At 68.9% G+C, this 57,671-nt stretch carries 49 protein-coding genes and 1 pseudogene (2 of these 50 only partly in view); 8 read left to right on the forward strand and 42 right to left on the reverse strand.

Annotated elements, in window-relative coordinates; genetic code table 11:
* Positions 1 to 1,251, forward strand: the 3' portion of a protein-coding gene (locus JOD27_RS17215; RefSeq protein ID WP_204763233.1) for an aldehyde dehydrogenase family protein. The gene continues 195 nt to the left of window position 1, outside the view; only the last 1,251 of its 1,446 coding nucleotides appear in the window; the start codon falls outside the window, past its left edge; the stop codon is at positions 1,249 to 1,251.
* Here JOD27_RS17215 and JOD27_RS17220 read toward each other — a convergent pair.
* The 9 genes from JOD27_RS17220 to guaB all read right to left on the reverse strand — a co-directional run bounded on the left by JOD27_RS17220 (position 1,246) and on the right by guaB (position 10,317).
* Positions 1,246 to 2,625 (reverse strand): FAD-binding oxidoreductase, encoded by a 1,380-nt coding sequence (locus JOD27_RS17220; RefSeq protein ID WP_204763234.1) that lies wholly within the window; start codon positions 2,623 to 2,625, stop codon positions 1,246 to 1,248. The two genes, JOD27_RS17215 and JOD27_RS17220, sit on opposite strands and share 6 nt — an antisense overlap.
* Positions 2,626 to 2,660: 35 nt before the next feature.
* A complete protein-coding gene (locus JOD27_RS17225; RefSeq protein ID WP_204763235.1) occupies positions 2,661 to 3,932 on the reverse strand; it encodes an FAD-dependent monooxygenase in 1,272 nt (423 codons plus the stop codon).
* Positions 3,929 to 4,888, reverse strand: coding sequence for an MBL fold metallo-hydrolase (locus tag JOD27_RS17230; RefSeq protein WP_204763236.1), 960 nt, complete (start codon positions 4,886 to 4,888; stop codon positions 3,929 to 3,931). The genes JOD27_RS17225 and JOD27_RS17230 overlap by 4 nt, the downstream gene beginning before the upstream one ends.
* A gap of 28 nt (positions 4,889 to 4,916) precedes the next feature.
* Complete coding sequence (locus tag JOD27_RS17235) at positions 4,917 to 6,593, reverse strand: GMC family oxidoreductase (protein ID WP_204763237.1); 1,677 nt, start codon at positions 6,591 to 6,593, stop codon at positions 4,917 to 4,919.
* A 33-nt stretch (positions 6,594 to 6,626) separates the two neighbouring features.
* A complete protein-coding gene (locus JOD27_RS17240; protein ID WP_204763238.1) occupies positions 6,627 to 6,884 on the reverse strand; it encodes a hypothetical protein in 258 nt (85 codons plus the stop codon).
* Positions 6,874 to 7,086 carry a hypothetical protein gene (locus tag JOD27_RS17245; protein WP_204763239.1) on the reverse strand — a complete coding sequence of 71 codons (213 nt, stop codon included), beginning with the start codon at positions 7,084 to 7,086 and terminating at the stop codon, positions 6,874 to 6,876. Before JOD27_RS17245 ends, JOD27_RS17240 begins: the two co-directional genes overlap by 11 nt.
* Positions 7,087 to 7,125: 39 nt before the next feature.
* Complete coding sequence (locus JOD27_RS17250) at positions 7,126 to 7,473, reverse strand: hypothetical protein (RefSeq protein ID WP_307830174.1); 348 nt, start codon at positions 7,471 to 7,473, stop codon at positions 7,126 to 7,128.
* A gap of 63 nt (positions 7,474 to 7,536) precedes the next feature.
* Positions 7,537 to 8,670 (reverse strand): GuaB3 family IMP dehydrogenase-related protein, encoded by a 1,134-nt coding sequence (locus JOD27_RS17255; protein ID WP_189257533.1) that lies wholly within the window; start codon positions 8,668 to 8,670, stop codon positions 7,537 to 7,539.
* A gap of 135 nt (positions 8,671 to 8,805) precedes the next feature.
* Positions 8,806 to 10,317, reverse strand: coding sequence for an IMP dehydrogenase (gene guaB, locus JOD27_RS17260; RefSeq protein WP_204763240.1), 1,512 nt, complete (start codon positions 10,315 to 10,317; stop codon positions 8,806 to 8,808).
* Between the two features lie 126 nt (positions 10,318 to 10,443).
* On the opposite strand from guaB, the gene JOD27_RS17265 reads away from it, so the two are divergent.
* The gene (locus tag JOD27_RS17265) at positions 10,444 to 10,827 is read left to right on the forward strand and encodes a DUF5319 domain-containing protein (protein ID WP_204763241.1); all 384 of its coding nucleotides are present in this window, start codon (positions 10,444 to 10,446) and stop codon (positions 10,825 to 10,827) included.
* Positions 10,828 to 11,171: 344 nt separating this feature from the next.
* Here JOD27_RS17265 and JOD27_RS17270 read toward each other — a convergent pair whose 3' ends face one another.
* The 6 genes and pseudogenes from JOD27_RS17270 to JOD27_RS45015 form a co-directional block, all read right to left on the reverse strand.
* A complete protein-coding gene (locus tag JOD27_RS17270; protein WP_307830175.1) occupies positions 11,172 to 11,966 on the reverse strand; it encodes an anti-sigma-D factor RsdA in 795 nt (264 codons plus the stop codon).
* Positions 11,967 to 12,059: 93 nt separating this feature from the next.
* Positions 12,060 to 12,632: a sigma-70 family RNA polymerase sigma factor gene (locus JOD27_RS17275; protein ID WP_030471987.1), complete on the reverse strand. Its 573-nt coding sequence runs from the start codon at positions 12,630 to 12,632 to the stop codon at positions 12,060 to 12,062.
* Between the two features lie 306 nt (positions 12,633 to 12,938).
* Entirely contained in the window at positions 12,939 to 13,535 is a 597-nt protein-coding gene (locus JOD27_RS17280; protein WP_030471988.1) for a response regulator transcription factor, read from the reverse strand.
* Positions 13,536 to 13,615: 80 nt separating this feature from the next.
* Positions 13,616 to 14,509, reverse strand: a complete 894-nt coding sequence (locus JOD27_RS17285) for a hypothetical protein (RefSeq protein WP_204763243.1) — start codon at positions 14,507 to 14,509, stop codon at positions 13,616 to 13,618.
* Between the two features lie 16 nt (positions 14,510 to 14,525).
* Complete coding sequence (locus JOD27_RS45010) at positions 14,526 to 15,125, reverse strand: hypothetical protein (protein WP_239567624.1); 600 nt, start codon at positions 15,123 to 15,125, stop codon at positions 14,526 to 14,528.
* A 156-nt stretch (positions 15,126 to 15,281) separates the two neighbouring features.
* Positions 15,282 to 15,479, reverse strand: a pseudogene (locus JOD27_RS45015) (MerR family transcriptional regulator); the annotation flags it as partial.
* Positions 15,480 to 15,647: 168 nt separating this feature from the next.
* Here JOD27_RS45015 and JOD27_RS17295 point away from each other — a divergent pair.
* Positions 15,648 to 15,944 (forward strand): WhiB family transcriptional regulator, encoded by a 297-nt coding sequence (locus JOD27_RS17295; RefSeq protein WP_204763245.1) that lies wholly within the window; start codon positions 15,648 to 15,650, stop codon positions 15,942 to 15,944.
* A 67-nt stretch (positions 15,945 to 16,011) separates the two neighbouring features.
* On the opposite strand, the gene groL is transcribed toward JOD27_RS17295, so the two are convergent.
* Together groL and groES are read right to left on the reverse strand one after the other, a co-directional pair.
* Positions 16,012 to 17,634, reverse strand: coding sequence for a chaperonin GroEL (gene groL, locus JOD27_RS17300; protein ID WP_204763246.1), 1,623 nt, complete (start codon positions 17,632 to 17,634; stop codon positions 16,012 to 16,014).
* Between the two features lie 85 nt (positions 17,635 to 17,719).
* Entirely contained in the window at positions 17,720 to 18,013 is a 294-nt protein-coding gene (gene groES / locus JOD27_RS17305) for a co-chaperone GroES (RefSeq protein ID WP_030478362.1), read from the reverse strand.
* 173 nt (positions 18,014 to 18,186) lie between these two features.
* Here groES and JOD27_RS17310 point away from each other — a divergent pair, with 173 nt between their 5' ends.
* Together JOD27_RS17310 and JOD27_RS17315 are read left to right on the forward strand one after the other, a co-directional pair.
* Positions 18,187 to 19,692 carry an alkaline phosphatase D family protein gene (locus tag JOD27_RS17310; protein ID WP_204763247.1) on the forward strand — a complete coding sequence of 502 codons (1,506 nt, stop codon included), beginning with the start codon at positions 18,187 to 18,189 and terminating at the stop codon, positions 19,690 to 19,692.
* 45 nt (positions 19,693 to 19,737) lie between these two features.
* On the forward strand, positions 19,738 to 21,261 hold the full coding sequence (locus JOD27_RS17315) for an alkaline phosphatase D family protein (protein WP_204763248.1): 1,524 nt from the start codon (positions 19,738 to 19,740) through the stop codon (positions 21,259 to 21,261).
* Position 21,262: 1 nt separating this feature from the next.
* Here the strand turns inward: JOD27_RS17315 and JOD27_RS17320 are convergent, their stop codons facing one another.
* The 6 genes from JOD27_RS17320 to tsaB are packed head-to-tail and all read right to left on the reverse strand — an operon-like array spanning position 21,263 to position 26,155.
* Positions 21,263 to 22,516 carry a hypothetical protein gene (locus JOD27_RS17320; protein ID WP_204763249.1) on the reverse strand — a complete coding sequence of 418 codons (1,254 nt, stop codon included), beginning with the start codon at positions 22,514 to 22,516 and terminating at the stop codon, positions 21,263 to 21,265.
* Positions 22,509 to 22,943 carry a GtrA family protein gene (locus JOD27_RS17325; protein WP_307830176.1) on the reverse strand — a complete coding sequence of 145 codons (435 nt, stop codon included), beginning with the start codon at positions 22,941 to 22,943 and terminating at the stop codon, positions 22,509 to 22,511. Before JOD27_RS17325 ends, JOD27_RS17320 begins: the two co-directional genes overlap by 8 nt.
* The gene (locus JOD27_RS17330; RefSeq protein ID WP_307830177.1) at positions 22,940 to 23,923 is read right to left on the reverse strand and encodes a glycosyltransferase family 2 protein; all 984 of its coding nucleotides are present in this window, start codon (positions 23,921 to 23,923) and stop codon (positions 22,940 to 22,942) included. Before JOD27_RS17330 ends, JOD27_RS17325 begins: the two co-directional genes overlap by 4 nt.
* Before the next feature lie 36 nt (positions 23,924 to 23,959).
* Positions 23,960 to 25,027 carry a tRNA (adenosine(37)-N6)-threonylcarbamoyltransferase complex transferase subunit TsaD gene (tsaD, locus tag JOD27_RS17335; protein WP_204763250.1) on the reverse strand — a complete coding sequence of 356 codons (1,068 nt, stop codon included), beginning with the start codon at positions 25,025 to 25,027 and terminating at the stop codon, positions 23,960 to 23,962.
* Positions 25,017 to 25,478, reverse strand: coding sequence for a ribosomal protein S18-alanine N-acetyltransferase (gene rimI / locus JOD27_RS17340; protein WP_204763251.1), 462 nt, complete (start codon positions 25,476 to 25,478; stop codon positions 25,017 to 25,019). The genes tsaD and rimI overlap by 11 nt, the downstream gene beginning before the upstream one ends.
* A complete protein-coding gene (tsaB, locus tag JOD27_RS17345) occupies positions 25,475 to 26,155 on the reverse strand; it encodes a tRNA (adenosine(37)-N6)-threonylcarbamoyltransferase complex dimerization subunit type 1 TsaB (protein ID WP_204763252.1) in 681 nt (226 codons plus the stop codon). Before tsaB ends, rimI begins: the two co-directional genes overlap by 4 nt.
* Positions 26,156 to 26,229: 74 nt before the next feature.
* On the opposite strand from tsaB, the gene JOD27_RS17350 reads away from it, so the two are divergent.
* Positions 26,230 to 27,579, forward strand: coding sequence for an acyl-CoA synthetase (locus JOD27_RS17350; protein ID WP_204763253.1), 1,350 nt, complete (start codon positions 26,230 to 26,232; stop codon positions 27,577 to 27,579).
* Between the two features lie 86 nt (positions 27,580 to 27,665).
* Here the strand turns inward: JOD27_RS17350 and tsaE are convergent, their stop codons facing one another.
* The 5 genes from tsaE to glmS all read right to left on the reverse strand — a co-directional run bounded on the left by tsaE (position 27,666) and on the right by glmS (position 33,727).
* The gene (gene tsaE, locus JOD27_RS17355) at positions 27,666 to 28,127 is read right to left on the reverse strand and encodes a tRNA (adenosine(37)-N6)-threonylcarbamoyltransferase complex ATPase subunit type 1 TsaE (protein ID WP_229813136.1); all 462 of its coding nucleotides are present in this window, start codon (positions 28,125 to 28,127) and stop codon (positions 27,666 to 27,668) included.
* Positions 28,124 to 29,221, reverse strand: a complete 1,098-nt coding sequence (locus JOD27_RS17360; RefSeq protein ID WP_307830178.1) for an alpha/beta fold hydrolase — start codon at positions 29,219 to 29,221, stop codon at positions 28,124 to 28,126. The genes tsaE and JOD27_RS17360 overlap by 4 nt, the downstream gene beginning before the upstream one ends.
* Entirely contained in the window at positions 29,218 to 30,303 is a 1,086-nt protein-coding gene (gene alr / locus JOD27_RS45020; protein WP_239567180.1) for an alanine racemase, read from the reverse strand. Before alr ends, JOD27_RS17360 begins: the two co-directional genes overlap by 4 nt.
* 155 nt (positions 30,304 to 30,458) lie before the next feature.
* Positions 30,459 to 31,841, reverse strand: a complete 1,383-nt coding sequence (locus JOD27_RS17365) for an NAD(P)H-hydrate dehydratase (RefSeq protein WP_204763256.1) — start codon at positions 31,839 to 31,841, stop codon at positions 30,459 to 30,461.
* 26 nt (positions 31,842 to 31,867) lie between these two features.
* Positions 31,868 to 33,727, reverse strand: coding sequence for a glutamine--fructose-6-phosphate transaminase (isomerizing) (gene glmS, locus JOD27_RS17370; RefSeq protein WP_204763257.1), 1,860 nt, complete (start codon positions 33,725 to 33,727; stop codon positions 31,868 to 31,870).
* 134 nt (positions 33,728 to 33,861) lie between these two features.
* Here glmS and JOD27_RS17375 point away from each other — a divergent pair, with 134 nt between their 5' ends.
* Entirely contained in the window at positions 33,862 to 34,695 is an 834-nt protein-coding gene (locus tag JOD27_RS17375) for a dienelactone hydrolase family protein (protein ID WP_204763258.1), read from the forward strand.
* 7 nt (positions 34,696 to 34,702) lie between these two features.
* On the opposite strand, the gene JOD27_RS17380 is transcribed toward JOD27_RS17375, so the two are convergent.
* From JOD27_RS17380 to JOD27_RS17430, 11 genes are all read right to left on the reverse strand, one after another.
* Positions 34,703 to 35,140: a hypothetical protein gene (locus JOD27_RS17380; protein WP_204763259.1), complete on the reverse strand. Its 438-nt coding sequence runs from the start codon at positions 35,138 to 35,140 to the stop codon at positions 34,703 to 34,705.
* Positions 35,131 to 37,881 (reverse strand): hypothetical protein, encoded by a 2,751-nt coding sequence (locus JOD27_RS17385; protein ID WP_204763396.1) that lies wholly within the window; start codon positions 37,879 to 37,881, stop codon positions 35,131 to 35,133. The genes JOD27_RS17380 and JOD27_RS17385 overlap by 10 nt, the downstream gene beginning before the upstream one ends.
* A 6-nt stretch (positions 37,882 to 37,887) precedes the next feature.
* The gene (locus tag JOD27_RS17390) at positions 37,888 to 38,181 is read right to left on the reverse strand and encodes a WXG100 family type VII secretion target (RefSeq protein ID WP_204763260.1); all 294 of its coding nucleotides are present in this window, start codon (positions 38,179 to 38,181) and stop codon (positions 37,888 to 37,890) included.
* A 144-nt stretch (positions 38,182 to 38,325) separates the two neighbouring features.
* The gene (locus JOD27_RS17395; protein WP_307830179.1) at positions 38,326 to 38,601 is read right to left on the reverse strand and encodes a hypothetical protein; all 276 of its coding nucleotides are present in this window, start codon (positions 38,599 to 38,601) and stop codon (positions 38,326 to 38,328) included.
* A 16-nt stretch (positions 38,602 to 38,617) separates the two neighbouring features.
* Positions 38,618 to 39,952 carry a phosphoglucosamine mutase gene (glmM, locus tag JOD27_RS17400; RefSeq protein WP_204763261.1) on the reverse strand — a complete coding sequence of 445 codons (1,335 nt, stop codon included), beginning with the start codon at positions 39,950 to 39,952 and terminating at the stop codon, positions 38,618 to 38,620.
* A 189-nt stretch (positions 39,953 to 40,141) separates the two neighbouring features.
* The gene (gene rpsI / locus JOD27_RS17405) at positions 40,142 to 40,657 is read right to left on the reverse strand and encodes a 30S ribosomal protein S9 (protein ID WP_189257508.1); all 516 of its coding nucleotides are present in this window, start codon (positions 40,655 to 40,657) and stop codon (positions 40,142 to 40,144) included.
* 26 nt (positions 40,658 to 40,683) lie between these two features.
* Positions 40,684 to 41,127, reverse strand: coding sequence for a 50S ribosomal protein L13 (gene rplM / locus JOD27_RS17410; RefSeq protein WP_030472013.1), 444 nt, complete (start codon positions 41,125 to 41,127; stop codon positions 40,684 to 40,686).
* A 257-nt stretch (positions 41,128 to 41,384) separates the two neighbouring features.
* Complete coding sequence (locus tag JOD27_RS17415) at positions 41,385 to 41,666, reverse strand: WXG100 family type VII secretion target (RefSeq protein ID WP_204763262.1); 282 nt, start codon at positions 41,664 to 41,666, stop codon at positions 41,385 to 41,387.
* A 52-nt stretch (positions 41,667 to 41,718) separates the two neighbouring features.
* Positions 41,719 to 42,027, reverse strand: coding sequence for a WXG100 family type VII secretion target (locus JOD27_RS17420; protein ID WP_204763263.1), 309 nt, complete (start codon positions 42,025 to 42,027; stop codon positions 41,719 to 41,721).
* 147 nt (positions 42,028 to 42,174) lie between these two features.
* Entirely contained in the window at positions 42,175 to 42,564 is a 390-nt protein-coding gene (locus tag JOD27_RS17425) for a hypothetical protein (protein WP_204763264.1), read from the reverse strand.
* 20 nt (positions 42,565 to 42,584) lie between these two features.
* The gene (locus JOD27_RS17430) at positions 42,585 to 44,384 is read right to left on the reverse strand and encodes a type VII secretion-associated protein (RefSeq protein ID WP_204763265.1); all 1,800 of its coding nucleotides are present in this window, start codon (positions 44,382 to 44,384) and stop codon (positions 42,585 to 42,587) included.
* A gap of 451 nt (positions 44,385 to 44,835) precedes the next feature.
* On the opposite strand from JOD27_RS17430, the gene JOD27_RS17435 reads away from it, so the two are divergent.
* Entirely contained in the window at positions 44,836 to 47,568 is a 2,733-nt protein-coding gene (locus JOD27_RS17435) for an AfsR/SARP family transcriptional regulator (RefSeq protein ID WP_204763266.1), read from the forward strand.
* A gap of 129 nt (positions 47,569 to 47,697) precedes the next feature.
* Here the strand turns inward: JOD27_RS17435 and JOD27_RS17440 are convergent, their stop codons facing one another.
* The 3 genes from JOD27_RS17440 to eccCa form a co-directional block, all read right to left on the reverse strand.
* Positions 47,698 to 50,532 (reverse strand): AfsR/SARP family transcriptional regulator, encoded by a 2,835-nt coding sequence (locus JOD27_RS17440; RefSeq protein ID WP_204763267.1) that lies wholly within the window; start codon positions 50,530 to 50,532, stop codon positions 47,698 to 47,700.
* Positions 50,533 to 50,551: 19 nt separating this feature from the next.
* Positions 50,552 to 53,266 (reverse strand): AfsR/SARP family transcriptional regulator, encoded by a 2,715-nt coding sequence (locus tag JOD27_RS17445; protein ID WP_204763268.1) that lies wholly within the window; start codon positions 53,264 to 53,266, stop codon positions 50,552 to 50,554.
* A gap of 772 nt (positions 53,267 to 54,038) precedes the next feature.
* Positions 54,039 to 57,671, reverse strand: partial view of a type VII secretion protein EccCa gene (gene eccCa / locus JOD27_RS17450; RefSeq protein ID WP_204763269.1) — the 3' portion only. It continues 378 nt past the right edge of the window; 3,633 of the gene's 4,011 nt are visible here — the last part of the coding sequence; its start codon lies beyond the right edge, outside the window — the gene reads right to left on this strand; its stop codon occupies positions 54,039 to 54,041.

Raw genomic sequence — 57,671 nt, forward strand, 5'->3', positions numbered from 1 at the left:
CACGTGCGGGCCGAGGCGTTGCTGCAGGTCTCGCGGACGCTCGCCGAGCGCGCGGAGGAGATCGCCGAGACGATCACCGCAGAGAACGGCAAGCCGCTCAAGTGGGCCGAGATCGAGGTGTCGCGGGCGGTCAACACGTTCCGGTTCGCGGCGGAGGAGGCACGCCGGTTCACCGGTGGGCTGCAGCGGCTCGACACCGACCCGAACGGTGTGGGGCGGATGGCGATCGTGCGGCACGTCCCGCGCGGGCCGGTGCTGGCCGTGGCGCCGTTCAACTTCCCGCTGAACCTGGTGGCGCACAAGGTCGCGCCGGCGCTCGCGGTGGGAGCACCGGTGATCGTCAAGCCCGCGTCGGCCACGCCTCTGTCGGCTCTGCTGCTGGGCGAGATCCTGGCCGAGACCGACCTGCCGGAGGGAGCGTTCTCGATCCTTCCCGTGCGGGGCAAGGACATGGACGTCCTGGTGAAAGATGAGCGGTTGCCCGTCATCTCGTTCACCGGCTCCACGAAGGTCGGCTGGTCGCTGATGGAAGCCGCGCCGCGCAAGCACGTCGTGATGGAGCTGGGTTCCAACGCGGCCGCCATCGTCTGTCCTGACTGGACGGACCTCGACCACGCGGCGCAGCGCATCGCGACGTTCGGCAACTACCAGGCGGGGCAGTCGTGCATCGCCGTGCAGCGGGTGATCGTGGACCGCTCGGTCGCCGACGAGTTCGTGCCGAAGCTGGTCGACGCCGTGGGCGCGTTGAAGACCGGCGACCCGCACGACCCCGAGGTCGAGGTCGGCCCGTTGATCGACGAGGACAACGCCCGCCGCGTCGAGGAGTGGGTCCACATGGCCGCCGACGCGGGCGCGCGCGTGCTGCTCGGCGGCAAGCGGACCGGGTCGACCGTCGAGCCGACCGTGGTGGCGGACGTGCCGTTCAGCGCCAAGCTGTGGACCGAGGAGATCTTCGGCCCGGTGCTCGTGGTGTCGGTCGTCGACGGCGTCGAGGAGGCGTTCGCGCAGGCCAACGACACCAAGTACGGGCTGCAGGCCGGTGTGTTCACGCGTGACGTGCAGGTGGCGTTCGAGGCGGCGGCCGAGCTCGAGGTCGGTGGCGTGATCATCGGCGACGTTCCGTCCTACCGCGCCGACCAGATGCCCTACGGCGGCGTGAAGGGCTCGGGCACCGGACGTGAGGGCGTCCGGTCGGCGATGGAGGACTTCACCGAGGAACGGGTGACGGTGCTGACGGGTATCCCGCTATAGCCCCTGCGGGAAGGCCAGCACGCGGTCCGGGTCGTACCGTCGCGCGACCCGCTTGAGCCGCGCGAGGTTGCGGCCGTAGTAGGCGGTCGGCCAGTCGGGCATCTCCGGGTCGATGTAGTTCACGTACCCCGTGGTGCCCGCGCGGAGCCCGTCCCGCACACCCGCGACCACGCGGCGCGTCTCCGCCTCGGTCCTGTCGTTCGCACCGAAGAAGATCTGCGCGCTGGCCGTGGCATCGCGGTGCGGGAACGCCGTGGCGTCCGCGGGGACTCGCCCGAGCGCGCCGCCGAACGAGTCGAACAGGATCGCGCCGTCGTGCTGGTCGCGCAGGAGGTCCACGACCCGCGAGCCCGGGACGTGACGGCGGAGCATGCGCGACGACGCCACGAACGGGAAGCCAGGTCCCGGCCCTCCCGCGTAGTACCGCATCGCCTCCAGGTAGCTCATCTCCCGGACCTCGCGCCGGCCGGGCGGCATCCGGTCCAGCAGCGGCAGCAGGTTCTTCTTCGGGCCGACGTACACGCCGCCGACGTTCGGGACCGACGCCGGGCCCGCTTCGATCGTGCAGCCGGACCACAGTTCGTCCGGTGCCTGCGCCATCCACTCCTGCCACGCGTCGAACACGTCCGCCGACGCACCCGCCGGGTAGCGGAGCTCGAACACGGTCAGGTCGGGCGCGGGATCGGTGCGGAAGGTGAACTGCGTGACGATGCCGAAGTTGCCGCCACCACCACCGCGCAACGCCCAGAACAGGTCGGGTTCCTCGTGCGCGGAGACCGTGCGCAGGCAGCCGTCCGGCGTCACGATCCTGGCGCTCACCAGGTGGTCGCAGGTGAGGCCGTACTTGCGGCCGATCACGCTGATGCCCCCGCCGAGCGCGAGCCCGCCGATGCCGACCGTCTGACACGTTCCGGCAGGCAGGGCCTGGCCCGCTCCACCGACGGCCTCGTAGACGGGCAGCAGCCGGGCCCCGGCGCCGACCCGTGCGCGACTACCCGCGACCTCGACCGCCGACATGCCGGCGAGGTCGACGACCAGGCCGTTCTCCGGCAGCGAATAGCCCGCGTAGCTGTGCTTGCCGCTGCGCGCGGCCACCGGGATGCGTTCGTGCGACGCGAAGTCCAGGCACGCCTGCACGTCCTCCGGCCGGACGCACCTGGCGATCGCGGCCGGTCTGCGCTGCGCGTAGATCGTGTTCCACGGCACCCGGAGCTCGTCGTAACCGGGATCCCGCGGCAGCACCAGCCGCTCACCGAGCCGTTTGCGCAGCTTCGCCCAGTTCGGGTCGGCGACAGCGGCTGTCGCGGTGCCCATCCCCAAGCCTGCGACAGCGAGTGCGGTGCCCTGCAAGAAAGTTCGCCTGTTTACCCCCATGGCGTGAACACGCTCGCCTCTTGCAGGCGGTTGCCCTACCAGCCGAGCGCGCGACGTTTCACCTGATCGTCGCAACGATGTGCGGCGACGTGCCCGTCCGGTCTGATCAGCCAGCCGTTCCGCGTGGTGAAGCCCGGTCCCGCGGTGCGGGAGTTCGGGACGAGCTCGCCGCCGTCCGTCGTGAGCGGGGAGTTCTCGTACGTGAAGGGGGTGAAGAGCTTGCCGGAGTCGATGCCTTCACCGGTTTCCAGCGCTTTCTGCCGGTGGGCTCGCTCCTCTTCGTTGCCCGGCACCAGGAACCGCATGGTGTCGCCGGTGATGCGGAGGTTCTCGTCGGCGGCCGCACCGCGTTCCGCGTCGTAGGAGTCGAGCAGGCGCGGGCCCGCCTCGCCGGTGCGGTCGGCGGCGATCTTCCACGCCGCGTTGTCGGCGTCGCAGATCCCCGAGTTGAGGCCGCGCGCGCCGAACGGGCTCATGACGTGCGCGGCGTCGCCGGCGAGCAGGATCCTGCCCTTGCGCAACGTCCTGGCGCGGCGCTGGTGGAAGCGGTAGGTCGACTGCCAGACCACCTCGTACGGCTTGTCCCCGACGATCGCGCGGATGTGGTCGTCGGTGAGCTGGACGTCCTCCGCGACCTGCCAGTCGATCCGCCAGACGCCCTTCGGTTGCGGGTGCAGGAGAACCTGACTGGGCCGAATTCCTTCTTGGCTCGGATTCCACGGCGGGTCGAAGTAGAAGCGTCGTTCCGGTGTCTCGAAGTCCAGGTCGACGCGGACGTCGGCGATGATGAACCTGTCGTCGAACGAGAAGCCGTCGAACGGGATGTCCAGGAGCTGCCGCACCGTCGAGTGCACGCCATCCGCCGCGATGCAGTGGGTCGCCCTGATTCCGTCCTCTGTGGACACTCCCTCGTCGTCCTGGGTCAGGGCCTGGAGCGCGTGGCCGTAGCGGAGCTCGATGAGCGGCTCAGCGCGGACGCGTTCTTCCAACAGCTGCTCGACGACGGTCTGCGGGGTGTTCACGAACGGCGGGAAGCCCTCGGCCTCCGGGAAGGTCAGGGTCAGCACCTCGCGGTCGCGGTGGTAGGTGCGGCCGGTGTACCAGGTGACGCCCGCGTCGGCGACCGCCTGGCCGACGCCGATCCGTTCGAGGATCTCCAGGACGTCCCGCTGCACGCAGATCGAGCGGCTGCCCTGCTGGTTGCGCTGCTCCGCCTGCTCCAGGACCACGCTCGGGACGCCGGCTCTCGCGAGGAACAGCGCGGCGGTGAGCCCGACCGGTCCGGCGCCGACGACGAGCACCGTCATTGCAGGGCGTCCCAGACGGCGCGGTCGCGTTCGGCGGTCCAGATCTCCGGCCAGTCCTTGCCGTCGCACTCGTCCCAGTAGCGCTTCACGTCGAACGGCAGGCAGTGCTCGAAGATCGGCCAACGCCCGTAGCGTGGTTCGAGCGTCTTGTGGGCCAGCTCGAAGGCCTGCTTGAGCGTGCCGCCCTCGGCGTGGACCCCACCGACGGTGCGGCGCAGCTCGTTGAGGAAGTGCCTGCTCTGGTTGATCGCGGCCTCGACCTCGATGCGGTCGCGGGCGACCTTGCCCCGTCCGCCGACGAGAACCTCGGCACCGAGGTCCTCGATCTCGTCCAAAGTGGACGTCGCCCATTCGTCGTGGAACGCGTCACCGGTGTAGAGCGCGGCCTGCGACTCCACCAGGTCGCCGGCGAAGAGGATGCGCTGCTGCGGCAGCCACGCCACGATGTCGCCCGCCGTGTGGCCACGCCCGAGGTGCTGCAGCACGAGATCGCCGCGTTCGCCGCCGAGCGGGATCGACATGCGGTCGGAGAACGTGAGCGTCGGCCAGGTCAGGCCGGGGATCTCCTCGGGCTTCTCGAAGAGCCGCGGCATGCGGCCGTACTCGCTCTCCCAGTCCTGCTGCCCGCGTTCGGCGATCAGCACCCTCGTCATCTCGTGCGCGACGATCTCCTGGGCGTCGAACGCGCTGGCGCCGAGCGTGCGGACGGCGTGGTAGTGGCTGAGCACGAGGTACCTGACGGGCTTCTTCGTGTGTTTCCTGAGCTGCGCGAGCCACCGTCGCGCGGCCGCGGGTGTGGCGCGCGCTTCGAAGCAGATCAGGAAGTCCTCGGCCTCGATGGCCCCCACGTTGGGGTCGCCTTCGGCGGTCAGGGTGTAGACGCCCTCGGCGAGCTCGACGAACGCCTCGTCCTTCGGGGCGAGGTCAGCACTGGAGGCGAACGGCTTTTTGGCCATGCGAACACCGTAGCCAAATGAAACCAGCTCAGGAGGCCTTCACGATCGGCAACCGCAATGCGGCTGGAGCTTGATCGGGAACGGCCGGGTTCTTCGGTTTCGTCGGGTTGATCCTCCGGTACGGCTGCCGCTGGTCCGGCCGCTGGTCCTGCTCGCCCTTGTTCGGCCACAGCGAGAACGCCCGCTCGGCCTGCGCCGTGATCGTGAGACTCGGGTTCACGCCGAGGTTCGCACTGATCGCCGCACCGTCCACAACAGACAGTCCCGGATAGTTGAAGACGCGGTGGTACGGGTCGATCACGCCTTCCTCCTCGGTGGCGGCGATCGCGCAGCCCCCGATGAAGTGCGCGGTCAGGGGAATGTTGAACAACTCGCCCCACGTGCCGCCCGCGATGCCGTCGATGTGCTTGGCGGCCAACAGGTTCGCCTCGTGACCGGCCGGGATGAACGCGGGGTTGGGCTCACCGTGCCCCTGCTTGCTGGTGAGCTTGCCGCGCTTGAGGAACGTGGTGATGGAGTTGTCGAGGCTCTGCATCACCAGAAGGATCACGGTCCGCTCGCTCCACCGGTGCACGCTCAGCAGCCTGAGGAGCCGCACCGGGTGCTTGACCGCTTCCCGGAGGAACTGCAGCCACCGGGGCGTGCTCGCCGCGCCGTCCGTGGCGATGGTCTGCAGCAGCCCCATGGCGTTGCTGCCCTTGCCGTACCGGACGGGCTCGATGTGCGTGATCTCGTCGGGGTGGATGGAGCTCGTGATCGCGACGCCCTTGGTGAAGTCGTTCCGCGGGTCGACCGAGAACCGCCCGGCCCCGATGATCGACTCCGAGTTGGTGCGGGTCAGCTCGCCGAGCTTCGCGGAGATCTTCGGCAACGTGGTCACCCTGGCCTTGTGCAGAAGCTGCTGGGTGCCCCACGTGCCCGCGGCGAGCACGACCTGGTCGGCGGTGAAGGTCCTCCGCGCCCGGCCACCGGTCGCCCTGGTCTCGACGGTCCACCGCCCGCCGTTCTCACGCAGCCGCGTGACGGTGGTCAGCGGGAAGACCTGTGCTCCCAGCTTCTCCGCGAGGTAGAGGTAGTTCTTGACCAGCGTGTTCTTGGCGCCGACCCGGCAGCCGGACATGCAGCTGCCGCACTCGGTGCACCCGGTGCGTTCCGGCCCGGCGCCACCGAAGTACGGATCCTCGGCCTTCTTGCCGGGCTCGCCGAAGAACACGCCGACGGGCGTCGGGTGGTAGCTGTCCTCGACCCCCATGTCCTTCGCGACCTTCTGCATGACGACGTCGCTCGGGGTCGTCGTGGGGTTGGTGACCACACCGAGCATCCGGCTCGCCTGGTCGTAGAACGGCTCCAGCTCGTCCTGCCAGTCGGTGATGTGCGCCCACTGCCGGTCCTCGTAGAACGGCTTGAGCGGCCGGTAGAGCGTGTTGGCGTAGACGAGGCTGCCCCCGCCGACCCCCGCGCCGGCCAGCACCATGACGTTGCGCAGGAGGTGGATGCGCTGGATGCCGAAGCACCGCAGCTGCGGCGCCCAGAGGTACTTCCGCAGGTTCCAGCTGGTCTTGGCGAACTCGTCGTCGGCGAACCTGCGCCCCGCCTCGAGGACGGCGACGCGGTAGCCCTTCTCGGTCAGGCGGAGCGCGGCCACGCTGCCACCGAACCCGGAGCCGACGATGACGACGTCGAAGTTACCGGCGAGTTCACCCATGAACGGGAGAGTAGGCGTTACTTCCGGTAACGCCTAGTCCCCTATCGGTTCAGACGGAGAACCGACGATCCCGACCGGCACGCCGGTCGTGTGCACGAGTCGCCGCGCGAGCCAGTCCGGGACCCGCTCACGCACCACAGGTTCCTCGCCTGTCACGTCGCCCGCGAGCCTGCCGATCACATCGGCCAGCCTGGCTGCCCTGCGGCCGTGCCGTGCGACGGTCACCGGGCCGCCCTGCTCGGCGTCCGCGAAGCGCCCGGCGGAGGCGGACACCCCTGGCTCAGAGAACAAGACCTTCGATGACCCACACCATGAAGGCGACCGCCAGCGCCGTGATCACCAGCCCGCCGCAGACGAACAGGGCCAGGACCTTCCAGCCGATGCCGTTCTCGTTCTCGGGTTCTTCGACGTCGTGGACCTCGGCGTCCGCGTCGATCGTGTCCAGGTCACTGCTGTCGTTGCTGTTGCCGCCGAACAGGATGTCCAACTCCATGCCTTTCAGGACGCGTGAGTGGTGGGGTCGGTTGCAAGATCAGCTTTGTGCCCAGGCGGCCACCGGGAGGCTCAGGTAGACGCCGACCTCGGCCAGTTCGGTGGCTTCCTCCACCGCCTTGCACAGGCCGTCGACGCGCTCCTGGCGGTTGGCCGCGCGGCTTTCGAACCACTTGGAGCGGACCTCGATCACCAGGTCCATGCCGCTCGAGTCGAACGGGCCGCGCGAGCGGAAGCGGAGTTCGACGTCGCCGGGCAGCAGGTTGCCGTCGTAGGGCTCCTCCGGGCACTCCACGGCCACCGACACCGCGTGCGGGAGCATCGCGGCGAGTTCCTTGAGGATCTTGTGGGAGACGTGGGGTGCGTAGGTGATCTCGACGAGCGGCACGGTCCCAGCAAAGCAGAAGGGCGCGCCCCTGCCGGAGCGCACCCTTCTGGAGGATGATCAAGTTCACCCGCGGATCGTCAGGCCGACCTTCTGGAACTCCTTGAGGTCGGAGTAGCCGGTCTTGGCCATGGCCCGCTTGAGCGCGCCGAACAGGTTCGTCACGCCGCGCGGGTCGGACGACGGGCCGAACAGCAGCTTGCGAAGGTCGAGCTCCTGGTCCACCGCCTCGGCGACGAGGCTGCGCGGCACCGACGGGTGCGCGGACGAGGCGGTCCAGTACAGGCCCTGACCGGGCGCCTCGGTCGCGGCGGCCAGCGGCTCGCCCAGCATCACGGCGTCGGCACCGCAGGCGATGGACTTCGCCACGTCACCGCTCGTCATGACACCGCCGTCGGCGATGACGTGCACGTAGCGGCCGCCGGTCTCGTCGAGGTAGTCGCGGCGGGCGGCCGCGGCGTCGGCGATCGCGGTGGCCATCGGCACGCCGATGCCCAGGACCGAGTCGGTGGTGGTGACGCCCGGCGTGTAGCCGTAGCCGACGATCACGCCCGCCGCGCCCGTGCGCATCAGGTGCATGGCGGTGCGGTAGTCGCCGACACCGCCGGCGATCACCGGGATGTCGAGGTCCGCGATGAACGACTTCAGGTTCAGCGGCTCGCCGTCACGCGACACGTGCTCGGCCGAGATGATCGTGCCCTGCACGACCAGGATCTCGACGCCCGCGGCCAGCAGGTCCGGCGTGAGCTCCGCCGCGCGCTGCGGGCTGACGCGGACCGCGACGGTGACGCCCGACTCTCGGATCTGCTTGATCGCCTCGGCGATCAGGTCCATCCGCAGCGGGGCGGCGTGCAGCTCCTGCAGCACCTTCACCGGCGCCGACGGGTCGTCGCTGTCCTCCGTGGCCTGGACCAGGCGGAACAACGCCTCGTCAACGTCACCGTGCCGCGCCCAGAGGCCCTCGGCGTTGAGCACGCCGAGACCGCCCAGCTCGCCGACCGCGACCGCGACGCCCGGCGACACGATCGCGTCGGTCGGGTGGGTGATCAGCGGGATGTCGAAGCGGTAGGCATCGATCTGCCACGTCGTCGAGACGTCCTTCGACGACCTCGTGCGACGGGACGGGATGATCTCGATGTCGTCCAGCTCGTAGGCCCGCCTCGCGGTCCGGCCCATGCCGATCTCGACCAGATCGCGCACCTTCGTTCCTTCCTCTGTCCGGGGGTGACCCGGTGTTCAGGGCTCTTCCAGGGGTCTGGGGGCCGCCCCCGGCAATGACACTGACAGGAGCGACCCGGTCCGCGCTTTCCGCGGACACCTATCCCAGAGCTGCTGTCACCGGGTGGTGTAGTTCGGGGCTTCGACGGTCATCGTGATGTCGTGCGGGTGGCTCTCCTTCAGGCCCGCCGCGGTGATGCGCACGAGCTGCTGGTTCTGCAGCTCGGCGATCGTGCGGGAACCCGTGTAGCCCATCGCCGCCCGCAGACCGCCGTTGAGCTGGTGCACGACCTGCGACAGCGGGCCGCGGAACGGCGTGCGGCCCTCGATGCCCTCGGGGACGAGCTTGTCCTCGTTGAGCACGTCGTCCTGGAAGTAGCGGTCCTTCGAGTACGACTTGGCGTCGCCGCGGGACTGCATCGCCGCCAGCGACCCCATGCCGCGGTAGGTCTTGAACTGCTTGCCGTTGACCAGGATCAGGTCGCCGGGCGCCTCGGTGGTGCCCGCGAGCAGCGACCCGAGCATCACGGCGGACGCACCGGCCGCGATGGCCTTGGCGATGTCGCCGGAGTACTGGATGCCGCCGTCACCGATCACCGGCACACCGGCGGGACGGCAGGCGAGCGACGCCTCGTAGATCGCGGAGATCTGCGGCACGCCGACACCCGCGACGACACGCGTGGTGCAGATCGAACCCGGCCCGACACCGACCTTGACGCCGTCCGCACCCGCGTCGACCAGCGCCTGAGCACCGGCCCGCGTCGCGATGTTGCCGCCGACGACGTCGACGGAGTCGCCGAGCTCCTTCTTGATGCGGGCGACCATCTCGAGCACACCGCGCGAGTGGCCGTGCGCCGTGTCGACCATCAGCACGTCGACACCGGCGTCGGCGAGCGTCATGGCGCGCACGAACGAGTCCTCACCCACACCCACGGCGGCAGCGCACAGCAGGCGGCCGTCCGGGTCCTTGGTGGCGTTCGGGTACTGCTCGGTCTTGACGAAGTCCTTGACCGTGATCAGACCCTGCAGCTTGCCGTCACCGTCGACGATCGGCAGCTTCTCGACCTTGTGGCGGCGCAGCAGCCCCAGCGCGGCCTCCGCCGACACGCCGACCTGCGCGGTGACCAGCGGCCCCTTGGTCATGACCTCGCTGACCCGCTTGGTGTGGTCGAGCTCGAACCGCATGTCGCGGTTCGTGATGATGCCCACCAGCTTGTTGTTGGCGTCCGTGACCGGCACACCGGAGATGCGGTAGCGGGCGCACAGCGCGTCGACCTGGGCCAGCGTGTCGTCCGGCGAGCACGTGACCGGGTCGGTGACCATGCCGGCCTCGGACCGCTTGACGGTCTCCGCCTGCCGCGCCTGATCCTCGACGCTCAGGTTGCGGTGCAGCACGCCGATGCCGCCCTGCCGCGCCATGGAGATGGCCATCCGCCCCTCGGTGACCGTGTCCATGGCGGCGCTGGCCAGCGGAATCTTGAGGGTGATGTTGCGCGAGATCCTGGTGCTCGTGTCGACGCCACTGGGAACGACGTCCGACTCGGCAGGCAGCAGGAGCACGTCGTCGAAGGTCAATCCCAGCATCGCGAACTTGCTCGGGACTCCGTCAGCGTTGAGCTCGCTGGTCATGGCGGGTGGCATGCCTTCCGTCGTGCGGCTTGCGCTCCTCCTGCGAGTCAGGTTTCCGCAGGCGGAGGCGGTGCTGCCCATGGTATCTGGACGCGTGTGGGGGTACGGCGGGTACCGTGCGGGGTCGTGCCGCACGACGCGTTGCCACCAGACCCCTTCGAGGGCGACCCCGAGGACCCCGCGCTGACCCTCGGCGAGCCAGACCACGACCATCCCCCGATGGACGAAGACGAGCGAGCGGAGCTGGTCAGCGACCTGAGCGACCTCGCCGTCTACCAGGCCCTGCTGGAACACCGCGGTGTCCGCGGCATCGTCGTGGACTGCGGCGAGTGCCAGGAACCCCACTACCACGACTGGGCACTGTTGCGAGCCTCACTCGAACAGCTGCTGGCCGACGGCCGCATGCGCCCGCACGAACCGGCCTTCGACCCAGACCCCGGCGCCTACGTGAGCTGGGAATACTGCCGCGGCTACGCGGACGGCGTAACCGCTACCGAGTCGGCCCGCTGACCGCGCGGCTGCCCGCGGCCTGGGAGTGATGCTGCGCACCCGCCAGGTGTGCGCCCAGCGGGGCGGTGGGCGGTGCGGCTAGCGAGCAGAGCTGGGGACAGGGAGTCGCCAGGGCATGGCTCGGCGAGCGCACGACTGGCGTGTCGACGGGTGGACCGGGCGACAACGACCGGAGCGCGACGGCAGAGCAACCCGCGCCGGCGACCCCTCCGCTGGAACCCACCCACCAAACCGCACCACCGCGACAAGCCGCCAGGCCAATCACATTCCACCCGACGTGTGACCGCCAAGAGTATGTGAACGGCCCCTGACCTCGAAAGATCAGGGGCCGTTCACACTGCGTCTCAGTTGGATCCGGTCTGCCCGGTGCTCTCTCCAGTAACGCCGTTGGACCCAGGCGTGACCGTCCCGGGATCAGCCGGAGGCGGCGGCGGGTTCTCGCCGGCGGAGGTGGGCGGCGGAGGCGTCGCCGACGAGGTCGACGGACTCGGCTGGGTGGTGACCGGCGGCGAGCTCGACGGTGGCGCGGACGAGGTCGACGGCTGGGTCGGCTTCGTGGGCTGCGTGACCGGCGAAGTTGTCGCCGCGGGTGGCGTGGTGGTCGAGGTGTTGGTGTCGAGCTCCTTGGCGAGCTCCTTGTGCTTTTCCTCGAGCTGGGCCTTGCCGTCGGCGGTCGAGACCGAGCCGAGGCCGGCTTCCACCTTGTCGAGCTTCTCGCGGGCCTCGTTGACCTTGCCTTCGCGGAGGGCCAGGCGGGCCGAGTCGAGGTCGCTGCGCACGATGGCGGCGGCTTCGATCGACTTGGCGTGCTCCGAGTAGAGCACTCGGGTGAGGCTCCAGAGGGCGTCGCCCGGCTGGGCGTCGCGGGCGACCAGGCTCACGCCGGTGAAGGCGATGGCGAGGACCGCGGCGGCGCTGGCCAGGGGGATCAGGAAGCGGTGCCGCGACACCGGCTGCGGCCGGGCAGCCTGGATCGTGGCGATGGCGGTGTCGGTGTCGACGAGCTCGCCGAAGGGCGCCGTCTCCACCTCGTTGCGCCATGCGAGCAGCAACGCGTTCAGTTCGTCGTCGACCAAGGAGCCGGCCGCACCTGGCGTCGCGGACCCCAGCGCGTCCAGCAGCCTGTCATCGGCCTGCACAGCCGAAAGATCGTCTGCCACGACGGGTTCGTGCGGGGTTCTATCGTCCTGTCCGCGCACTTGCTCGTCGTCCTTTCCGTGCTCGTCGGCCACTCAGACCACCTCCTCCGCTGCCAGCGACTTGCGGAGCCGAGCCAGCGCACGGTGTTGCGCCACCCGGACCGCACCCGGCGTCGAACCGACCGCCTCGGCAGTTTCCTCGGCGGAAAGCCCGACCACCACCCTCAACAGCAGGATCTCCCGTTGCTTCTCCGGCAGGACGCGCAGTAGTACAGCCATCCGATCGGAGAGTTCGCCCTGCATCGCCCGCTGCTCCGGACCAGCTTCGGTCTCCGGCGCGTCGGGAACTTCGGGAACGGGCTCGGAGCGGTTCCTGGCGGCAGACCGATGTGCATCGGCAACCTTGTGCGCCGCGATCCCGTAAACGAACGCGAGGAAGGGCCGACCCTGATCGCGGTAGCTGGGCAATGCCGTGAGCACCGCGAGACACACCTCCTGGGCCACATCGTCCGCCGAAGCGAAGCTTCGCTCCTGCCTGCCAACTCTGGCGCGGCAGTACCGCACCACGAGAGGACGAATGGAGGCCAGCAGGCGTTCGATCGCCTGGCGGTCGCCGTCGACGGCCGCGCCCACTTCGGCGTCCAGTCCGTCCCCCAAGTTGGTCATCGCAGACAACAGCCCTGGTGTTACTTGTTGGCGTACCGACATGAAATAGCACGAGTCACACACGGCGACTCGTTGCAGCAGCACTCACCGTACCGGTCTTTCCGCCTTCTGTTCATCAGCGGGGTATGGACACCCCAGGTGACCAGCAGACACGCCGAACTGCTCCAGCCCGGCGACATTGTCACCGGGCTGGACTAAACGCGCGACCGGAAGGATCACCTGTGCGGCAGGTGAGCCGTCTCACGCCACCGGCCCCGCGTCCCCACATGCGGCATATGAGGACGCGGGGCCGGTGCGGCGAGTCGATTACTGGACGAGACCGCGCCGGAAGCCGTGCGCGACCGCCTGGGCGCGGTCACGGACACCGAGCTTGCGGAACAGGCGACGCGCGTGGGTCTTCACCGTGTCCTCCGACAGGTAGAGCTCGCGGCCGATCTGGCCGTTGCTCTTGCCCTGGCTCATGCCGCGCAGCACCTGGAGCTCGCGCTCCGTGAGCTGCACGCCAGGGTCGGAGGGCTGGCGCGGCGCCGGCACCGAGGTGCTGGCGAGCGTGTGCGCGAGGGCTGCCACAAGCTCGGGACGCGAGGCGTCCCACCTCAGGTAGCCGCGGGCACCTCCGGCGATCGCGGCGGCGATGCTGCCGGCGTCGTCAGGTGCTCCGAACACGATGACGTTTGCCTGCGGGTTCGCGGAGACGAGTCGCCTTGTTGCTTCCACCCCGGTCGGGACGGCGCGCTGGGTTCCCACCAGAACGACGTCAACCGGCTGCCTGGAAAAGCGAGCCAACAACTCGTCACCGTGCGCTACGCAGTCGATGCGGCTAACCCCGGGGACAGCCGACATCACGCGGGTGAGACCCTCCCGCACACTGCGCCGGTCGTCGCAAATAAGGACCGTGGTCACGGGGACTCCTTCCTGCAGCCGAGTGACGTTCCATCTCCCCTATCGGACGCTCGCGGCCCAACCTTGACACGATCCGGTGCTTAATCCGTCAAGAAGTTCATCTGAGGGTCTGCGTTCGGGGGTTCCCCGGAACGGAGCAGCCCACTCGGCACCCACGGGGAATCAAGGGCGACCCGACGGCTGACGGGATCAGCTCTGCGTAACACGCAGCTCAGAGCCTCCGTCGCCCGGTCGATGGCGACTGCGCCCACCGTGGGGGCATGGCCCGCCAGGACAAGAGCGCTCGGCCAGATCAACGGATGAAGCGCCTTCGTGACACTGTGATTTAGCTCACACTCGACTAGTTCAACACCTCTTGTCGACCCCTCGGGTGTCCCCCACACGACCAACGCGGTGCCGAGGACGAGCGCCGACTTGAGCTCGTGCCGGAGAGCTTTTCTGCTCGTCGCCACCCCGTACGCGTGCTCAGCGGGCGCCACCGCGGCGTGCGCCTGACCGGACGCGAGCTCAACCTCGGCGGTTACCCATCCCCGCCGGACCTCACTCCTCCACGAACCCGTCTCGATTCGCCCGAGCAACCGCCGGGCCTCGCCCAGCCGACCGGCACCGAGGGAGTCGGCCGCGAGACCGAGCAGGGCGTCCGTCCGGGCACCGAGCGCATCGACGCCGTCCGGATCACCGCCGTCCGCGGTCTGAACGCGTGCGAGCGCCAAGCCGTCGAGAGGGCGGGCGAGGTGATGAGCCCCGAGCTGGCGGTGGTGCGACGCGCGGGTGGAGAGGGAAAGGGACGCGATCACCGGGTCGGGGTCGTGACGGAGCGCATCCAACACGGTCGCGGCGGCGGCGTAGTGGCCCTGGCCGCCGAGGACGACGGCAGCGAGCCACCGAATACGCGGGTCGGGCGAGGAGAGCGCTGACCAGACGTCCAGATCGGGTGAGTCACCGAAGGCGGCTCGGCGCAGTTCCTCTTCCACGGGGAAGAGTGTGCCGTCAGGTCACGGCCGCTTCGACGGCGGCAACGGCGTCAGCCAGATCGTCCACGCGCTCGGCGGGTGCGGTGACCACTCCGCGCCGCCACCCCGGCCCACCCACGAACAATCTCACCTGCTGCCGCGTGCGTGGCAGAGCGGAGATCACTCCGGGATCGGCGTACCGCGGCAGCTGCGCCCACAACACGACCGCGGAAGGAGCAGTCCGGCGCACCGCGGCGGCCAACGCGTCCACCGGAAGAGCCGCCCCGAGCTGCCGCACGACCACACCGCGTCGGGCCAGCTCGGCAGCCAACGGATAGAGCGGAAGGTTGTGCCTCTCCTCCGGCATGCACGCCAGCAACACGGGCCGATGGTTGCGCCCGAGAGTCACGAGCGGTGTCGCGCGCACGAACGCAGCGAGCACGCACTCGTTCAACAGGTGCTCGACCTCGACGCCGGCACCGGACAGCTGCCACCGCGCGGCGACGGCCGTCAGCACCGGGCGCACGACCTCGTCCCAGGTCGCGATCACCCCGTCGGACGCGAGGGAGTCGGCGAGCATTCCCTGTACGGCGATGGAGTCCATCGCGAGCGCCGCCCGGCCGAGCCCGCGCGCCAATCGAGACGCACCCGCCAATTTCAGACCGCGGCCACCACCCGTTGGTGCGATGGGAACCTCGCCATGCGTCATCGAAGATTTCGAGTCCAAAGCGAATCGAGCCGCCTCGGCCGATGACGCGCCACGAAGAAGAGCGCGCTGCATCAATTCCAAGCGAGCTACATCCAGGGGCCCGTATTTCCGGTGTCGCCCGGTCGTGTGACCGCTCGGCCCGAGCCCGTACCGGCGGTCCCAGGTGCGAAGGGTGGCGGGAGCCACGCCGAGTCGCCTGGCCACCGCGGCCACTGAGAGAAGGGGCTCACTCGTGTGACTACCGGCAGATCTGTGCTCCGGCTGTGTCATCACGAGAGCCATGTTCCGTTCACCTCATCCGGGTGGCAACTCCGGGCGGTGAGTGATCGAACACGCGTGCCGTCACCCATCAGTTGATAAGGGTCTTCAGCCTCTTGAACAAGTTTTGACGCGGTTCTACGGTGGATCATCGTTAAGCCGAATGGAGCAGTCGTCACGGAGGCGGTCTCGATGGCGGACACCCGAAGGCTCCCCGGTCCCAACGCTGATCTCTGGGACTGGCAGATGCGCGGTTCGTGCCGGGGTATGGACAGCGCGTTCTTCTTCCACCCCGACGGTGAACGCGGTCCGGCAAGAGCACGACGGGAAGCCCGCGCCAAGGCCGTCTGCCTGGCGTGCCCGGTGCTGGAGATGTGTCGCAGGCACGCGCTCGCCGTGCAGGAACCCTATGGAATTTGGGGCGGGCTCTCAGAATCCGAGCGTGACAACATCATCAAGGCACGCAAGCGCCAATTGGCGATCGTCTAGACGAAAAAACCGGGTCGGCACCAAACGAAAGGTACCGACCCGGTTTCTCTTTTGAGTTCGAAGAAACTCAGTGGCCGTGCCCGTGGCCGTGGCCATGGCCGGCGGCAGGAGCCTCTTCCACCTTCTTCTCGACGACGGCGCTCTCGGTCGTGAGCACCATGCGCGCGATGGAGGCGGCGTTGGCGACTGCGGAGCGGGTGACCTTGACCGGGTCGATGATGCCCTGGTCGAGCAGGTCGCCGAACTCCAGCGAGGCCGCGTTGATGCCGAAGCCCCACTCGCCCTCGCGGACCTTGTTCACCACGACGGCGCCTTCGAGGCCGGCGTTCGCGGCGATCCAGAACAGCGGTGCCTCGAGGGCCTTGCGGGTCAGCACGACGCCCGTGGCCTCGTCACCGGTGAGACCGAGCTTGTCGTCCAGCACCTTCGAGGCGTGGATCAGCGCGGAACCACCGCCGGGGACGATGCCCTCCTCGACCGCGGCCTTCGTGGCGGCGACCGCGTCCTCGATGCGGTGCTTGCGCTCCTTGAGCTCGGTCTCGGTGGCGGCGCCGACCTTGATCACGGCGATGCCGCCGGAGAGCTTCGCGAGGCGCTCCTGGAGCTTCTCGCGGTCCCAGTCGGAGTCCGTGGCCTCGATCTCGCGGCGCAGCTGCTCCGCGCGAGCGGCGATGTCGGCCTTGGTGCCGCCACCGTCGACGATCGTGGTGTCGTCCTTGGTCACGACGACACGGCGGGCGGAGCCCAGCTGGTCGAGCGTGGTCTCGGACAGCTTCAGGCCGATCTCCGCGGAGATCACCTCGCCGCCGGTGACGACCGCGAGGTCGTCCAGGAACGCCTTGCGGCGGTCACCGAAGAACGGCGCCTTCACGGCGACGACCTTCAGCGTCTTGCGCACGGCGTTGACCACCAGCGTGGACAGGGCCTCGCCCTCGACGTCCTCGGCGATGATCAGCAGCGGCTTGCCGGACTCCGCGACCTTCTCGAGGATCGGGAGGACGTCGGCCAGGGCCGAGATCTTCTCGCGGTGCAGCAGGATGCGGACGTCTTCGTAGACGGCCTCCTGCGCCTCGAGGTCGGTCGAGAAGTGCGTCGAGATGTAGCCCTTGTCGAACTGGACACCCTCGGTGATCTGCAGCTCGGTCGCGAGCGTGGACGACTCCTCGACGGTGATGACACCGTCCTCGCCGACGCGCTCGATGGCCTCGCCGAGCAGCGCGCCGATCGACTCGTCCCGCGAGGAGACGGTGCCAACCTGGGCGATGTTGTCGCGGCCCTTGACCGGGGTGGCCTTGCCCTTGAGCGCGTCCACGACGGCGTCGGCGGCGGCCTGGATGCCACGGCCGAGCGCGGTCGGGTTCGCGCCCGCGGCGATGTTGCGCAGGCCTTCCTTCACGAGGGACTGCGCCAGCACGGTGGCGGTGGTGGTGCCGTCACCCGCGACGTCGTTGGTCTTGGTGGCGACCGACTTGGCGAGCTGCGCGCCGAGGTTCTCGAACGCGTCGTCCAGCTCGATCTCGCGGGCGATCGTCACGCCGTCGTTGGTGACCGTCGGGCCACCGAACTTCTTGTCGAGGACGACGTGGCGCCCGCGCGGGCCAAGGGTGACCTTGACCGTGTCCGCGAGCTTGTTCACGCCGCGCTCGAGAGCCCGACGAGCGTCCTCGTCAAAGCTGATCTGCTTGGGCATTTAAGTCAAAGCCTCTCTGGTAGCGAAACGCCCCGGTAGCCCCGGGATGGGGCGCCGGGGCGTCAGGCATGTCAGCCGCAGCGTCTTAGTTGACGACGGCCAGCACGTCGCGGGCGGAGAGGATCAGGTACTCCTCGCCGTTGTACTTGACCTCGGTGCCGCCGTACTTCGAGTAGATGACGACGTCGCCGACAGCGACGTCCAGCGGGACGCGGTTGCCCTTGTCGTCGATGCGGCCGGGGCCCACCGCGAGGACCTTGCCCTCCTGGGGCTTCTCCTTCGCGGTGTCCGGGATCACGAGGCCGGAGGCGGTGGTCGTCTCAGCCTCGGAGGCCTGAACGACGATCTTGTCCTCGAGCGGCTTGATGTTCACGCTCACCGGGATGACCTCCACGGGTCGTTGGCAGGTTTCGTTGTTACGGCTCCTGCCACCCCGCCGTCGCGGGGGTCGGGGCGGTGCTGGTGCCGTGCAATTGGCACTCTACCCACGAGAGTGCCAACCCTTCAACGAGGGCCCCGAACCACTCACCCATCGGGAGCCGTATTCAGGGCATGCCCACCTTGACGCGCCGAACGCTGCTGCTCGCAGGCGTGGCGGGAGTCACAGCGTTCTCGGCCGCCGCGTCCGCCAGTCCGGCCGACCCTTTCACACTCGGTGTGGCCTCGGGTGACCCGACACCCGACGGGGTGGTGTTGTGGACCCGGCTGGCCCGCGAACCGCTCGCGGAGGACGGCCTGGGAGGCATGCCGGGGCGTCCGATCGACGTCGAGTGGCAGGTCGCCGACGACGAACGATTCACCCGGATCGTCCAGCAGGACTCCACCCTCGCTCGACCTGAGGAAGGCCATACCGTCCACGTCGAACTCGCCGGACTGGAACCGGGCCGCGAGTACTTCTACCGCTTCAAGGCGCTCAACCACCTCTCGCGGGCGGGCCGCACGCGCACGGCTCCTCTGCGAAGTGCTTTACATGTACCGCTGACGATGGCCTTCGCGTCGTGCGCGCAGTACGAGCACGGCTACTTCACGGCGTACCGCAGGCTGGCGGAGGACGAACCCGACCTGGTGCTGCACCTCGGCGACTACACCTACGAGTACGTGAGCGGCATCCACCTCTCGCCGACCGGCAACGTCCGCCACGTCGAGGGCCCCACCACCACGACCCTGGCGGACTACCGCCGGCGGCAGGCCCAGTACAAGACCGATCCCGACCTGCAGGCCGCGCACGCCGCCGCGCCGTGGGCGACCGTCTGGGACGACCACGAGATCGCCAACAACTGGGCGGGCCTGCAGCCCGACACTCCGCAGGCCGACTTCGCCAAACGCAGGGCCGCGGCGTTCCAGGCCTACTACGAGAACATGCCGATCCGCAGGTCACCGAGGCTGTACCGGCGGATCCGGTGGGGCTCGCTGGCGACGTTCCACATGCTCGACACCCGCCAGTACCGGACGGACCAGGCCTGCGGGGACGGCCTGCAGCTCTGCCCGGAACGACTCGCGCCGGAGCGGACGATGCTCGGCGACGACCAGGAAGCGTGGCTGTTCCAGGGGTTCCGCGAGTCGTCGGCGCGCTGGGACGTACTGGGACAGCAGGTGTTCTTCTCGCAGTACGACTACATCCCCGGCGACGTCGACAAGTTCCTGCTGGACGCGTGGGACGGCTACGCCGCCGACCGGGACCGGGTGGTGGCACGGTTCACCGACGTCCGGAACCCGATCGTGCTCACCGGCGACGTGCACGCGGCGTGGGGCGCGGAGGTCAAGCAGCGCTGGGACGACCCGTCGTCGAGGACGCTCGCGACCGAACTGGTGACGACGTCGATCACGGCCGGCGGCGACGGTTCCGAGGAGTACCCCGAGACTCCGTTGTGGCTCAAGGAGAACCCGCACGTGAAGTACTTCAACAACCGGCGCGGGTACACGCTGACCAGGTTCACGCCGGAGGAGCTGCGGACGGACTTCCGCGGCCTCGACTACGTGACGCGGCCGGGTTCGCCTGTCCGCACCAAGGCGTCGTTCGCCGTGGAGGACCGGAACCCCGGACTCCACAAGCTTTAGGGAAGCGTTCACCTGACAGCCACCCTGGTGCGTGAAGGTCTCACCATGACTCGAGTGACGCGACGCGCACTCCTCATCGGGGGACTTGCGCTCATCACCGTCGGCGCCGGCTCGGATCGGTTGTCCGATCCGTTCACGTTGGGGGTCGCTTCCGGCGACCCCACCTTCGACGGCGTGGTCCTGTGGACCCGACTGGCACCCAGCCCGCTCGCGGAGGACGGCATGGGCGGCATGCCGTCCCGCGTCGTCGAGGTGAAGTGGGAGCTCGCGCTGGACGAGCGGTTCCGCCTGGTCGTCCGCCGCGGCACGGCGTTCGCACGGCCTGAGGAGGGCCACAGCGTCCATGTGGACGTGCGCGGACTCCTGCCCGGCCGCGAGTACTTCTACCGCTTCAACGCGGAGGGGCACCTCTCGCGGACCGGCCGGACGCGGACGGCGTTGGCGCCGTGGGCGTTGGGCAGCGGGCTCACGATGGCGTTCGCGTCCTGCTCGCAGTTCGAGCACGGCTACTTCACCGCGTACCGCAGGATGGCCGAGGACCAGCCCGACCTGATCCTGCACCTCGGCGACTACCAGTACGAGTACACCAAGGGCGCGTACGTGGCACCGGGCGGCAACCCGCGCGACCACGAGGGGCCGGAGACCGAGACGCTCGCGAACTACCGGCAGCGGCACGCGCAGTACAAGACCGATCAGGACCTCCAGGAAGCCCACGCCGTGGCGCCCTGGGCGGTGGTCTTCGACGACCACGAGGTGGACAACAACTGGGCGGACGGGATCCCCGAGAAGCCGGAGATCCCGCAGCCGAACTTCCTGCAGCGCCGGGCGGCGGCGTTCCAGGCCTACTACGAGAACATGCCGATCAGGAACAAGCCGCACGGCATCGACCTGCAGCTCTACCGGCGCATCCGGTGGGGAGGGCTCGCGAACTTCCACCTGCTCGACACCCGGCAGTACCGCGATGATCAGGCGTGCGGTGACGGTCTGAAGGCGTGCCCCGAGCGGCTCAACCCGACACGCACGATCACCGGCGCCGAGCAGGAGAAGTGGCTGCTGGACGGCCTGAGGCGCTCGCACGCGCGGTGGGACGTGCTGGGGCAGCAGGTGTTCTTCTCGCAGCTCGACTTCACGCCCGGTGCGGGTGAGACCAACAACATGGACGCGTGGGACGGCTACGCGGCGAACCGCGACCGGGTGGCCGCCGGTTTCCGCCACACGCGCAACACCCTCGTGCTCACCGGTGACGTGCACGCGGCGTGGGCGGCCGAGGTCAAGGAGAAGTGGAACGACCCGACCTCGAAGACCGTCGCGACCGAACTGGTGTCGACGTCGATCACGTCCGGCGGTGACGGCTCGGAGACCCGCGCGGAGACGCCCGCGATGCTCGCCGAGAACCCGCACGTGAAGTACTTCAACAACCGGCGCGGGTACGTGCGGACGAAGTTCACCGCGCGGGAGGTGCGGGCGGACTTCCGCGGGCTCGACTACGTGTCGAAGCCCGGCGCTCCGGTGACGACGAAGGCGTCCTTCGTCGTCGAAGACCGGAGGCCGGGCCTCAACAGGGTCTGACTCAGCCGGTCCAGAGACCCGCGACGAACTGCAGGTAGAACAGGGTCTGCACGGTCAGGCCGACGTACATGACCCCGTACACCACCGACTTCAACGCGGGAACCCGCTGCCCGAGCAGCACCAGCGCGAGGTAGATGCCGAAGCACGGCAGCAGGTAGCGGTGGACGGAGACCAGGTTCTGGTTCAGCGTCAGCATGACCACCGACGCGAGGCCGTAGAGGCCGACCGGGACCAGGTCTCCGCGCCGCAGTGCCAGCAGGTACAGCGAGCACGCGATCAGCAGCATGAGACCGAACCACGGCACCACGTAGTTCGCGACCGACCAGCCCGCGAGCTCGAACCTGCCGGTGAAGATCTTGAAAACGACCTTGGTCTGCTCGTACAGCGTGGCGAAGATGTTCGGGCTGAACTTGTGGTACGCCCAGGCCGGTGCCTTCGAGTAGGCCTTCGTCATGCCCAGCGGGTCGTTCACCAGGATCTTCAGGTAGATCGCGAAGCCGATGAACCCCACCGCGCTCAGCGGGAACCACAGCAGGTGCCACGACAGCAGGCCGCGGAACTTCCAGTCCTTGCTGCGCCAGAACTCCAGGAAGCACAGGCCCACGAACAGCACGGCCGTGATGCGCACACCGGTCAGCGGCATCAGGCACAGGCCCATGAAGACCCACTGCCTGCGCAACGCGAAGAGGTACGCCCAGAAGCCGAGCGCGATGAAGACCGACTCGCTGTAGAACGCGTGCAGGAAGTACGCCGACGGCAGGGTCAGCATCACCATGACGGCGATCCACGGCCCGCGCTCGCCGGCGAGGAAGTTGCGGGCGATCTTCAGCAGCGCCACCGCGCCCAGCCAGAGGGCGACCGTGTTGACGATGAAGCCGGCGACGAGCGTGCCGATCTTGCCGAAGAACGCCATCTTCACCAGCCACACGAACAGCGGGAAGACGGGGTAGAACGCCTGCGACGTCGGGATGTTCTGGTACGCCGTGCCCTCGACGATGCCGGTGAAGTTCTCGGCGTCCCAGCGGTGCGTGTGCGAGAGCAGCGTGTCGACGGTGCGCGACGACGGCGGCGTGCCCTCGAAGACCGGCATCAGCGGCTCGATCAGGCGGCCGAGCACGGTCATGAAGACCTGCCAGGCGACCACCAGCAGGAGGACCTTCGCGAAGTCGCCCGTCAGCGCGGTCTTCCACCGGGGAGCCGGCCTCGGCGCCTCGTCGGCGACGACCTCCGGCTCGCGGATCGCGGTGTCAGTCATGAACGGGTTCCTTTACAGGCTCTTCGACCGGGCGGAACACGAGCCGGCTGTAGAGCACGTAGTTCCAGACGAGGGCGACGCAGATGCCCACGAACTTGGGTGCCGCGATGGCGAGCGTCTCCGGCAGGCCGGCGAACAGGTCCCTGGTCAGCACGATGACCAGCGGCTGGATCGCCCACAGTCCGATGCCCGTGACCAGCACGAACAGCAGCACCTGGCGAACCATGCCGCCGCCGGAGGCACGGAACGTGAAGCTGCGGTTGAGCGTGAAGCTCAGCGCCATGCCCATCGTGGTCGAGATGAGGTTCGCGATCACGAGCGGCGTGCCGAGCGCGAACAGCACCGTGTAGCCGACCAGGTCGACGAGGGTGTTGCCCACGCCGACCAGGCCGAAGCGCAGCTGCTGGGCGCTCAGCAGCTTCTTCACGACGCGAGGGCCCTGGCGTCGTTCGGCACGTTCGTCCCCGTGCGCACCGACGCCACGCTGTAGAGCGGGCGGCCCTGCACCTCGGTGTAGATGCGGCCGACGTAGCTGCCGAGCACGCCGAGCATGATCAGCTGGATGCCGCCGAGGAAGAACACGGCGCTGGTGATGAACGCCCAACCGGGAACGGCGGTGTCCGGCAGGAACACCTTCACGCCGACGACGTAGCAGATGCCGAGGAACGCGAGGAACGAGATGAAGTAGCCGACCTTCGAGATCAGCTTCAGCGGCGCGGCGGAGAAGCCGACGATGCCGTCCGCGGCGAACCGCAGCATCTTGCGCAGCGGGTAGCCGGTGACGCCCGCGTGGCGCTTGTCGCGGTCGAACTGCACGGCGGTCTGGCGGAAGCCGATGAAGCTCACCAGGCCGCGCAGGAACCGGTTGTGCTCGCGGAACTTGCGCAGCTCCTCGACGACCTTGCGGTCGATGAGGCGGAAGTCGCCGGTGTTCTCCGGGATGTCGATCTCGGCGACCTTGCGCAGGAACCAGTAGAACGCCCGCGCGGTGGCCTTCTTGAACGCCGTGTCCTGGCGCGAGCGGCGCTGGGCGTAGACGACGTCGTAGCCCTGCTCCCACTTCTCGATCAGCTCGAGGCTCACCGAGGGCGGGTCCTGCATGTCGCTGTCCATGATCACCACGGCGTCGGCGTCCGCGAGGTCGAGACCCGCGGTCACGGCGAGCTGGTGGCCGAAGTTGCGCGAGAGGTCGATGACGGTGACCCGGTCGTCGGCGTCCGCGACGGCGTTGAGCAGCGCGAGCGAGTCGTCGCGGCTGCCGTCGTTGACGTAGATGAAGTTGACGCGGTACCGGTCCTCCAGCGGCTTCACGACCTCGGAAACCGTCTTGTGCAGCAGATCGATGTTCCCGGCCTCGTTGTAGATCGGGAACAGGTACGTGATCGTGCGCATGGGTTCAGCGCTCACCGCTCACTCCAGTTTCAGGGCCGCCCAGGAATGGGGTCAGAGTATCTGCACCGTTCCGACCGGCAGACCGGGCGTCGTCGACAGGTCCATCGGGGACGGCTTGGCACCGGCCGCCACCAGGTGGGCGCCCAGAGCGGCGATCATGGCGCCGTTGTCGGTGCAGAGCCGGGGCCTCGGCACCCTCAGTTCGATACCGGCCTCGGCGCAGCGCTCGGCGGCCAGGCCGCTGAGGCGCGAGTTCGCCGCGACACCGCCGGAGATGACGAGCGTGTCGACCTTGAGGTCCTTCGCCGCGCGGATCGCCTTGGCGGTCAGCACGTCCGCGACCGCCTCCTGGAACGACGCGGCGACGTCGGCCAGCGGGATCTCCTCGCCCGCGCGTTCCGCCCGCTCCACCCAGCGGGCGACGGAGGTCTTCAGGCCGGAGAACGAGAAGTCGTACTTCGCGTCGCGCGGGCCGGTGAGGCCACGCGGGAACGCGATCGCGCACCCGTTGCCCTGCTTGGCGAGCTTGTCGATGGGCGGGCCGCCGGGGTAGGGCAGGTCGAGCAGCCTCGCGACCTTGTCGTACGCCTCACCTGCGGCGTCGTCCACCGTCGAGCCGATCTCGGTGATCGAGTTCGCCAGGCCGCCCTCGACCAGCAGCAGCTGGGAGTGGCCACCGGAGACCAGCAGCGCGAGGCAGCGGTTCGGCAGCGCGCCGTGCTGCAGCGTGTCCGCGGCCACGTGGCCGGCGAGGTGGTTGACGCCGTAGAGCGGCTTGCCGAGCGCGGCGGCGTAGGCCTTCGCGGCGGACACACCGACCAGCAGCGCACCGGCGAGGCCGGGCCCCGCGGTGACGGCGATGGAGTGGATCTGGGCGAGCTCGACACCGGACGCGTCCAGGGCGCGGCGCATGGTCGGAACCATGGCCTCGAGGTGGGCGCGGGAGGCCACCTCCGGCACGACCCCGCCGAAGCGGGCGTGCTCCTCGACGCTCGAGGCGACCTCGTCGGCGAGCAGTTCGAGCGAGCCGTCCTGGCCGAGGCGGACGATGCCGACGCCCGTCTCGTCGCACGAGCTCTCGATGCCGAGAATCAACCGGCCACTCTTGTCACTGGTCACTTTGAGCTGGCCTTCCCATCGTGTACGCGTCGGCACCCGACGGCTGGTAGTAGCGGCGGCGCACGCCGAGGTGCTCGAAGCCGTGCGCCAGGTACAGGGCGATCGCGGGTTCGTTGTCCGTGCGGACCTCGAGATAGACCGGAACGTTGATTTCGTCGACCCGAGCCAACAGGTTGAGGAGCAACTGTTTTCCGACGCCCCTGCCCTGCCAGTGCTTGATCACCGCGATCGTGTGCACGCTGGCCTCGTACTCGCTCGCGGCAAGCCCCGCGTACCCGATGAGCTCGTCGTCCGCGTACGCACCGACGTAGTAGTTGCCGTTGTCGAGCTCGCTGTGGAACGCGTTCTCGCTCCACGGGTCGTCGCCGGGGAACAGCTCCAGCTCGATCTCGTGGCACCTGGGCACGTCGGCGTGCCGCAGCGGCGCGAGCGTGACCGTGCCGGTGGTCATGCCCTGGTCACCCGCTTGCGCCCGGTGGGCTCGACCGCGTCGGGCCTGCGCAGGTAGAGCGGCGTGAGCGCGGCGGGGCGGGCCTTCGCGAGCACCTCGGCGGCCGCGGCGGCGACCAGACCCTCCGGCGTCGGGTGCTTCGCTTGGAGCAGCTCCAAGCCGAGGATCTCGCGGTAGATCTCCGCGCCCTCACCGGTGGCGTGGTGCACGCCCAGCTTCGGCAGCTTCTCGGCGAGGTCCTGCGGCCGTTCGACGTGCGGGCCGTCGGTGCGGCGCCCGGCGGCGTCGTAGGCGGCCCAGTAGACCTCCTTGCGCCGCGCGTCGGTCGCGACGAGCAGCGGGCGGCCGCTGGCAGCGTCCTTGGCGATCGCGTCCGTGGTGGCGACCGGGTAGACCGGGCGGTTGAGCGCCTGGCCGAGCGCCGCGGCGGTGGCGAGACCGACCCGCAGGCCGGTGAAGGGGCCTGGACCTGTGCCGACGACGATGGCGTCGAGGTCGGCGTACGTCTTGCCCGCCTCTGCGAGCGAGTCGCTGATATGCGGGGTGAGCAGCTCGCCGTGCGCCTTGGCGTTGAGCGTCACCCGCTTCGCGAGCAGGCGCGGCGGGGAGTCGGGCGCGAGTTCGACCACACCGGCGGTGACTGCGGGGGTGGCCGTGTCGACGGCGAGCACTAGCACGATTGTCCAGAGTAGTACGTGGTCGAAGCCACACTTCCGATGCGCCCTCCAGCCAGGTCTATCAGGCTTGATCCATGTTCGCTGACCCGAGTGACCGCGAAGCCCTCCGCTTCGGAGAGAAGTCCCTGACCTACGCCGAGCTGCACCGGGCGGCGGGCACTTTGGCCGAACGGTTGCGAGGCCACACGCGCGTCGCTGCCTGGGCGACGTCCACTTTGGAGACCTGTGTCTCGGTGGTCGCCGGACTGCTCGCGGGCGTCGCGATCGTGCCGCTCAACCCCAAGATCGGCGAGCGCGAGCTCGAGCACATCCTCGGCGACAGCAAGCCTGACCTGGTGCTGCGCGACGAACCGATCGTGTTCGGCACGCCGGGCGCGTTCCCCGAGCCCGGCCCCGAGACGCCCGCACTGATCATCTACACCTCGGGCACGACCGGTCCGCCCAAGGGTGTGGTGCTGCCCCGCCGGGCGCTGACGTCGAACATCGACTCGCTCGCCGCCGCGTGGCAGTGGACCGGCGACGACGTGCTGGTGCACGGGCTGCCGCTGTTCCACGTGCACGGGCTGGGCATCGGCGTCCTCGGTGTGCTGCGGCTCGGCGGTTCCGTGCGGCACGTGAAGTTCTCACCCGCCGCCATCGGCCACGAGCTGGCGACCGGCGCCACGATGATGTTCGGCGTCCCGACGATGTACCACCGCATCGCCGAGGCGGTGGAGCAGGATCCCGCGCTGGCCGACCAGTTCCGGCGAGCACGCCTGCTGGTCTCCGGGTCGGCGGCGTTGCCGGCGAGCGACCACGAGCGGATCGCCAAGGCCACCGGACAGGGCATCGTCGAGCGGTACGGCATGAGCGAGACGCTGATGAACGTCAGCGTGCGGTTCGACGGCGACCGCAGGCCCGGCGCGGTCGGGCTGCCGGTCGACGGCGTCGACGTGCGGGTGGTCGACGAGCAGGGCCAGGACGTCGGCATCGGCGCCATCGGCGAGATCGAGGTGCGCGGGCCGAACCTGTTCCTCGAGTACCTGAACCGGCCGGACGCGACGGAAGCAGCGTTCCGGGACGGCTGGTTCAAGACCGGTGACATGGCCGTGCGCGATCCCGACGGGTACATCCGCATCGTCGGCCGTAGGGCCACCGACCTCATCAAGAGCGGCGGCTACAAGATCGGCGCGGGCGAGATCGAGAACGCCCTGCTGGAGCACCCGGCGGTGGCCGAGGTGGCGGTGACGGGCGAGCCGGACGACGACCTCGGCGAGCGGATCGTGGCCTGGGTGGTACCGGCGGGCGAAGCGCCGGAGCCGACCGTTCTAGCCGACCACGTCGCGAAGTTGCTGTCGCCGCACAAGAGGCCGCGGGTCGTGCGTTATCTGGAAGCCTTGCCGCGCAACGAGATGGGCAAGGTGCTCAAGCGGGAACTGTCCTGAGAGGACGGTCGTGGATCAGCCGGTCGAGTTGTCGTTGCGTGCGGCTTGGCCGGGCGCGTGCCCCCTCGTGCAGCGGCGAGAACGCGTCACACAGGCAGGGTACGAGCTGTCCACTCGCCGTGCGGGATGAGCTGAGCTGTCCGAATGTCGTCGATTCCGCGCTCCAGCCGAATGAGGAGATGATCTTCGCTCAGGCGTTCCGCCATGCCCTCGCCCCACTCGACGGCCACGACGGCGTCGACCAGATCCGTGTCCAGATCAAGATCGTCCAACTCGTCCAGGTGGCCCCCGAGCCGGTACGCGTCGACGTGCACGAGCGGCACGCCGCGGCCGCCCTCCGCCGGCTCGTGCACGCGGGCGATGACGAACGTCGGCGACGACACCCTGCCCTGCACGCCGAGGCCGCGCGCCAGTCCGCGCACCAGTGCCGTCTTGCCCGCACCCAACGGCCCCGCGAGCAGCAGCAGGTCGCCCGCCCGCACGACCTCACCCAGCCTGCGGCCGAACTCCTCGGTGTCCTCCACCAGGGGCAGTTCGACGGTCTTCACGCTCGGCGCCACCACTTCTTCCGACTCTCTCCGCGATCGGCCGCGCAGCGTTCGACGAGCGCGACCAGGTGGTCGTTGACGAGGTCAGCCTGCTCCATCATCACCATGTGCCCGGCACCGGGGGCCCGGACGAGCGTGGCGTGCGGCATCTCCTCCGCCATCCGCTCGGCGTGCGAGAAGGGCGTGAGCTTGTCCGTGTCGCCGCTCACGATGAGCACCTCGCAGTGCCGCAGCCCCGCGAGCGCCTTGTAGCGGTCGTGCGTGCCGAGGGTCTCCAGGAACTCGGTGAGCACCTTCACCGTCGTCCCGTTGATCATCTGCTCCATGAGGTCCACAATGGACGGTGCGACCTTGCGGTCACCGAACGCCAACGCGCGAATTCCGCTCCACGTCAGTGTTTTCGCGCCTTTACGAACAAACTCGACCAGACCGGGCTGCACACCGGCGAGCCGGCCGATGCCGAGCGTCACGGGGTTGTACCGCGACAGCACCGACTTCGGCAGCCCAGCACCGCCCACCGCCCCGGCGGCCGTGCCGATCAACGCGACACCGCGCACCCGTTCGGCGAAGAGCTCCGGCTGCTTCTCGGCCAGCGCCATGATCGTCATGCCGCCCATCGAGTGGCCGACGAGCACGAGCGGTCCGTCCGGCACGACCGAGCGGATCACCGCGTCGAGGTCGTGGGCGAGCTGCTCGATTGTGCTGGCCTCCGGCGCCGACCGCCCGGACCGGCCGTGGCTACGCTGGTCGTAGAGCACTTGGTGGACCCGCGGGTCGATCAGTTCCTGCAGGTCGCGGCGCTGGAAGTGCCAGCAGCGGCGGTCCAGCGCGAAGCCGTGGACCAGCACGACGGTGATGTCCGGTTCGAGCCCGTCACCGGGGTCGACCTCCTCGACGGAGATCGGCACGCCGTCGTCCGCGGCCACCGTCGACTCACGATCGGGCCGGAGCTGCCCTAACGGCTCGTCGGCGAGACTGTCGGTGGCCTTCTTGCGCTCGTGCGACACCTTCGCGGTCTGCGCCACGGCAGCACCCGCGACCGCGGCACCCAGCGCACCGCTGACCCACCCGACGACCTTCCACACCGGCTTCACGTGTAGATCCTCCGCACCCGCGGCCGGTACATCCCGCAGACGATCTCGTAGTCGATCGTGCCGGTCAGCTCTGCCCACTCCGTCGCCGTCGGCTCGCCCCGGCGCCCGTCGCCGAACAGGACAACCTCCGCGCCCTCGCCGACCTCGTCGTTCCCGCAGTCCACGACGATCTGGTCCATGCAGACACGCCCGACCACCGGACGGCGCCTGCCCGCCAGGAGCACCTCCATCCGGCCGGAGAGCGCCCTCGGGACACCGTCCGCATACCCGGCCGGCACCAGCGCCAGCGTCGTGTCCTGCTGCGCGGTCCATGTCATCCCGTAGGAGACCGACTCCCCGGCGGGGATACGTTTCGTGAGTGCCACGTGCGACCGGAAGCTCATCACCGGACGCAGGTCGTGGTCGGTCGGCACGGGGTTCAGCCCGTAGATCGCGATGCCGGGCCGCACCAGGTCGAAGTGCAGGTCGGGCCTCGTCAGCAGGGCCGCCGAGTTCGCGAGGTGCCGCTTCGGGTCGAGCCCGTGCGCCTTGGCGACCTCGTAGGCGTCGTCGAACCTCTTGGCCTGCAGGTCGACCGACGGGTGGCCGATCTCGTCAGCGCACGCGAGGTGCGACCAGATGGCGACGACCTCGTGCTTCTTCGCGGCCTCGACGAGCTGCGGCCAGTCGTGCGGCTGGCAGCCGTTGCGGCTCAGGCCGGTGTCGATCTTCAGGTGGATCCTCGGCCTGGCGTCGGCCTCCTCCGCGGCCTGCTCGACGCGGCGCAGGTCTTCGAGGGAGGAAACCGACATGTCGACATCGGCCGCGACGCCGGCGGCCAGGTCCTCGTCCGGGGCGTCGAGCCAGGCCAGGATCGGTGCCCGGATGCCTGCCGCCCTGAGCGCGAGGGCTTCCTGCGTGGAGCAGGAGCCGAGCCAGGTCGCGCCCGCTTCGAGCGCGGCGCGGGCGACCTCCACCGCGCCGTGGCCGTAGCCGTCCGCCTTGACGACAGCCATCGTGTCGGCGTTGGGGGCAAGGCTCACGAGCAGTGCGACGTTGTGCCGCAACGCACCGAGGTCGACAACCACTTCTGAACGGGCCATAACCCGTTCATCGTGCCATGACAGGCGCGAACAGGGACTATGGCGCAACTCGCAGGTATAGCCCGCGCTCACGCAGGGGTCCCCTCCAGGGGGTCCCCTGATTTCATTCTCCCAGGCAGCACCGACAAGATCGGGAAGCTCGGCAAAGGTGCAGCTCAGCGGCCTCGGATGACCCGGATCGCGGCCGGGATCGCCTCCAGCAGACCCGATGCGGGCACTGGAGCCCCGTCCGCCGCCAGTTCGGCCGCCAGCACGTGCGCATACGCGGCATAACCAGCTGCCAGGAACGGATCCACGCCAGCGGCCAGCAGCGCCCCGATGATCCCCGACAGCACGTCCCCCGAACCGGCCGTCGCAGGCCACGACGACGTCGCCGAGTTCACCAGCGCCCGTCCGTCCGGCGCCGCCACCACGGTCCTATGTCCCTTGAGCAGCACCACGGCGTTGAAGCGCTGAGCAGCCTTCCGCGCCGCACCGACCCGATCGCCGCCGACCGGACCGGCCAGCCGTTCGAACTCACGGTCGTGCGGCGTCAGCACGAGCGGGGTGTCCGGGTCGCGGGCGTCCCACAGCGTGGGGTGCTGCGCGAGCAGCGTGATGGCGTCGGCGTCCGCGATCACCGGCACGCCCGCCTCCAGCACGAACCTCAGCACACCGTCCGACGACGAGCCGGTGCCCATACCCGGTCCGACGACCCAGGCCTGCACGCGTCCTGCGTCGCCGATCGAGCCGGTGCAGATGGTCTCGGGCCAGCGGGCGCGGATCGCGTCGGCGGCGGGGCCCGCGTAGCGGACCATGCCCGACGTGGCGAGCACGGCGGCGCCCGTCGAGAGCATGGCGGCACCCGGATAGGTCGCGCTGCCGGCCGCGACGCCCGTGACGCCCTGCGTGTACTTGTCGTCGGACGGGCCCGGTACCGGCCAGGCGATGTCCGAGCGGTCGAGCAGCACGAAGTCCGGATCCTTGGGCCGCAGCCCGATGTCGACCAGGTGCACCTCACCGCACTCCGCCAGCGCGTGCACGGGCTTGAGGCAGCCGAACGTGACCGTGGTGTGCGCACGCACGTAAGGACCGGTGATCTCGCCGGTGTCCGGGTCGATCCCGGACGGCAGGTCCACGGCCAGGATCGGCGCACGCACCGAGTCGACCAGAGCGGCCGCGTCCGGACGCAGCGGACCGCGCGCGGACAGGCCGACGATCCCGTCGATGACCAGGTCCGGGTCACCCACGGAGGAGACGACCCGGCCACCGGCACGGCGAAAAGCCGCGAGGCCCTCGGCATGCGCCTTGGCCGGGTTGAGCAGCACAGCGGACACCGCCACACCGCGGCGGCGCAGGAAATAGCCGGCCCACAGGGCGTCGCCGCCGTTGTTGCCCGCACCGACGAGCAACGTGACGCGGCGACGTCCCGCAAGAAGCCTCAGGGCGTGGGTGGCCACACCGAACGCTGCCTTGCGCATCAACGAGCCCGGCGGGACCACCGCCATGAGCTCCTCTTCAGCGGCCTTGACGCGTTCGGTGTGCCAGACACTCCTCACAAATCCCCCTGCCCGACGGGGTCAACTCACTCGACCGTAACGGACTTCGCCAGGTTGCGGGGCTTGTCCACGTCGTAGCCGCGGCTGCGCGCGATCTCGGCGGCCAGCACCTGCAGCGGCACCGTCGAGATGAGCGGCTGCAGCAGGGTCGGGACGGCCGGGATCTCGATCAGGTGGTCGGCGAACGGGCGCACGGTCTCGTCGCCCTCCTCGGCGATCACGATCGTGCGGGCGCCGCGGGCCTGGATCTCGCTGATGTTCGACACCAGCTTCGAGTGCAGGACGGCGCGGCCCTTCGGCGACGGCATGACCACGACGACCGGGAGGTTCTCCTCGATCAGCGCGATCGGGCCGTGCTTGAGCTCACCGGCGGCGAAGCCCTCGGCGTGCATGTACGCGAGCTCCTTGAGCTTGAGCGCGCCCTCCAGTGCCACCGGGTAGCCGACGTGGCGGCCGAGGAACAGCACGGCCTTCGAGTCGGCCAGCTCACGGCCGAGCTGCCGGACCTGCTCGACGGTGCCGAGCACGCGCTGCACGGCCTCCGGCATGGCCTCCAGCTCGGCGAACTCGCGGGCGACCTCGTCCGGGTACTTGGTGCCACGGGCCTGCGCCAGCGCCAGGCCGACGAGGTAGTTCGCCGCGATCTGGGCGAGGAACGCCTTCGTCGACGCGACACCGATCTCCGGGCCGGCGTGCGTGTAGAGGACGGCGTCGGACTCGCGTGGGATCTGCGCGCCGTTCGTGTTGCAGACGGCCAGAACGCGGGCCTTCTGCGCACGGGCGTGGCGCACGGCCTCCAGCGTGTCCGCGGTCTCGCCCGACTGCGACACGGCGACGACGAGCGTGTCGCGGTCGAGCACCGGGTCGCGGTAGCGGAACTCGGAGGCGAGCTCGACCTCGACGGGCAGGCGGGTCCAGTGCTCGATCGCGTACTTCGCGACGAGACCGGAGTGGTAGGCGGAACCGCAGGCGATGACGAAGACCTTGTCGACGTCGCGCAGGTCCTGGTCCGACAGGCGCTGCTCGTCGAGGACGATCCGGCCGTTCGAGAAGTGGCCGCGCAGCGTGTTCGCCAGCGCGTCCGGCTGCTCCTCGATCTCCTTGAGCATGAAGTACTCGTGGCCGCCCTTCTCGGCGGCGCTGAGATCCCAGTTGACCGTGAACGGCTTGGCCTCGGCCGGCTCGCCGTCGAAGTCGGTGACCTCGTAGCCCTCGCGCGTGATCACGACCATCTGGTCCTGACCCAGCTCGACGGCCTCCTTGGTGTGCGCGATGAACGCGGAGACGTCGCTCGCCACGAAGTGCTCGCCCTCGCCGACACCCACGACCAGCGGGGAGTTGCGGCGGGCAGCCACGACCTGGTTCGGCTCGTCGGCGTGCGTGAACACGAGGGTGAACGCGCCCTCCAGGCGGCGCACGACCTTGCGCACGCTGGCCGGCAGGTCGCCCTTCGTGTCGCCCTCGTTGTAGGCGAGCGCCACGAGGTGCGCGACCGTCTCGGTGTCGGTGTCCGACGCCATCTCGACGCCGAGCCCCTCGAGCTCGGCACGCAGCACGGCGAAGTTCTCGATGATGCCGTTGTGCACCACGGCGACGCGGTTCGTCGCGTCGCGGTGCGGGTGGCTGTTGCGGTCGATCGGCGCGCCGTGCGTCGCCCACCGCGTGTGCCCCATGCCGACGGTGCCCGCGAAGTTGTCGCGGCCCACCTCGTCGAGCCTCGTCTCCAGGTTCTGCAGCCGGCCGGCCTTGCGCTCGACGGCCAGGTCGCCCTCGCTGATGACAGCAACGCCTGCCGAGTCGTAACCCCGGTACTCGAGCCGCCTCAGCCCGTCCAGCACGACGTCGAGCGCCGCCCGGTGACCCACGTATCCCACGATTCCGCACACGAGAAACAGACTAGCTAGACCACGCCGCTAACCCTAATGAGTGAGGACGGCGCGTCATCGCTGGTCAGAGCCACGGATGGTGTAGACCAATCTCGAATGTGGTGTGCGCGACAGGATCGACTACGGTTCACCCCATGTCTCGCCGCGTGATCACGCTGACCGCGAAACAGGCCCTCGAGGAGCTCAGCAGGCCCGGTCCGCACCCGGTGCTGCGCGGCGATCTCGCACTCGTCGGCCTGCCGGGCGTGATCTTCACGCCGCGGTCGGGCCTGGGTCTTCCCGCCGTCTCGTTCGGCCACGGCTGGATGCAGCCCGTCCGCCGCTACCACGGGCTTTTGCGCCACCTGGCGTCGTGGGGCTTCGTGGCCGCGGCACCGGCCGTGGAACGCGGACCGCTGCTGTCGGCACGGGTGCTGGCGGCCAACCTGCTGACCACTGTGGACATCTGCACCGGCATGCGGCTCGGATCCGGGGAGATCAGCGTGGACCCGGCTCGGGTCGCGCTCGCCGGACACTCGATGGGTGGCGGTGCGGCGGTGCTGGCGGCGTCCGAAGCCGACCGGGTCAGGGCCGTTGTGACTTTGGCCGCAACGGAGACGCGACCATCCGCGCTCGACGCCGCACGTGAGGTCACCGTGCCGGGCCTGCACCTCGCGGCTGGTGAGGACCGGATCGCGCCCCCCGTCGGGCATTCCGAGGCGATCGCCCAGGCGTGGGGCGGGCCCGTGCAGTTCCGCCTGCTGCCCAAGGCGTCACACCTCGGGTTCACCGAGGGGCGGCACTGGAGCGAACTGCTGCTCGACGGGCACGCCGAGCGCGGATCGCACAAGCTCGGCCGCGCGTTCGTGACCGCGTTCCTGCTGCGGGTGCTGACCGGCGAGCGCCGCTACGACGAACTGCTCGACAGCGACGTGAGGAACGCGAACCTCGTCTTCCAGCGGGACGCTCTGCGCAGGCGCCCCGCCTGACGGATCGTCAGCTCAGCCAGGTCTGACCGCTGAGGTCGTCGTCATCGTCCACCGGTGCCGGGCGGCGCGGGCGGGCCGGCGGCGCGACCGGAGGCGGTGGCGGTGGCGCCACGGGAGGCGTCGGGACAACAGGCCTCTGGGCCTGGTAGCCGCCGTCGTCGTCCTCCGGCCCGAACGCCATCTCCCCGGCGCCGCGCTCGGGACGTTCCCACTGGGGCTTGCGCGGTTGCTGCTGCTCGCCCTGCTTGGAGGCCTTCTCGGCGCTCTCGCGGGCGTCGGCGATGTCCCGCTGGCGCTTTTCCTCGCGCGCCTTGGCCTCGGCCGCCAGGCGATCCTGGTCGGCCTTGAGCTCGGCCGACACCTCGGCCGTGGCACGCCGGGTCTTGGCCAGGTTGTCGTCGAACAGCATCTGGATGCGCGGGTCGACTTCCCCGATCATCGCCATGGGTTGGCGGCCTCTCCTCGTTCGTCACCCAGCACGGTCTGCACGCTCAACGGGTTGTTGTTGTCGTCGTCGAACAACGTGCCGGTCGTGCGCCACTGGCTGGCACCACGCTCGGTGTCGCCGCCCTGCTGACCACCCCCGGCGCCGCCACCGCCCATCATGCCGCCACCCATCATCCCGCCACCCATCATGCCGCCGGCCGCACCGGTCGGGCCCTGGTGGGCACCGTCCTGCATGGACGGCAGGCTCGCGGAGCCGGGCTGACCGGCTTCGGAGGCGTTGGTGTCGAAGCCGCTGCCGCTGTCGCCCTGGCTCTGACCGCTGAAGGCGGCGTCCGGGGTGGAGCTGCCGAGGACCGACTCGCCGCTCGAGTGACCCCCGCCGGTGAAGGAGACACCGGAGGTCGCCGTGCTGTCCGAAGCCTGTGCGTACAGCGGGCCTTCCGACGCGTGGATCTTGGGCTCGCCGACGTTCGGCATGATGCCGTTGTCCTCGATGTAGCTGCGGCCCACCGACTCCTGGAAGCGCTCGCCCAGACCCGGCTGGCCTGGCTGGCCCTCCTGGCCCGGCGGGTTCCAGATCGGCTGCTCGGCGGCCGGAGCCTGCGCGGGCATCGTCTGGAACTCCCGCTCGGCCGGCATCGGCTGGAACTCGCCCTCGGCGGGCATCGTCGTGAAGCCGCCGTCGGCGGGAACCGGCTGCGGGAAGTCGGACTCGGGGAGACGAAGACCGTCGCTCAGCCCCGGCCCGTCCACACCGCGACCACCCTCACCACGACCGCCCTCGCCCTGCTCGGAGCCGGGGGTGTGCGCCGCCGGGTTGTCGTCCTCGCCGAAGCTCACGCCGATCTGGTCGGGCGTGCCGTCGCCGTTGTCCGCGGTCAGGTTGATCTCGCCGGTCTGGGCGTTGACCTCGGCGGTGAAGTTGACGCCGTCCTGCTCGATGTGGATCTTGCCGTCGGCGCCGACCTCGACCGGGATCGGGTTCGACTCCGAACCCGCCGGACCGCCCGCAGGTGCCGCGCCGCCACCCGGCGCCGGCGTGTTGCCGGTGGCGCCCGGTGCACCCGGCGCCGTCTGGTTCGACGGCGTCGAGCCGGTGAGCGTGTTGGCCATGTTCGTGATGGCCTGCGTGCCGTTCTGGCCCATCAGGGCCTTGGCGGCCTCGGGGTTCTTGCTGAAGTCCAGGTCGTAGGTCTTCGGCTCGCCCTTCGGCGTGTCGATGGTCATCTTCACGTGCCCGTTCGAGTCGGGCTCCGTGACCTTGATCGTGTTGTCGCCGGCCTTGACCGTGACGGTCTCGAGCTTCTCCTCCGGCTTGGCCTGGTTGTCCGGCTTGCCGTCGCCGTCGAAGTCGTCGGGCTTGCCGTCGCCGTCGGTGTCACCGGGGACGTCGGGCTTGCCGTCGCCGTTCTTGTCGAGCGGGTTCTCCGGCTTGGGCATCTCGGGCATGCCACCGCCGCCACCGCCGCCACCACCGGTCGTGCCGCCGCCTCCGCCGCCACCACCGTTCTTGACGGGCTTGCGCTCCTTGTCCGCCTCGGTGAACGACGGCGGCTCGCCGACCTTGCCGAACGGGTCTCCGCCGAAGGCCGTCGTCATGCCCTGGAACATTGCCTTGTAGTCGCCGTCGACACCGGTCTGCACGGCCTGGCAGTAGCCGTCGAACGCCTTCTTCTTGCTGTCGAACTCCTGGCAGAGCGCCTTCAGCTTCTCCTTGGCGTCGCTGATGATCTTGTCGCGGACGTCGGCGATCCAGCCGCCCCAGCCGAGGCCGGACAGGATGCCGAGCGGGCCGCCGCAGATCGCGCCGAGCACGGAGTTCTTGAGGTCGCTCTGGACGCCGTAGAGCCAGTCGAGGATGCCGCCGTCGTTCGGGAAGACGTCACCGTTCGCGTGCCGGATGGCCTCCTCGGCCTCCTCGACGGTCAGTCCACCGCACTTCTCCGAGTACTGGTCGTGGATCTGCTGCGCGAAGTCCTTGACGTGCTTCTGCATGTTGGTCACGCCGCCGGTGATCGCACCGGGGCCCGTGCCCGCCTGCTGCACGAACGTCTTCGAGGTGTTGGCGAACTTGTCGTGGTACCCCCGCGCGGCCTCCGCGGCGGGGCCCTCCCACGAGCCGAGCCCGTTCCAGGCGCTGCCGAGCTGGTTGTCGTGCTCCTGGATCTTCTTGACGTTCTCGCCGAGCTTGTGCGCGTCCTCGCGGAACTTCGCGAAGTCGATGTCGCGGACCTCGTCGTAGGCGCGGTAGATGTCGTTCTGCAGGTTCGGCGCGGCGCCCTGGTGCCCGCACGCCGGCGCGGCCTTGGCGTAGACCGGGATGAACTTCTCGAAGAAGCGCAGGCCGGGGGCGCCTGCGTCGAGCAGCGTGTTGCTGTTCGGAACGTCGCCCTGCTCGTTCAGCACCTTCTGGGTGGAGCCGAGCTCGCGCTCCTCCTTGGCCTTGTTGACGAGCTTGTCCGCGTCGCCACCCTCCATGGTGAACGCGGCGTGCGCGCCCTCCTTGGCGATGTTGCGCGTCTCGCTGAAGCCGAACGTCAGGGGCGCGAGCAGCGTGCCCACCACGTGGTCGCCCACGCTCGGGTCGTCGGGCACCTCGACGCCGTTCGCCTTGCCGTAGCGCTCGACCTCTTCCTGGGGAGCGCCGGCACCCGCGAGTGCGCGGACGAGCTGCTTCTTGGTCTCCGGGGTGACATTCGGGTCGTCCAGGAGCTTCTTGATCTCGTTCTGGTCCGCCACGACTCGTTACCCCTTGAACTGACCCGAGGAGTGCGCCTCGGTCGACTCGTACGACTTGGCGACGTCCTTCAGGCGCGTGGCGATGCCATTGGCCTCCTGCCCGAACTTCTCCACGCTCGCGCCGAACTGGTCGAAGAAGGTCTTGTACTGGGCAGCGACGGCCTGGAACTTGCGTCCTACCTGACCAGCCCCCACGCCCGGTGTGATCGAGGCCTTCATGGAGATCAGTTGTGATCCCTCTGCCTCGTACGTCCCCGCCGCCTTGGTCAAATCGCCGGACTGTACGCCGAACCCAGACATGCCTCGCCTCCCCTTGTCCCCGATCTGACGCAATTCGGCCTCATCGGGTTCCGCCATACAGTGCCAGCTCCGGTCGTGCGCTGACCGGAGCTCCGTGATGTCGGTTGCCTTAGTAAACAGCCATTCGGCGGCATCCGCCGACGATCACCACTGATCGGGCGGCCGCTGACCAGGCTGCGGGTACGACCCCTGCGGAGGCGGCGGATAGCCGGGGTGGGGCGGGTAGGGCGACTGCTGCGGGTACGGCTGATGACCTGGCATCGGTTGCTGCGGGTAACCGGGCTGTCCAGGTGGGAACTGCTGCTGGTGGTACGGGTACGCCTGTTGCGGCGGCTTGCGCCTGGTGGTCAGCACGACCACCAGGACCACCCCGACCACAACCAGCACGAGCAGGAAGAACAGCACCATCCAGGCAGCCACGGGTCCTCCGAGATCCTCAGTGGACCGAGGAAACCACACCAGCCAGACGTTGCGCTGCCGACTCCGCCTGTTCGTGGCTCGTGGCCTCGACCATCACCCGCACGAGCTGCTCGGTGCCGGACGGGCGCAGCAGCACGCGGCCGGTGTCGCCCAGCTCGGCCTCGACGGCGGCGACAGCCTCGCTGACCGACGCCGCCTTGGCGACGGCGGCCTTGTCCGAGACCTTCACGTTGATCAGGACCTGCGGCAGCCGGCGCATCACCGAGGCGAGGTCGGCGAGCGACTTGCCAGTCTCGGCCATGCGGGCCATCAGGCGCAGCGCCGTGAGCAGGCCGTCACCGGTGGTGGCGTGCGCGGGCAGCACCACGTGGCCGGACTGCTCGCCCCCGAGCGAGTAGCCGCCTGCCTTGAGGTCCTGCAGCACGTACCGGTCGCCGACCGCGGTGGTGCGGAGCCGGATCTTGGCTTCCTTCATCGCGATGTGCAGCCCGAGGTTGCTCATCACGGTCGCGACGAGGGTGTCCTCGTACAGCTCACCCGCGTCGCGCATGGCGAGGGCGAGAATCGCGAGGATCTGGTCGCCGTCGACGACGTTGCCCTCGGCGTCCACGGCGAGGCAGCGGTCGGCGTCACCGTCGTGCGCGATGCCGAGGTCGGCACCGTGCTCGCGAACCGCGGCGGCCACGACCTCGATGTGAGTCGAGCCACAGCCGTCGTTGATGTTGAGCCCGTCCGGGGTCGCGTTGATCGCGATCACCTCGGCCCCGGCGCGGCGGTACGCGTCCGGCGCCGCCACCGACGCGGCACCGTTCGCGCAGTCCACCACGACCTTGAGGCCGTCGAGGCGGTGCGGCGTGACCTTGAGCAGGTGCTCGACGTACTGGGTCTCGGAGTCGGGAACGTCGCGCACCCTGCCGATCGCGGCACCCGTGGGACGGTCGAAACCGGTACCCATGAGCTGCTCGATCTCGTCCTCGACCTCGTCGGGCAGCTTGTGACCGCCCGCGGCGAAGAGCTTGATCCCGTTGTCCGGCATCGCGTTGTGCGAGGCGGAGATCATCACGCCGATGTCGGCGCCGAGAGCGGCGACGAGGTAGGCGACGGCCGGGGTGGGCAGGGCTCCGACGCGCAGCACGTCCGCACCGGCCGAGGTGAGGCCCGCGGTGACGGCGGCGTCGAGCATCTCGCTGCTCGCCCTGGGGTCGCGGCCGACGACAGCGACCGGGCGGTGGGAACGGTCGTGCTCAGCGAGCACTCGTGCCGCTGCGGCGGCGACGGACATCGCGAGCTCTGGCGTGAGATCGGCGTTGGCGAGACCACGCACTCCGTCGGTGCCGAACAGGCGGGCCATGAATCCTCCGAATTGGACACTGCGAGGCGACGGGAAAGACCCGGAAAACACTGCGGGAGCAGCAGTTCGAGGTGAACTGCTGCTCCCGCAGGTACAGCTGGGGCGCTCGGGATGCGGGGTGTCCCCGCAGTCACCGTGGAAGAGCAGCGGTCTGACGAATGCAGACACAACCCTCCCAGCGATGGAGCGTCAGCGCTTGGAGTACTGAGGCGCCTTGCGGGCCTTCTTGAGACCGTACTTCTTGCGCTCCTTGACCCTCGGGTCACGGGTGAGGAAGCCGGCCTTCTTGAGCGCCGGGCGGTCCTCGGAGTCGACGGCGATCAGCGCACGCGCGATGGCGAGACGCAGCGCACCGGCCTGGCCGGTGATGCCGCCGCCACGCAGGTTGGCGATGACGTCGAAGGTCTCGGGCTTCTCCGCGGTGACGAGCGGCTCCTTGATGAGCTGCTGGTGCACCTTGTTCGGGAAGTAGTCCTCGAGGGCCTTGCCGTTCAGGGTGAACTTGCCGGTGCCGGGCACCAGGCGGACGCGGACGACGGCCTCCTTGCGGCGGCCGACGGTCTGCGCGAGGTGCGCGGCGCCGTTCAGCGAGGGCGCGACCACCGGCGCGGAGGTCTCGACGACCTCAGCCTCGGCGGCCTCGGCCTCGGGAGCCTCGACAACCTCGGCCTCGACCTCAGGGGTCTCGTTCTCAGGGGTGGTCACAGGAACTTCCTCGGTGTACTCGTCGCTCACTGGGCGATCTTCTTGATCTCGAAGGCCTGCGGCTGCTGCGCCGCGTGCGGGTGGTTCGGTCCGCTGTAGACCTTCAGCTTGTTCGCGATCTGACGGCCCAGGCGGTTCTTGGGCAGCATGCCCTTGATCGCCTTCTCCACCAGGCGGTCCGGACGGGTGTCCAGGACCTCGCCGAAGGACTGCTTGCGCAGACCGCCGGGGAAGCCGGAGTGGCGGTACTGGAACTCCTGGTCCCGCTTCGAGCCGGTCAGGGCGACCTTGTCAGCGTTGATGATGACCACGAAGTCACCGGTGTCAACGTGAGGGGCGTAGGTCGGCTTGTGCTTGCCGCGCAGCAGCGTCGCGGCCTGGGTGGCGAGCCGGCCGAGCACCACGTCCTGGGCGTCGATCACGTGCCAGGTGCGGGTCACCTCACCGGGCTTCGGGCTGTACGTGCGCACGGGTCTACCTCGTCGTCACTTGCGTCTGGGGTCACTGCGGCGGTTGCCCCAGACCGATCTTGGACAGGCCAAGCGGTGGTTCCGAGACAGGCGCGGCGCACACGGGCGCCAGCTACCGCACAACAACGTAAGAAGATACCGGATGGGTGGTGCGGGGACCAAAACGGCCCCCTGTGACGCCCCACCCCCGGACGTACGTGAGCCCCGGACCACGTGGTTCCGGGGCTCACGAAGGTCTAGCTGTACCGCAGGGGGTCTTACCAACGACGGGTGTTGGCTTCCTCAGCCTGCTTGTACGCCTCGGCGGCCTGCATGGTGGCCGAACCGATGGAGGCCAGCACGGCCTGCAGGTCGGTGGCGGCCTGGGTCCACTTGGCCTGCGCCTGCTGGTAGGCCTCGGAGCCCGAGCTCTCCCAGGTGGCCAGCGTCTTCGTGACCTCGGCCTGGAGGTCGTTCAGCTGCTGCTCGACCTGCTTGGCACCGCTGGAGATCTGCGACGAGCAGTTGATCAGCTCACCGAACGTAACCTTGATCGCCATTTCTTATTCTCCCCTTAAAAGTCTGATGTACGGGTTCGAAGGCCTGGGCAGATCAGCCGAGACGGCCCGCGATGTCGCTAACCGCACTCGTCTGCGCTTCTTCGTTCTGGATGTAGGTCTTGGCCGACTCCGAGATCTGCTCGGCGATGCTGCGCAGAGCCTCCTGGACCCTCCGGGTGTCATCGTCGAAGCGCTCAATCAGCTGCGTGAACGCCTGGGCCGCCGTGCCGTCCCACGAGCCGCGGACCGTGTCAGCAGCGCTGCGCACGGAGCGGAGCGTGCCCTGGGTCTGCTCGTCGATCTCAAGGATGTGCTTCGCCAGGCGGTCGAGGTCATCGGTAGTAACGCTGGTACCCGTCATTGGGAGAATCCCCCTTCAGAGAACTTCAGGTCGTACTTCTTGGTTCGTACGCCTCTTCCGACGCAAGACCCTGCCATGCCGGTTCCACCCTGTCGCGACTTCTTTCGAAGTAGTTGCTCAAGTAAACGGTTCCGGGTGAAACCAGGGTCAGTAGAGGATTCGCGACTGCGAAAAGTCCTCGTCATCGTCACTCGGACGGGGAAGCTGACCACTCGGACCGGCGACGGCGGTGGAACCGAGAGTGGCCACGGGCTTGGTCTCAACAGGAGGCGGCGGGGTCAGTTCAGCGGCATCCGGAACCTGTTCGACGGGTAGTCCGCGGTCGTTGCGAAACCCCGTGGCCGCCTCACGTACGTCGGAAGAAGTGGCCTGAGCGCCAGGCTCGACCTTGCGCTCACGTGCCTGCCTGGCGAGTTCACGCGTGCGTTCCCGCAGCTTGGCGTTGCGTTCTCCCACCTCACCGGCGGCCCGGCGGGCACGGGTGACGGCGGCTCCCACGTCTGCGCGGAACCGGCCAAGGGCCTCGGTGGCGGACATCGGCAGCTCCCCTGACGTTGCTACTGCGGCTTGATGACCAGCGAGCGGACGATCTGCTCACAGGCGGAGGCGACGGCTGCCTTGCCGGCCTCGGTCGCCTGACAGCCCACGCTCACCTGGACCTTGCCGACGAACTGGATGTACCAGTCGACGTCGGCACCGCTCACTTCTTCGCGATAGTGAACAACAGACTTGCCCGCGAATGTGGCCGCATCGGCAAATCCGGATACCTTGTCGCCGTCCTTCTCACGCTTCTCGTATTGGCCCCGCAGTTCATTGAGCGCGCGAGGGCGATCCACACCACTGTCATAGACAAGTGTTTGCTCCTGCACAGCAATGCGGTCGACCGGCGAATCACCACTCGTGGTTTTGCGGTCAATCGGTTGCAAAAGCACCTGCCGGTCCACCGGCGCGCCACCCGTCTGCTCCCACCCGTCCGGACGGGTGAACTTGTAGTCGTAGACGGCGATCTGGTTGGCCGACGGCTCCTGCGTCTTCTTGTGCAGCCAGAAGTAACCGCCAACACCAGCGGCCGCGAGCACCACCACCGCACCGATCGCGATGAACAGCGGCGCCTTGCTCTTCTTCTTGGGCGGTGGAACAGCCGGGAACGCCGACGGGAACTGCGCGATGGGCGGCGGGTTGATCCGCCGGGTGATCTTGCGGGTGGTGTCGTCGGTCACCCGCAGGTTGTGCGTCACCTCACCCGGACCACCCTTCGGCGGCGTCTGCGGCGCCACCCCACCGGTCCGTTCGGGATCGAGGCTGACGGCCCGCAGCGCGCCGCGCGCAACGACGGTCTCCGGCTGGTCGATGCTCGTCGGCACCACGCGGGTGTGCTCGTGCACCAGCCGCGCGACCAGCGGGATCCGGCTCGACCCGCCGACCAGGAACACCCCGGCGAGCTGCTGAGGCGCGAGACCCGCATCGCGCACCGCGGCCCCAACCAGCGCGGCCGCCCGGCTGAGCGGCGCGGTGATCAGCTGTTCGAGGTCGGAACGCGTGACGTGCGCGTCAGGGAATGGCGGAGGCATCGGCACGTCCGTGTAGGCGTGCCGGGACAACGTCTCCTTGGCGCCACGGACGTCCTGCCGCAACACCCGCCGCTTGCGCCGGTCGGCCATCTCACGGCCCTCGACGAGCTGCCGCCACGCCTCCGGGTCCTTGGCCGCCACCAAGCTGCCGACGTGTTCCAGCAACGCCTGGTCGACGTCCGCCCCGCCGAAACTCGGATCGCCCTTGGCGGACAGCACCCGGAAGCTCTTGCCCGTCCGCGCCACCACGCTGGCGTCGACCGTGCCGCCGCCGAGATCGAGCACGGCGAGCGCGGCACCGTCGGGAATGGAATGGCTCGCGGAGTGGAAGACGGCAGCCGCCACCGGCTCCGGCACGAGCACCAGCTCACGACCGAGCCCCCGCGCCGCCTGCAGCAGCACTCGGGTGCGAACCGTTCCCCAGTCAGCTGGGTGGGTGAGGACAAGGAGATCGACCGGCGCCCCGCCACCGACTCGCCGCGCTTCTCCGACCGCACGTGTGAGCACCGCGCGCACGACGTCCACAACGGGCAGCACAGTGCTGCCCAGCAGCAACTCCCCTTCGTCGACGCGGCGCTTCGGGTGCGGCTCGTAGCGAGCAGGGTCGACCGCGGCCTGACGTTCGGCCTCGTGACCGACGAACAAGGTCCCGTCGGCGGCGGCGAACACGGCGGACGGCACCAGCGGCTGGCCGTCGAACACGACGACCTGCGGCTCCCGGCCGTGGGCCGAAACGGCGACGCAGGTGCTCGACGTGCCGAAGTCGACCGCGACGTGCAGGCTCATGCACCTTCCCCTCTTCCGCGCACATGCTTACCCGATGCGGCGAGCCTGGACGACACGGATGCGGAAGTCGGTCAGTTCGGGCCGGGTCCGAGCACGAGCGCGAGCTTCACTTCGACCCTTTGGACACGGTGGTCCCACCGCACGAGCCACCTCCAACGCCCGCTCCGGGCGTGCACCTCGTCATCGTGCAACGGCCTCATCTGCTCCAGCTCGGCTGCGTCGTCCAGCACCACCAGCATCGCGCGATCAGCCAGCGGGCCCGGAACGCCACGGTGCTGGCTTGCCCGCTGGAAGTGCCGCAGGACTCAGCTCGTGGAACTCGATGGTCACCGATTCAGGAATCTGACACCGCTCACGAGGTCAGCGAAGTCCTGGTTGATCCACATGACACCGTTGCGCGATTCGCGTTTGCAGGGCGCCCCAGTTGCCCGGCGGCCATAGACTTCTAAGCGTGCTGGGGGCGGTATATCGCGTGCTGGGGCCGTTGGAGGTGCTCTTCAACGGCAAACCGATCGTCGTCCCGGCCGGCAAGGGACGTGTGCTGCTCGCCACGTTGCTGTTGCGGCCTAACCAGTTCGTATCGGTCGACGAGCTCGTGGAGCGTCTGTGGGACGGATCGCCCCCGTCCATCGACCGCGCGGCGAAGACGTTGCAGATGACGGTCACCCGACTGAGGCAGGCGCTTGGCCCAGCAAACTGCGTCTCCACCACCACGAACGGCTATCTCGCCAAGGTTGAAAACCTCGATCTGTTGCACTTCCGCTCGCTGGCGGACAGTGACCCCCACGCTGCGCTGGAGTGGTGGCGTGGCCCGCTCCTCAAAAATGTCGCATCCGACGCCTTGCACCGTGAGGAAGTGCCGCAGCTCGTGGAGGAACGCCTCGTCGTGCTGGAAAGACGTATCGAGCAAGACTTGGACGCCGGCCGAGCGATCGAACTGGTGCCGGAACTGCGCGCACTGACGTCCGAGCACCCGCTACGCGAGCGGTTCTGGGCGCAGCTCATGATCGCGCTGTACCGCTCAGACCAGCAGGCTGCCGCATTGGCCGCGTTCCGCCAGGTCAGCGACTTGCTGGCGAACGAGCTGGGGATCGACCCCGGTGTGCTGCTGCGGGACCTCCACCAGTCGATCTTGCGGGCTGAGCCGACGCTGAGCACGTTGCGACGCGACGTCGTGGTGCCTCGACAGCTGCCGTCGGATCTCACGCGCTTCACCGGACGCACCGATGACCTCGTCCGGCTGGACACGCTGCTGCCGACTGGCACCGCCGGGCAGGCGGTGGTGATCTCGGCGATCACGGGTTCAGCCGGTGTCGGGAAAACAGCACTCGCTGTGCACTGGGCGCATCGCGTGCGGGATCGGTTCCCTGACGGGCAGCTCGTGGTGAACCTGCGCGGCTACGACCGCGCGGAGCCGCTGACACCGCACGACGCGCTCGGCCAGCTGCTGCGTGCGCTCGGTCGCTCCAAGAACGAGATTCCCGACGAGACCGAGGAGCGCATCGGCGTGTATCGGTCGTTGCTCGCCGACCGCCGCGTCCTGGTACTCCTCGACAACGCGCGCACTGCGGAGCAGGTGCGGCCGCTGCTGCCTGCGGGCAGCCGCTCGGTTGCCGTGATCACGAGCAGGTCCGACCTGCGCGGCCTGGTCGCGTTGAACGACGCGAAGGTCCTGAAGCTGGGTGTGCTGCCGCTCAGCGAAGCGGTACAGCTGCTGGAAAACGTGATCGGCGTGCACCGCACCCAGGCGGAACCCGAAGCCACCGCTGAGCTCGCCAGGTTGTGCGCGTGCCTGCCGCTGGCCTTGCGCATCGCCGCGTCGTTGCTCGCGGGCGAACCGCATCTCCAGGTGCGGGAGCTCGTGGACCAGCTCGACAGCGGAGATCGACTGGCGGAGCTGGAGATCGGCGACGACCGGGAAGCGGCGGTCAGGTCCGCGTTCGACTTGTCATACAAGACACTCGCGCCGGAAGAACAACGGATGTTCCGTGTGCTCGGACTGGTACCGCGTGCCGACTTCACGCCGATGTCCGCCGGCGCGCTGCTGGGTGTGCCGAGCGCGAGGGCGCTGAAGCTGTTGCGTGCGCTGGCACGGGCTCATCTCGTCGAGGAGCATGCGCCCCAACGGTTCTCCCAGCACGACTTGCTCAGGCTGCACGCCCGCGAACGCGCACTGACCGAGGAATCCGACGAGCAGCGACGATCCTCAGTCGTGCGGTTCCTCGACCACCACTTGCACACTGTGGACCGGGCCTACGACGTCATCCGCCCGGTCCGCAACGTATTGCCGCTGACTGAACGCGATCCAGTGGTTGAGGCGGTACCGTTCGAGGACAGGGACGATGCTCTCGCCTGGTGCCGACGCGAGTACGACCTGCTAGTGGAGCTGTGCGAGTTCGCATTGAACGAGCGGTATCTCGAACACGCGTGGCAGATCGTGAGCGGGATGTGGGGCTACCTCCACCTCCACGGGTCCACTGAAGACATTCTCCGCCTCGACAACATTGCCCTTGAAGCCGCCCGGCAGTTGCGAAACCGGTACGCGGAAGCCATCGCACTGCATTCGCTCGGCGTGGCACGCAAGAACATGCATGAGTACGAGGAAGCTCTTCGCGTGTTACACGAGGCGCTCCGTATTCGGCAAGAGATCGACCATGAGCGGGGCATCGCCGTCAGCCAGGCTGAACTCGCGAGCACTTATCTGTGGCAGGGATGTCATGACGAGGCGTTGCGGTACTACCGGGCGTCCATCGAGCAGTGGCGGCGCGTCGGCAACGACAGGGGCATGTCGATGTCCATGAACAGCCTCGCGTGGACGCTCGTCTGCAAGGGCGATTTCTCCGAGGCTGTCGAGGTTGCGAAGGAAGCGCTCGCCTTGCAAGAACAGCTGGCCCTGCAATCACCAAGTACGCGTGACACGCTCGCACAGGCGTATGCCGGGTTGGGTGATCTGGACAAAGCACCGCAGACCTACCGCGACATCTTCGCCTCCGGTGCCCTCGCTCACGCCGGCGTTCGGGAGAAGGCGGAGATCCTGTCCCAGGGTGCTGAGATCCTCAACCACGTCGGAGAGCGGCAGGCGGCGCTGTCGTACGCTCGCGAGGCGTTGGAACTCGCGGAACGTGGTGGCCAGGGCTTGGCGGAGAAGGCTCGACGCGTTCTACAGGAGATCGAAGCGAGCTAGGTGCCCTGCAGGACGTTCACCCCACTTCGGTGACTACCATCTGCAACGTCTTGTGGGCGCGGTCGACCGTCGGCGGTTCGCCGTCCCACAACCGGCCGATCGGCTCGTCCGGAACCCGACGGTCACCGATCACGCCTTTCTACGGGCCTCCGCGAGCGCGGCCCGCAGTCGTTCCTCAGCATCGGAATCGCCCGCACCGACGTAATTCTCCAGGGCGGCGGTGGCCACGTCGATCGCCTTGGCGTGCAGGCCGAGTGCGAGCGTCGCCTCGACGACTACGGCCACCGCGCGCACCGCGCCTCGCAGCTCACCTAGTCCCTCGAAGGAGGAAAGGGCTTTCTCCGCGCCGGTCAGCGCGAGGCCGGCGTCGCCCAAGGCGAGGTCGACCTGGGCCACCAGGGTGGTGCAGTAGGCGATGCCGCGGGTGTCGTCGAGCTTCGTCGTCAGGTTCAGCGCCTCGCGGCTCGCCGACCTCGCCCGGTCGAGGTCGGCGTGGGTCAGCGCGCTCGACGCGATCCTGCTGAGCAGCAACGCCACCTCGTTCAGGGGGCCGTTCGCGTCCCTGGTGATCGCGAGCGCCTCGTCCATGACGCGCATCGACTCCGCGTAGCGCCCTTCGGTCGCGAGCATCGTGCCGAGTTCACGCAGGGTGCTCGTTCGCAGGTTCCGCACGCCGCTCGCCCGGCCCGCGGCCACCGCGCGTTCGGCGAGCGCCACCTGCGGCTGCCCGGTGAGGACCATCGTGTAGTAGGTCAGGCTGCCGAGTGACGCGGCGAGTTCCGCCTGCGCGTCCATGGCTTCGAACGCGTCGGCACATCGCGAAAGCTCGGCGAGTTGTTCCTCGGTGACGCCGCGTGTGATTCGCGGGGCCACCAGATCGAGCTGCGATCGCCACGCGATGAGCTCCTCGCCGTCGGAGAACGCCGCTTCCTTGAGGAGTTCGCGCAGCTGCAGGACCCGGTCGTGGGAGTAGTAGACGTCGAGGAAGAGGAACGCGCGGTCGACGAGGTTGGCCGCGTCCTGAACCCAGTTCTCCCGCAGGCAGTACGTGATCGCGCGCTCGATGTTGACCATCTCGGAGACCAGGAAGCCCTCGCCGTTGGCCGCCAGCCGCTCGATCTCGGCGCGGTCCAGCGCGGTGGAAGGGACGATGGGCCGCATCGGCAGCTCGTCCCCTCCGGTCCAGTCCTCGACCGCCACGTCGACGATGGTCAGCAGGAGGTCGACGTAGGCGCGCATGGCCGCAGCCACGACCTGCTCGTCCTCCGCGCGCACCAGTTCGGCCGCGTACACCGCGAGCAGGTCGTGCAGGCGGTAGCGGGGTTCGCCGGTCGCGTCGAGGCCGACCTCGTCGAGCAGGTTCGCCTCAACGAGCCGTTCGACGAGCCGCTCGCCGTCACCGCCCGCCAGCACGCCCACCGTCCAGGAGGCCACGTCCGTCGCCCCGAGCAGGCCGAGCCTGCGGAACGCCGTGGCCGCGTCGGGCGGCAGCGCTTCGTAGCTCGGTCCGAACGTCGCCCGGACCTCGAGGTCGCCCATGGTCAACTCGTCCAGGCGGTGACGTTCGTCGGACAGCCGGCGGGCCAAGGACCTCAGCGGCAACGATTCGCGCGCGGCCAGCCGTGCTCCCGCGACCCTCAACGCGAGCGGGAGGCCACCGCACGCACCGACGATCTCGGCGACCGCGGCCTTGTCGGTGCCGGCCCGCTGCGCACCGAGAACGTTGGAAAGCAACGCGATTCCGTCGTCAACGCCGAGCGGAGGCACCCGCAGGCTCTGCGCGCCGTCGACCTGGACCAGCTGGTGCCTGCTGCTGATCAGCACCGCACAGCCCGCCGTGCCCGGCAGCAGTGGCCTGACCTGGTCGGACCCGGCGGCGTCGTCCAGCACCACCAGCATCCTGCGGTCGGCCAGCTGGGCGCGGAAGGCGGCACTGCGCGCCTCCAGGCCGTCCGGGACGGCGGACGCGTGCACGTCCAGGGCCACCAGCAGCTCGGCGAGCACCTCCACCGGTTCGCGTGGGTCACCGCCTGCGCCGTTGAGCCGCGCGAAGAGCTGACCGTCGGGAAACCGATCACGAAGCCGGTGAGCGGCCTTGATCGTGAACGCGCTCTTGCCGACGCCGGGAGCACCGGACAGGACCACCACCGGAACACCGGGAGCCGTGAGCCTCTCCTCGACCTTGCGCAACAGGTCCGCGCGGCCCACGAAACCGGCGGTGTCGGGCGGCAGCTGGCAGAGCGCCTTGCGCTGGGGGCTGTCGGTTTCGCCGTTGAGCAGCGCGAGGTGCAGCTCGCGCAACTCCGCCGACGGGTCCACTCCCAGCTCGTCTGCCAGCAGCGTCGTGATCTCGCGGTAGCTCTCGAACGCCTCCGCCTGCCGTCCCGACCGGGAGAGCGCGGACATCCGCTGTGCCCAGAACCGTTCCCGCAGAGGGTGTTGCTGGGTCAGCTCGATCAGCTCGGCGACGATGCCGCTCGCCCTGCCCCGTTCCAGATCGGCGTCGATCCGGCGTTCGAGAGCGTCGAGACGTTCGGCTTCCAGGCGCGGCACGTCGTCGCGGTGCAGCGCGTCGGACGCCACGTTCGCCAACGCCGGACCACGCCACAGCTCCGCAGCCGAGGCGAAGTCGCCGGCCTTCACCAACGCGCGGAACCGCAACAGGTCCAGCTCGTCCTGCCGGACCTCGGACAGGTAGCCGCCGGGGGTCGTGCGCACGCAGTTCGCTGCGCCGAGAGCCTGCCGCAGTCGCAGCACTGTCGTCTGCAACGTCTTGTGCGCACGGTCCACAGTGGGCGGATCGCCGTCCCACAACCGGTCGACCAACTCGTCCACCGACACGAACTGGTTGGGGCGCAACAACAACGTCGCCAGCAGGACCCGGCCGCGGCCGGCGGGGACGGTCACCGGCTCCCCGTCGAGCAGCACTTCGAGGGGACCGAGCACGCGGAACTCGACGCTCATGATCTCCCTTCCACCCAGGTCAACGAGTGTGACACCCACTCACAGGTTTGTCCGGTTGCGCCTCAAGCTCGGCCAACCGTTCGGCAAGCCTTTCCATCCGCACGTCACCAAGATCGCGCCAAAGATCGATGGCGTGTCGCCACGCTGCAACGGCCTTTTCACGCTGGTGCAGCCCCACCAGTGCGGTACCCAGATCCTTGAGCGCCTCGGCCTCGTTGGCGGCGTCACCGAACTTGGCCATGGCTGCGACAGCGGCTTCGAGTTGGCCGATCGCATCTTCGAACCGGCCGAGTGCGCAAAGCGCTTTGCCGTGCAACATCTGCACGCGCCCTGTCAGATACTCGTCGCCGAGTTCAGCGACGAGGGGGACCGCGCTTTCGACCTCCACCAGAGCCTCCTCGTGCCGGCCGAGCAAGGTCAGTGCGAGGCTCGCATTGGAGCGAGCGCTGCCTTCGAAGTACCCGTGCTCCAGCTCGGCAGCAATTGCGGTCGCTCGGCGTGAGTTATCCAGCGCCTCGTCCAAACGTCCAAGACCCATGTAGAGGACCGCCTGGTTGTTCAATCCGGCCACCTCGGCAGTTCGTTCACCTGCCTCGCGCACAAACGTCAGCGCGTCGTCGAAGCAGGTCAGCGAGTCATCTAACCTACTCACCTCGTGGTAGAGGCTGGCGAGCTTCAGCAACAGGAATCCCTGCTCGCGGGCGGTTCCGAAGGTCTGAGCCGCCTCGAACATCTCAACCGCCTCCGACAAGCGCGGCCGGTTGTAGACCAGATACCTCTCCAGGTGGGTGGGGATCAGCAGAGCGAGCCGTTCCCACCCGCGTGCGACGGCCGCGTGCATAACGGCGCGGAGGTTGCCCCACTCCTGCCTGACCCACACCATCGCGTCGAACCGCGCGGAGAACTCCTGCGGCACCACACCCGACGTCACCTCGTCCGCCCGCACCAACGCGGTCGGGTTCTCCACCAGGGCAGCGTTTTCGAGGGTGTGGACGTACCACTCGGTCATCCGCAGCGCAGCCGCCTCGTCATCACCGCACAGCTCGGTCGCGTAGGCGCGCAACAGGTCGTGCAGGAAATAGCGCCCAGGTGAACGCGACTGCACCAGAGCGTCAGCGACCAGCCGCTCCAGCAACCTGCGCGCCTGCGCCACCGACACCCCAGCCAGCGCGGCAGCCGCGCTCACGTCGAAGTCCTGACCGGGATGCACCGACAGCAACCGGAACATCCGCGCCGACTCGTCGTCCAACGCCCGATACGACCACGAGAACACCGCGCGGACGTCCACGTCGTAGAAGTCGCTGAACGCGTCGAGCCGCTCCTCACGCAGCTCTGTCACGAACTCCTGCAGAGACACATCCGGGAAGCGCGCCACCCGTTCGGCGAAAACCCGCAGTGCCAACGGCAACCCCGCGCACCGTTCGACGATCTCGCGCGCGGCCTCGGGTTCGGCGTCGAGCCTCTCGCCGGCGAGGACGACAGCGAGCAGCGACCGCGCGTCGTCGAACTCCAACTGCCGCAAGCTGATCGCCGTGGCGTCGTGCTGTGAGACGAGCGCGCGGAGCTGGTTGCGGCTGGTGATCAGCACCCGCACCCCGGCCGCGCCGGGCAGCAGCGGGAGGACTTGGCGCGCCGACGCGGCGTTGTCGAGCAGGAGCAGCATCCGCCGGTTGACCAACGTGGTGCGCAGCAACGCGAAACGGGCGTCCGCGCCGGCCGGGATCTCGTCGACGCCCAGGCCGACGAGCAACATCTCGGCCGCGGCGGCGGGGTCGACGGGCTGGACCTCGGGGTCGAACCCGCGCAGGTTCACGTAGAGGTCGCCGTCCGGGTAGTCCTCGCGCACATCACGGGCCCACCGCAACACCAGCGCGGTCTTGCCGACGCCACCGACGCCGTGCACGACCGTGACACCCGCCGCCTTGTCGAGGGCCGCGAGCTCGTCCGCGCGGCCCACGAAGGTCCGCACACCGGCCGGGAGCTGACGTGGCACGTGCTGACGCCTGCCGGGAGCCACCTCGGCACGCAGGATCTGCTGGTGCAGTTCCTGCAGTGCGCGACCGGGATCGACGCCCAGCTCGTCGGCGAGCTTGGTCCGCAGCTCCTGGTAGGCGTTCAGCGCCTCGGCCTGCTGGCCCGACCGGTACAGCGCGAGCATCAGGTGCCGCCAGAACGGTTCCCGCAACGGGTGATCGGTGACCAGCGACCGCAGCTCCGCCACCAGCTCACCGGAGAGCCCGGCGTCCAGATCGGCGTCGATGCGACGCTCCAGCACCGTGAGCCGCTCGTCGACCAGCCGCGGCACGTCCTCGCGGTGCAGGACGTCCGACGTGACGTTGCCGAGCACCGCACCGCGCCACAACGCCGACGCCGCACCGAAGTCACCGGACCCGGCGAGCGCGCGAAACCGCAACAGGTCCAACTGATCGGGCTCCACCACGGCCGCGTAACCGCCGGTCCTGGTCCGCACGCAGTCCGCCTCGCCCAGCGCGACCCGCAGCCGCCGCACGACCATCTGCAACGTCTTGTGCGCTCGATCGGTGTTCGGCGGACCACCGTCCCAGAGCCGCTCGACCAGTTCGTCGATCGTCATCAACTGGTTGGGGCGCAACAGCAACGCTGCCAGCAGCAGATGGCATCGCCCGGCGGGCACGGCCACCGGTTCGCCGTCGAGCAGCACCTCCAACGGCCCCAGCACGCGGTACTCGACGATCACACGATCCCTCCAGGTCACCGGCAGTGTAGACACGCGGTGATCGCAGTGTGAGCAAAGTGTGAGCGGCCTCGGGCAGAGTTCTCCGCAGCGGTGCTGGTGGCGAAGTACCTGGGGGGCCACCAGCACCGCTCGTCAGTTGCACAGCAGGACCATCCAGACTGGCCGGTTCCGCCGCGGTTACCTCCCTCTTCACCGCGGCGGGGCCGGCTTCCTGCGTATTTCAGGGGTTTGGGTGGCGTGGACCGGGTGTGACCGAAGTGTGAGCGAGGCAGGGCAAAGTAGTGATCAGCCGGACGACGAGAGTGACAACGAGGTTTAGGGGGGTGTCACGATCGTCGGGGCTCCGAGACGGCCGAACCTCCCCAGTGGATCGGCCGAGGAGGAGATCCGGTCATGGGGGAACCGGACAGTCCCCTGCTGTTCGGTGGGCCCGCGGCGTCAGCCGCGGGCCCTTTTTCTTTTCCCGGAAACCACACTGACGCCGCCACGACAGCGGATGTCATCGATGCGTGAGCGGCGCGAGAGAGGCGTGCGGCAGAGTTCTCATCACCGGATCGACGGAGGTCTGACAAGACCTGGGGGAACCTCCGAAGAAGCCCGTCCGGTGCGGTCTCCTCCCTCTTGACCGCACCGGATCCGGGTCCGGCAATGGGGGGAAGCAGGTAGAACCCCTGCTACCTGAGTGGGCCCGCGGCGTCAGCTGCGGGCCCTTTCACGTTGGCGGGCAACAGCTCCCGAAAAAAGTGGGTGGCCCCGCCGAACGGCGAGACCACCCACGAGGACGCGCGAACTAGTCGGGCGAGATCCAGGCGAACTGCATGCGCTGCTGACCGTGCTTGCGGGTCACCATGGTGCCCCGGCCGGGAGGCTGGAACGACGGCTTCAGGTTGCCGATGATGTTGCCCTCCTCCTTCGAACCGGAACCCACGAAGACCGGCGCCGAGATCTCCTTCAGCTTGCCCATCACCGGGTCGTACATCGCGCGGGACGCACCACCCATGCGGCGGGCCAGGATGATGTGCAGACCGACGTCCTTGGCCTGCGGGATGAACTCGGCCAGCGGCTGCAGCGGGTTCGCACCACCCTGCGGAGCGACCAGGTCGTAGTCGTCGACCACGACGAACACCTCGGGACCGGTCCACCAGGAGCGGTTCTTGAGCTGTTCCTGGGTGACGTCCGGGCCGGGCATGCGCTTGACGAGCGAGCCGCGGACCTCCTGGACGTTCTGCGTGAGCTGGGTCGCCGACACCGCGTAGGTCAGCAGGTGGTCGGTGTCGATGAAGCCGAGCATCGTGCGGCGGAAGTCCGCGAGCAGGATCAACGCCTCCGAGGAGGTGTAGCTCGTCATGATGCCGCGGACGATCGTGCGCAGGATGTTCGTCTTGCCCGCCTCGCCGTCGGCCAGCGCGAAGAAGTGCGGGTCCGCGTCGAAGTCCATGTAGACCGGCGCGAGCTCGTCCTCGTTCACACCCACCGGGACGAGGTGGCCGCGGTTCGGGTTGACCTGCTGGACCTGTGCCATGAACTGCGCGTAGTCCAGGAGGTCCGGCAGCATCCGGACCTGCGGGGCACGCGGGCCCTGCCACGCCTGGTTGAGCTTGGCGCTGAGGTCCTGGACACCCGCCGAGATCGTGGTCGGGTCCTGCGAGGTGTCGATGCGCGGCAGACCGGTGAGGAAGTGCAGTTTGTCACCGGTGAGACCGCGACCGGGACGACCGGGCGGGACGTTGACCGCGACCTTGCGGTCGATCTCCGACTCGCTCGGGTCACCGAGGCGCAGCTCGAACCGCGTACCCAGGAGGTCCTTCATCGCCGGCCGGATCTCCGCCCACCGGTTGGCAGCGATGATCACGTGCACGCCGTAGGACAGACCCTGCGCGGCCAGCGCCTGGACCTGCGGCTCGACCATCTCGAACTCCTGGCGGAAGTTCATCCAGCCGTCCACGATCAGGAACGCGTCGCCGAAGGCGTCGTCCTTGATCTCACCGCGGCGCTTGCGGTTGCGGAACTCGACCATCGAGTCGATGCGCTGGTCGCGCCAGCGCAGTTCGCGCTCGGTGATCAGGGTCTGGAGCTCGGCCACCATGCGGCGGACCTTGTCGACGTCGAGACGGCCGGCGAAGCCACCGACGTGCGGCATGTCCTCCATCGACGCGAGCGTTCCACCACCGAGGTCGATGCAGTAGAACTGCACCTCTTCCGGGGTGTGCGTGAGCGACGTCGACGCGATGATCGTCCTGAGCAGTGTGGACTTGCCCGACTGCGGGCCACCGACGACAGCACCGTGACCGGCGGCACCGGAGAAGTCCGCCCACAGCAGGTCGCGGCGCTGTTCGAACGGCTTGTCGACCACGCCGACCGGGATCTGCAACGTGCTGTTGGCCGCGTAGCCGGGCGAGGTGAGGCCGCGGTCCGGCGTCACGTCGAGCGGCGGCAGCATCGTGTCCATCGTCGGCGGCTCGTTGAGCGGCGGCAGCCACACCTCGTGCGCGGGCGGGCCCTGGCCGACGAGGCGGTCGACGATGAGCTCGAGCTGGGTCGGCTCGTTCGCGTCTTCCTTCTTCTCCTCGACCTTGACCGGCTCGATCGGCCGCTCCGGCTCCTTCGGGATCTCGATGAAGTCCGGCACGAAGAACCGCGGGCGCTTGTCGCTGCGGACCGCCACCGACTCACCGGCGGACTGCATGCCCGACGGCCGGTAGGTACCCGACACGTAGAGCGCCTTGAACCTCGTCAGCGGCATGCCCTGGACGCTCAGGTAACCCGAGCCCGGGATGGGCGGCAGCTCGTAGGCGTCCGGCACACCGATCGCCGCGCGCGACTCCGCCGCGTTGAACGTCTTCAGACCGATCCGGTACGAGAGGAACGTGTCCAGACCGCGCAGCTTGCCTTCCTCGAGTCGCTGCGACGCGAGGAGCATGTGCATCTGCAGCGACCGGCCGACACGACCGATCTGGAGGAAGATGTCGATGAAGTCCGGCTTCGCCGTCAGCATCTCGGAGAACTCGTCGATGCAGATGAAGAGCGCGGGCAGCGGGTCGAGCTGGGCGCCGTTCTCACGGGCCTTCTCGTAGTCCCAGACGTTCTTGTAGTTGCCCTTCGCCAGAACTTCCTGACGACGCGACACCTCACCCGCGATGGCGTCCTTCATGCGGTCGACCAGGGTGAGGTCGCCGGCGAGGTTGGTGATCGTCGCGGCGACGTGCGGCGCCTTGTCCAGACCGAGGAACGTCGCACCACCCTTGAAGTCGACGAGGATCATGTTGAGCGCCGTCGACGAGTGCGAGGCCAGCAGACCGAGCACCAGTGTGCGGAGGAACTCCGACTTACCGGAACCGGTCGCGCCGATGCACAGGCCGTGCGGGCCCATGCCGTCCTCGGCGGCTTCCTTGATGTCGAGCTCGACCTGCTGGCCGTGCTCACCGATGCCGAACGGGATGCGGTAGCGGTCGCGCTTGGGCCGCGGCCGCCACGCCTGCTGCACGTCGAACGTCATCGGGTCGCCGGGGATGCCCATGAACTCGAGCAGCGGCGGGTTGTTGTTCATCGCCAACGGGTCTTCGCCGCCGTCGCCGCCGACGTCACCGGCGGCGCCCATGCGGTACGGCGAGAGCCTGCGGGCCAGCGCCTCCGCCTCGACGACCGACAGGCGGTCCGGCGCGCCGAACCACTCGACACCGCTCGCGGAACGGGCACCGAGTTGGTTGTTCTCAACCACAAGGCGCAGACCGCGGCGGGCCGTGAGGTTGCCGAGGCACTCGGACAGGTCCAGCAGCGTGACGCCGACCAGACCCTCCTCCAGGATGATCATCTCTTCGCGGCTGATGTCGCCGTCGTCGATGACGATCACGATGTGCGGCTGGTCGGGCGGCGGCGGGGCGTTGCGGGTGAACCGCTGCCGGTCGCGCAGGTTCTCGTCCAGCATCGCCTCGATCTCGGCGAGCGAGTTCGCCATCATGCGGCGCTGGCCGATGCCGTCGATGTCGGTGGGGTGCTGCACGTGCGGCAGCCACTTCGCCCACTCCCACAACTGCTTGGTGCGGCCCGCGCTGACGATCGCGATCAGCAGGTCGTCGGGCGCGTGGAAGGTGACGAGCTGGGCGATGAGGGCACGCGCGAGGTCGCGGCGGTCCTCCATGTCGCCGAGCAGACCGACCGCGGCGAAACCGCGCAGTGCGATCGAGATCGGCAGGTCGGGCACGAGCGAGTGGGCGCGCACGAACCGGCGCAGCGCCAGCGTCGCGATCGGCTCCAGCTCCTCGACCGGACCGGTCTGCGGCGGCACCAGTCGGGTGGCGAGGCGCTGCGAACCACGTCCTGCGCGCAGGTGGCAGAAGTCGGGGTCGTTCTGACGGCGTTCCCACATGCGCCGGGTGGTGGCGAGCGACCACAGCATCTGCGGGTCGGGGTGAACCCACTCGCG

Source organism: Lentzea nigeriaca (assembly GCF_016907955.1).
Classification (GTDB): Bacteria; Actinomycetota; Actinomycetes; order Mycobacteriales; family Pseudonocardiaceae; genus Lentzea; species Lentzea nigeriaca.

Excerpts from the sequence above, each read along its gene's own strand:
- JOD27_RS17220 (WP_204763234.1), bottom strand. The coding sequence starts at position 2,625 with ATGGGGGTAAACAGGCGAACTTTCTTGCAGGGCACCGCACTCGCTGTC.
- JOD27_RS17225 (WP_204763235.1), bottom strand. The coding sequence starts at position 3,932 with ATGACGGTGCTCGTCGTCGGCGCCGGACCGGTCGGGCTCACCGCCGCG.
- JOD27_RS17230 (WP_204763236.1), bottom strand. The coding sequence starts at position 4,888 with ATGGCCAAAAAGCCGTTCGCCTCCAGTGCTGACCTCGCCCCGAAGGAC.
- JOD27_RS17235 (WP_204763237.1), bottom strand. The coding sequence starts at position 6,593 with ATGGGTGAACTCGCCGGTAACTTCGACGTCGTCATCGTCGGCTCCGGG.
- JOD27_RS17245 (WP_204763239.1), bottom strand. The coding sequence starts at position 7,086 with ATGGAGTTGGACATCCTGTTCGGCGGCAACAGCAACGACAGCAGTGAC.
- guaB (WP_204763240.1), bottom strand. The coding sequence starts at position 10,317 with ATGACCAGCGAGCTCAACGCTGACGGAGTCCCGAGCAAGTTCGCGATG.
- JOD27_RS17275 (WP_030471987.1), bottom strand. The coding sequence starts at position 12,632 with ATGACCAACTTGGGGGACGGACTGGACGCCGAAGTGGGCGCGGCCGTC.
- JOD27_RS17295 (WP_204763245.1), top strand. The coding sequence starts at position 15,648 with ATGGCGGACACCCGAAGGCTCCCCGGTCCCAACGCTGATCTCTGGGAC.
- groL (WP_204763246.1), bottom strand. The coding sequence starts at position 17,634 with ATGCCCAAGCAGATCAGCTTTGACGAGGACGCTCGTCGGGCTCTCGAG.
- JOD27_RS17310 (WP_204763247.1), top strand. The coding sequence starts at position 18,187 with ATGCCCACCTTGACGCGCCGAACGCTGCTGCTCGCAGGCGTGGCGGGA.
- JOD27_RS17315 (WP_204763248.1), top strand. The coding sequence starts at position 19,738 with ATGACTCGAGTGACGCGACGCGCACTCCTCATCGGGGGACTTGCGCTC.
- JOD27_RS17320 (WP_204763249.1), bottom strand. The coding sequence starts at position 22,516 with ATGACTGACACCGCGATCCGCGAGCCGGAGGTCGTCGCCGACGAGGCG.
- rimI (WP_204763251.1), bottom strand. The coding sequence starts at position 25,478 with ATGACCACCGGCACGGTCACGCTCGCGCCGCTGCGGCACGCCGACGTG.
- JOD27_RS17350 (WP_204763253.1), top strand. The coding sequence starts at position 26,230 with ATGTTCGCTGACCCGAGTGACCGCGAAGCCCTCCGCTTCGGAGAGAAG.
- alr (WP_239567180.1), bottom strand. The coding sequence starts at position 30,303 with ATGGCCCGTTCAGAAGTGGTTGTCGACCTCGGTGCGTTGCGGCACAAC.
- JOD27_RS17375 (WP_204763258.1), top strand. The coding sequence starts at position 33,862 with ATGTCTCGCCGCGTGATCACGCTGACCGCGAAACAGGCCCTCGAGGAG.
- JOD27_RS17380 (WP_204763259.1), bottom strand. The coding sequence starts at position 35,140 with ATGGCGATGATCGGGGAAGTCGACCCGCGCATCCAGATGCTGTTCGAC.
- JOD27_RS17390 (WP_204763260.1), bottom strand. The coding sequence starts at position 38,181 with ATGTCTGGGTTCGGCGTACAGTCCGGCGATTTGACCAAGGCGGCGGGG.
- glmM (WP_204763261.1), bottom strand. The coding sequence starts at position 39,952 with ATGGCCCGCCTGTTCGGCACCGACGGAGTGCGTGGTCTCGCCAACGCC.
- JOD27_RS17415 (WP_204763262.1), bottom strand. The coding sequence starts at position 41,666 with ATGGCGATCAAGGTTACGTTCGGTGAGCTGATCAACTGCTCGTCGCAG.
- JOD27_RS17420 (WP_204763263.1), bottom strand. The coding sequence starts at position 42,027 with ATGACGGGTACCAGCGTTACTACCGATGACCTCGACCGCCTGGCGAAG.
- JOD27_RS17425 (WP_204763264.1), bottom strand. The coding sequence starts at position 42,564 with ATGTCCGCCACCGAGGCCCTTGGCCGGTTCCGCGCAGACGTGGGAGCC.
- JOD27_RS17430 (WP_204763265.1), bottom strand. The coding sequence starts at position 44,384 with ATGAGCCTGCACGTCGCGGTCGACTTCGGCACGTCGAGCACCTGCGTC.
- JOD27_RS17440 (WP_204763267.1), bottom strand. The coding sequence starts at position 50,532 with ATGAGCGTCGAGTTCCGCGTGCTCGGTCCCCTCGAAGTGCTGCTCGAC.